Source organism: Aeromonas sp. s5, assembly GCF_040907865.1.
Lineage (GTDB): Bacteria > Pseudomonadota > Gammaproteobacteria > Enterobacterales > Aeromonadaceae > Aeromonas > Aeromonas dhakensis.
This window is the reverse complement of sequence record NZ_JBFOCO010000013.1, coordinates 1-54,897: the sequence shown is the minus strand read 5'-3', so window position 1 is coordinate 54,897 and position 54,897 is coordinate 1. Positions and strand designations below refer to the sequence as shown.

The following is a 54,897-nucleotide window of genomic DNA, read 5'->3' as shown; positions in this document are numbered from 1 at the left end:
TGCCTTCATGGCAGGGCTGGCCCACGCCTGGTTGCAGGAGCAGGACATCGTCGAGACCACCCGTTTCGCCCTCGGCTGCGCCGCCCTCACCGTCAATTGTCCCGATACCGTATTTTCCGGCCTATCCAAGGCCGCCGTTGAACGCATGCTGGAGGAGTACCCATGTTGAACGCTTACCTCGATATCCAACCGGTCGTCGCCGAAGCCCTGGCCGCCGGCAAGCCTGTGGTGGCCCTGGAGTCCACCATTATCTCCCACGGCATGCCCTATCCGCAGAACGTGGAGACGGCGCGCCAGGTGGAGCTGGTGGTGCGGGACAACGGCGCCGTGCCGGCCACCATCGCCATCATCGATGGCCGCCTCAAGGTGGGTCTGGATGAGGGGGCGCTGGAGGCGCTGGGCCGGGCCGGCCACGCCGCCACCAAGTGCAGCCGCCGCGACATCCCCTTCGTGCTGGCCAACAAGGGTCTGGGGGCCACCACGGTTGCCTCCACCATGATCATTGCCGCCATGGCCGGGATCCGGGTGTTCGCCACCGGCGGTATTGGCGGCGTGCACCGCGGCGCCCAGGAGACCTTCGACATCTCCGCCGACCTGCAGGAGTTCGCCCAGACCCCGGTGGCCGTGGTCTGCGCCGGCGCCAAGTCGATCCTCGACATCGGCCTGACCCTGGAGTACCTGGAGACTCAGGGCGTGCCGGTGATCGGCTACCAGACCGAGGAGCTGCCCGCCTTCTACACCCGCGAGAGCGGCTTCAAGGTGGATTACCGCCTCGAGAGCCCGGCGGCCATCGCCGAGGCGCTGCGCCTCAAGTGGGAGCTGGGGCTGGCCGGCGGCGCCGTGGTGGCCAACCCCATTCCGGCCCAGTTTGCCATGCCCAAGGCCGACATCGATGCCGCCATCGCCCAGGCACTGCGGGAGGCGGACGAGCAGGGGGTGAAGGGCAAGGAGTCCACCCCCTTCCTGCTGGCCCGGGTGTGCGAGCTGACCGGCGGCAACTCGCTGGCCGCCAACATCCAGCTGGTGCTGAACAACGCCGCGCTGGGGGCGCGCATCGCCGCCAGTCTGTAATCAGTTGCTGCAAACGAAAAAGAGGGCCTCTTGGCCCTCTTTTTTCATTTTGGCTCTGTGAGTTGCCGGGTGCGTTACTGCAGCACCAGCCGACCGTGCAGCGGCTGCACGGGGCGGTTGTTGGGGTGGTGCATCACCGCCTTGAAGGCATCGATCTGGGCTTGACTCACCTGCACCGGCTCCTTCATCACCAGCCAGCGCACCCCTTCCGAGCAGGGCGGGGTGGTCAGCGAGCCGCTGAAGCGGTAGTAGTCCCGTTTGGCGGGCAGCAGTGGCTCTGCCGAGACCGCCTCCTTGAGCTGGTGATGCTCCCCCGCCTTGGCTGGCAAGGATTGCCAGACCTGGCTCAGGGCCCCATTGGCCTGGCCCGGCTCGAACATCACCGCCACCACCGCCAGCTCCCCCTGGTCATTGGCATGGACCAGGTGCCCCTCCAGCGGATAGGACTTGCCCTCGATGAGGTTTTCGCTGGGAGCGTGGAAGTGGAACTGCTTGAGGGTGAAGTGCATGCCGTCGAGCTCCAGCGTGCTGCCCGGGGCATAGTCGACCTGCACCGTGTGGCCGTTGTTGGTGACGCTGCGGCCCCCCGCCAGGTAGTGAAACTGCAGCGGAGCCAGCTCGGCCTTGACCAGACCAGAGAGGTTGACCGGCGACTGGTTGCTGCCCGCGCACTGGCCATATTCCGGGGTCAGGCTGGCCCATTTTGCCGGGCCGGCCTCGCCGCTGTATTCCCAGTGCACTGTAGCGGCAAAAGCGGCGGGGCAGAGCAACAGGGTGGCGGCCAACAGGGACTCTTTCATCATGCATCCTTATCTTGATTGAAAAGCACGGCGATCCGTTTCCTGCACTGACGAGGAAATAACGGAAGGCATCATCTGAATTGCGGGATACAGAAGGTCAGACGCTATTGTTATTATTGGCTGGGTGAGCGCCGATGATATTTATGATGCATTTAATATGAATCTAAATAATGGGCGGTCACGCCTGCATATTGAATAATCGATTTATTCAATGACAGCAATCTAATTAATTGGCTGTCATCGCGGATGAATTTGCTCATAATTCACTCATCAGAATTCAGCTCTTTTTTGCCGCGCAAGTCCCCGCCATTATTCCGTCCGTAATAAACTAATTCATTGTTTTAAATGTGGTTTTTGTTGGTCTCATTTGATCTTGAGCAAATAATACACAGGCTTTCCCGGGCAGGCTGAGGCTGCTGTTATGCACAGCCACAAGGGAGAGAGAAACAATGAATAAATATTGTCTGTTGCTGGCGCTGGGCCTGCCAGGGATGGGGTGGGCGAACGAGCCTATCCAGGCAGTGGAAGCAGCCAAGGTGAGTGCACCGGAAAAAGTCGAGTTGGGCAAGATGCTGTTTTTCGAGCCGCGGCTCTCGAAATCCAACGCCATCTCCTGCAACTCCTGCCACAACCTGGCGACCGGCGGAGTGGACAACCAGGTCAGTTCCCTCGGCCACAAGTGGAAGGAGGGGCCGATCAACTCGCCCACCGTGCTCAACTCCAGCCTCAACTTCGTGCAGTTCTGGGATGGGCGCGCCAAGGATCTGCAGGCGCAGGCGGCGGGCCCCATCGAGAACCCGCTGGAGATGGCCTTCAGCCACAAGCTGGCGGTGGAGACCCTGCACACCCTGCCCGAGTACCGGGCCCGCTTCAGCGCCGTGTACGGCAAGGCGGACTTCGGCATCGACGAGGTGACCGATGCCATCGCCGCCTTCGAGGAGACCCTGGTCACTCCCAACGCGCCGTTCGATCGCTGGCTGAAGGGGGATGCCAAGGCGCTGACTGCGCAGCAGCTGAAGGGCTATCAGCTGTTCAAGGAGAAGGGCTGCACCGCCTGCCACAACGGGGTGGCCATCGGCGGCAACTCCTACCAGAAGATGGGGCTGGTCAAGCCGTTCAAGACCGACAACCCGGCCCAGGGACGCGGTGGAGTGACCGGCGAGAAGCAGTTCATCGGCTGGTTCAAGGTGCCGACCCTGCGCAACATCGAGCTGACCTACCCCTACTTCCACGACGGCTCCGTGTGGGAGCTGAAGGAGGCGGTGCAGATCATGGCGGACATCCAGCTCGGCCAGACCCTGAGCGAGCAGGAGGCGGACGACATGACCGCCTACCTCAAGAGCCTGACCGGCGAGCAGCCGCAGATAGTATTGCCGATCCTGCCCCCCTCCCAGCCCGATACCCCCAGGCCTCAGGTCAAGAGCTGAGAGGGCGTGATGATTGCAGCGGAGCCGCCGGCTCCGCTTTTTTGTTCCTATCTATCTGATAAGCCTCTCGAAGTTACTGCACTACACAATGACAAAGGGATGACAATCCCCCAGCTGGCGACGGCGATTTTATCGATTTGCAGCCCTCTTCACATTTCCGACACGCTCACAATTTGTTCGATTGCCTTACTCATCCGACCTGGTGTCAAATCACTCCGCCTAACACAAGGAGTGGCATAATAATGAATAATATCAATAAATTAGTTCTGGCTATCGGATTCACTCTCACCACCTTCCCGAGCCTGGCGGCGGGCTTCCAATGCAAGGATCACGTCAAGCTCGGGGTACCCAGCCAATCCAGTCAACTGCTGTGCCGGGACGGCTATGCCGCCGGTTACAACTACGACACCAAGGTCTCTGACTGGGTCTCTTATCGGATGACGGCCGCCAGCGCCCAGGGTCAGGTGCCGCGCAAGGATGCCTTTGCCGAGGACAAGGAGGTGCCGGTGCAGTTCCGCGCCACCCTGGCCGACTACAAGGGCTCCGGTTATGACCGCGGCCACCAGGCGCCCGCGGCGGACATGCGCTCCACCGCCACCACCATGAAGCAGAGCTTCCTGCTGACCAACATGACCCCGCAGCTGCCGGCGCTCAACCAGGGGGCCTGGCGCATCCTGGAGGAGAAGACCCGGCAGTGGGCCATCGCCTATCAGGATGTCTATGTGATCACCGGCCCCATCTTCACCAACTCCGATGCTTCCATCGGCAACGGTGTGACCGTGCCCCACGCCTACTACCGGGTGGTGATGGATGTGGCCAACCAGGAGGCGATCGCCTTCATCCTGCCGCAGGAGAACGTGTCGGCCAGCCGGCTGGCGGATTACATAGTGACGGTGGATGAGGTGGAGCAGCAGACCGGGCTCGATTTCTTCGCCGAGCTGCCGGATGAGCAGGAAGAGGCCATGGAGTCCCAGCTGATGGCCATGTGGAGCAACTGAGTTCACCCATGACGCTGATGAAAACAGGGGCCTGTCGGCCCCTGTTTCTATTTGCTCAGCTCATCACCGACCTTCTTGACGGTGTCCCGGGTGCCGTGACCTATCTCGCGGGTCACGTCCCGGGTGGTGTGGCCAATCTCGCGGGTCACATTGCGGGTGGTGTGCCCCACGGTTCTGCCCGCCTCCTTGATGTCGGCGCAGCCGCCGAGCAGGCTGCCCAGAACCAGGCCGAGGGCCATCAGGGCCATGCAGTCACGCCTCATGCCGTGCTCCTTCTCGTTTCATCATCGTTATGCCGATGGCGGCATTATGGCCTCGTGTGCAACGGGCGGGCAACCAGCAGGGTGTGGCCCGGGCCCGGGATCTCGTGCTCGGCTTCCACGTGGAAGTGGGCCTCGCGCAGGCACTGGTACAGCTCCTTGGAGTGGTAGAAGCGGCTGTTGCCGTTGGCCAGACAGGTGAAGTAGAGGGAGGTGGCGTTGAGACTGAAACTGGCGGCTTCGAAGGATTGGCGGTCCCAGAACAGCTCCAGGATGCAGACCCGGGCGTCCGGCTTCATGGCCAGCCGGATCCGGTTCAGGATGGCGACGATTTGCTCGTGACTGAAGCAGTCGAGGAACTGGCTCATCCACCAGATGTCCGCCTCGCCGGGCAGGGTGCCTGGCTGCAGCAGATCCACCGGGTGACCCTGTACCCGCTCCGTCAGCCCCGCCTCCTCGATGTTGCGGCGAGCCAGTTCCAGCTGCTCGGGCAAGTCCAGGATGGTGACTCGCAGCGCCGGATCCCGCTTGGCGCAGGCGATGGCCCACTTGCCGGTGTTGCCACCCAGGTCGTAGAGGTGGCGCGGCTCGTAACCGAACACCTTGTCCTGGGCCTGCTGGAAGGCCCAGTCGGAGTAGAAGTGATCGAACGCGAACCAGCTGCGGCGGGCAGGCTCGGGCAGCTCGCTCAGGTGCGGATAGAGGGTCTGCCAGGGGCCGAACTCCTGCAGGCCGGCCGGCGTGCCGTTGCGGATGGCGTCGAGCAGGTGGGCGAGGGGCTGGTAGCAGACGTGCTGGGTGAAGTCGAGATTGACCCGGCTCATGGTGTCGTTCAGCAGGTATTTGCCGACCCGCCCCAGCACATAGTGCTCCTCGGCCAGGTAGCAGAGCCCGCCGCCGAGCCCCATGTCCAGCAGCACGCTGGCGCCGTATTCACTCAGCTCGCATGCCTGGGCGATGTCGGCCAGTGCTGCCCCCCGCTGGCCACGGGTCTCGAGATAGGCCAGCACCCCGGTTTCGCGCAGGCACCAGCTGGCCTGAAACAGCATGGGCCCGAAGGCAATTTTCTGGGCCTCGCTGATGGCTTCCAGCGCGTTGTAGGGGTCTGTCTGATAGTGATTCACGGGGGGCTCCTGCCGGATCAGCGGCTCTGCGCGCGGGCGAGTTCCAGCTGAATGGCCTGGTTCAGACCCAGTACCCAGCGGTTATAACTGCGGTGGATGCTGCCCTTGCCCTTGTCGTCCAGATTGACGCTGCTCACATAATTGATGGAATAATCGCGAGCGCTGTAGGGAATATTGATCACCGCCTGATGCTGACGCACATTGACCTGGCCCCGAATCAGTCCCGGCTGCTCCTGACGCATTACCCAGCTCTTGCTGATACCGGCCGTAATAATGGCGTTGGCAACCTGCTCCTCGGTGAGGTTGGATGGCACCGGATTGGCCGCCATATTGCGGATGGGTTGGCTGGTGGAGCAGGCGGCCAGCAGGGCACAGGCCAGCAGCAGGGATATTTTATTAATAATCTTCATAATATTTTCCTTGAGAAGGATATTCATCAATTGAGCGTGGCAATGAGACAACACAAATTGTTTATTTTCAATCACCAAGGCGGTGGATAATCCGGGCTGGCTATTATTTTTGATGAATAATGGTATTATCCGCCCGGTATTCACCTGATGACGTCATTCAATACCATGGCGCAGGCACTGCCCGTCGGGTGAGTGCCTTTTATGCTCTTCGCTCCCACCACGGTTTTAAGGACAGGTCGCCTGCAACATGCTCTCTTTCTCGCTGCTGGATAGTCAGGCGCTGTCACCCGGTCTGGCCGATGAGGTCGCCTGGCAGGCGTGGGCGCAGCAGGGCCGCTGGCCCGTCGACCCGCCGTTTCCCGCCACTCCCTTGCTGCCCATGATGATGGCGCGCCGCCTGAGCCAGGGCTCACGGCTGGCGGTGCAGGTGGGGCTGAGCCTGCTGGCCCGCCACCAGGTAAACAGTGCCATCTTTGTCAGCCGCCACGGCGAACTGGCCCGCTCCATGACGCTGCTGCAGGCGCTGGCGGACGGGCAGGCGCTCTCTCCCACCGATTTCTCCATGTCGGTGCACAACACCGCCGCCGGGCTCTGCTCCATCCAGGGCAAGGCCGCCATTCCCATGAGCTCGCTGGCCGCGGGGGAGAACAGCCTGATGGCAGGCCTCACCGAAGCGGTCGGCGCTCTGCAGGCCGGCGCCCGCCGGGTGCTGCTGGTGGCCTTCGAGGGGCCTGTGCCCGAATTTCATCGCCCCTGGCTGGCGGAGGAGGCGCCGCCCCACGCGCTGGGACTGGTGCTGGAGGCCGGTGAGCAGTGGCGCTGCGAGGGGGTTAGCCCCGTGGTTGAATCCGCCCGTTCGCTGCCCCAGAGCCTCGCCTTGTGGCGCGCCCTGCTGCGAGGCGAGCCGACCCTGATCCTCGGCGATGAGCGTCAGGCGTGGAGATGGCAGCGTTGCTGAACCGGGCCTGGCGGTTGATCGGCACGGCGCTTGGCTTCACCCTGTTCGGGGTGGGCGGCCTGCTGCTCACCCTGTTCTGGTTCCCCTTGCTGGCGCTTTGTCTGCGCGGGGAGCGGCGGCGCACCCTGGCCCAGCTCACCATCCGCCACAGTTTCCGGCTGTTTCTTGCCATGCTGCGCGGCTGGGGGGTGCTCGACTATCGCGTCAGCGGCATGCCCGCCGATTTGCGTGGCGCCCTGGTGGTGGCCAATCACCCCAGCCTGCTCGATTACGTCATGCTGGCGGCCGAGATGCCGGTGTGCGACTGCATCGTCAAGCAGTCACTCTGGCGCAACCCCTTCATCGGCGGCGTGGTGCGGGCTGCCGACTACCTGCCCAACGTGGCGGGGGAGGATCTGCTGGCCCTGTGCATGGCGCGGATCCGGGCCGGCGGCCTGCTGCTGATCTTCCCGGAAGGGACCCGAACCACGCCGGGCGAACCCATCAAGCTGCAGCGCGGCGCGGCCCAGTTGGCGGTGCGCAGCCAGGTGCCGCTGCAACTGGTGCGGATCCACTGCAGCACCCGATTTCTCACCAAGCAGGACAAATGGTTCAAGATCCCGGAAAATAAGCCGACTTTCACCATAGAATTCCTGCAGCAAGTGGCGGCGGACGAGGTGGTCGCCGCCGGCCAGAGCAGTGCGCTGGCCGCTCGCCAGTTGACCCGGTTTCTCACCCGGGCCCTGCAACCCGGGCCCCAATGACAGCATATGGAACAGTTATGCAAGACCTGCATCTAGAGATAAAACAACTCATCATCGACAGCCTCAACCTCGAGGGGCTCACCCCTGACGACATCGACAGCCAGGCACCGCTGTTTGGGGACGGCCTGGGGCTGGACTCCATCGATGCGCTGGAGCTGGGCCTTGCCATCAAGGGCCGCTACGGCATCGTCCTCTCCGCCGAGGATGAGAATACCCGTCGCCACTTCGCCAGTGTCGCGGCCCTGGTGGCCCTGGTGCAGGCCCAGTCGAAAGGGGAGGCCTGAGCCATGACCCGCGACGACATCTTTGCCCAGATCAAGGCCGCCCTCGTCGAGCTGTTCGAAGTCGACGAAGAGGCCATCACCCCGGAGGCCCGCCTCTATCAGGATCTCGAGCTCGACAGCATAGACGCCATCGATCTGGTGGTGCACCTGCAGAAGCTGACCGGCAAGAAGATCAAGCCGGAGGAGTTCAAGTCGGTGCGCAGCGTCAACGACGTGGTGGATGCGGTCGAGCGTCTGCTGGCCGACGCCTGATGCCGGTGTCTGCCCTGCCATGATGCGCTGGCTCTCCTGGCTGGCCGGTGGTGCCCTGCTGCTCTACCCGCTGGCGGTTTACTGGGGGCTGACCCACGCCGGTCAGACCCCGCTGTTGCTCGGCCTGCTGCTCATCTTCTCGCTGCGACTCTTGCCCGGCCTGCTCAAGGGGCGGGTCCGGCTCGGCCCGCTGCCGGAGTGGCTCTGGCTGGGGCGCCTGCTGGCCTGCATCGGGCTGGGGCTGACCCTGCTCTGCGCTCTGTTCAGTGCCCGGCACTGGCTGCTCTACTACCCGCTGGCGGTGAGCCTGGCGCTGCTCTGCCTGTTTGGCTGGAGCCTGACCCGCCCCATGAGCCTGGTGGAGCGGCTGGCCCGCTTGCAGGAGCCCGCCTTGCCATCGGCGGCCATCGGCTATACCCGGCGGGTGACCCAGGTCTGGTGCGGCTTCTTCGTCATCAACGGCGCCCTGGCGGCCTTCACCATCTGGCACGGGGATCTGGCGCTCTGGAGCCTCTACAACGGCTTCATCAGCTACCTCCTGATGGGCGGCCTGATGGGGGCTGAGTATCTGGTGCGTCGCCGCCTGCTCAAGAGGTTGGCCCCATGAGTCTGTTGCAAACCCTCTGGCAGCGCGATGGTGCCCAGCCGGTGGCCTTCGGCCCGCAGGGGGAGGTGATCCTGGCCGAGCTGCGCCGCGCCAGCCTGCAACTGGCCAGTGCCATGGCCCGTCACGACGGCGCCGGCCGGCCAGGCGCGCGCTGGGCGCTCTGCTTCGACGACAGCCTGCTGTTCACGCAAGCGTTGCTCGCCTGCGCCCTCAGCGGCTATCAGGCTATTCTGCCGGGTCATCAGCGGCTGGCCGGCCTGCAGGAACTGCAGAGCCAGTTCGACGGCCTGCTCACCGACTCCGAACTGCCTGGCGCAGCGCTTGTCGTGCCTCAGCTCAGGCTGCCGCTGGCCGATGCCCACGAGGGGCTGGATATCGCACACGGTGATCTTGCGCCCGCGCGTCTGGATATCACCCTGTTCAGCTCCGGCTCCACCGGCGAGCCCAAGGCGATCCCCAAGGCCTGGCCCCAGCTGGAGGCCGAGTTGCGGGTGCAGATGGTGCTGTGGGGCGAGCGATTGGCCGATAGCCGGGTGCTGGCCAGCGTCAGCCACCAGCACATCTACGGCCTGCTGTTTCGCATCCTGCTGCCGCTGGCCCTCGGTCGCCCGTTCGATCGCCGCACCATCGACTACCCGGAGCAGCTGGCGGCGCAAGGCGCCCCCTGGTGCCTGATCGCCTCCCCTGCGTTTCTGAGTCGGCTCGATCCGGCCATGCCGGCCACTGGCTGCCGGTTGATCGTCTCCTCCGGCGGTCCCCTGCAGCTGGAAGATGCCCGGCAAGCCCGGGCACTGCTCGGCCAGCTGCCGGTGGAGATCTTCGGCAGCAGCGAGACCGGCGGCATCGGCTGGCGTCAGCGCCACCAGGAGCAGACCCCCTGGACGGCGCTGCCCGGGGTCGAGGTGCGGGTCGGCCCGGAGCAGGGGCTGCTGCTGCGCTCCCCCTTTCTGGAAGCGGGTGACTGGCTGGCCTGCGCCGATCGCATCGCCCTGCACGAGGAGGGTTTCGAGCTGCTGGGACGTCAGGACAGGATCGTCAAGCTGGAGGAGAAGCGCATCTCCCTCGACGAGGTGGAGGCGCGCCTGCAGGCCCTGGCGGAGGTGGAGTCGGCCGCCGTGCTGCCGCTGCAACAGGGCCAGCGCCAGATCCTCGGCGCCGTGCTGGTGCTAAGCGAATTGGGGGCCGCCCGCTGGGACGAGCTCGGTCAGGGGCGTTTCCTGCTGGCCCTGCGCCAGCAGCTGCGCCCCTGGCTTGAGCCGGTTGCCCTGCCGCGCAGCGTGCGCCGGGTCGTGCAGATGCCCGTCAACGCCCAGGGCAAGCGCCCCTGGCCACAACTCAAGAAGCTGTTCGATGAGCCTGTCCGCTGATACGCTGCCAACCGAGCTGGGTTGCGAAGTGCTGGCCGATGGCGTGCGCCTGCGGCTGCGACTCGATCCCGCACTGCCCTGGTTTGCAGGGCACTTTCCCGGCGCGCCCCTGCTGCCCGGGGTGACCCAGATCCACTGGGTGATGCACTACGCCGCCAGCCGGCTCAAGCTGACACTGCCGTTTCACGGGGTGGATCAGCTCAAGTTCCAGCGCCCGCTGCGCCCCGGGGCCGAGTGCAGCCTGCACCTGCAGTGGCAGGCGGACAAGGGCCAGCTCCTCTTCAGCTACCAGCTCGGGGATGAGCCGGCGAGCAGCGGACGGGTGCGGCTGATCCCATGAACCCCTGCCTTCTGATTCCCTGTTACAACCACGCCGGCCCACTGGCCGCCGTACTGGCGCGGCTGGCCGAATTCAAGCTGCCCTGCCTGCTGGTCGACGATGGCAGCGAGCCCGTCGCCGCCGCCGCGCTCGATGCGCTGGCCGCCCAGCACCCCTGGGTCAGCCTGCTGCGCCATCCCCACAACCAGGGCAAGGGGGGGGCCGTGATGACGGGGCTGCGCCGCGCCCATGAGCTCGGCTTCAGCCACGCCCTGCAGGTGGATGCCGATGGCCAGCACGATCTCGCCGACCTGCCAGCCCTGCTGGATGAGGCGCGCCAGCACCCGGCGGCGCTCGTCTCCGGTCGCCCGCTCTACGATGACTCCGTGCCCAAGGGGCGCCTCTACGGCCGCTACATCACCCATGTCTGGGTCTGGATAGAGACGCTGTCGTTCGCCATCAAGGACAGCATGTGCGGCTTTCGGGTCTATCCGCTGGCGTCCACCTGCGCCCTGCTGGAACGGGTGGTCCTCGGCCGGCGGATGGATTTTGATACCGAGGTGATGGTGCGCCTGCATTGGGCCGGAGTGCCGATGCGCTTCGTGCCGACCCGGGTCATCTATCCCGTCGACGGCCGCTCCCACTTCCGGCTTTTTCGCGACAACCTCGACATCTCCTGGATGCACACCCGGCTGGTGTGCCGCCTGTTGTGGGATCTGCTGCTGCGCCTCTGCCGCTGGCCGGCCCGTCTCGGCGCCCAGCTGACTCGGCTGTGGCGCGAGCGGCGCACCCACTGGTCGCGCACCCCGGAGCGGGGCTCATTGCTCGGCATGCAGATCATGCTGGCCAGCTACCGCCTGCTGGGGCGCCGGGGCTTCTCCCTGCTGCTCTATCCTGTCATCGGCTACTTCTGGCTGACCGGTCGCACCCAGCGGGAGGCCTCCCGGGCCTATCTGGCCCGCCTCGAGGCCTTCGCCGGCACGCAAGGCGTTGCGCTGCCCGCCGAACCGAGATCGAGCTTTCGCCACTTCCTGCGCTTTGGCGAGGCGGCGCTCGACAAGCTGGCGGGCTGGCGCGGGGACATCACGGAGCAGGAGATCGAGGTGGTGGGGACCGAGCACTACCAGGCGGCCATTGGCAGCGGCAAGGGGGTGTTGCTGCTGGGCTCCCACCTCGGGGACCTCGAGCTGTGCCGGGCCCTCGGCAGTCGCAAGGAGGGGATGCGCATCAATGCGCTGGTCTTCACCCGCCACGCGGCCCGCTTCAACGCCCTGCTCAAGCAGATCAACCCGGATTCGCGCCTCAACCTCATCCAGGTGCAGGAGCTGGGGGCGGACACCGCCATCCTGCTCAAGGAGAAGCTGGATCGGGGGGAGTGGGTGGTGATCGTCGGCGATCGCACCTCGGTGACCCGGGAGAAGCGGGTGATCTGGGCCGACTTTCTCGGCGCCCCGGCGCCGTTTCCCCTCGGTCCCTTCGTGCTCAGCAGCGTGCTGGGCTGCCCCGTCTACCTGCTGTTCGGCTTCAAGGAGCAGGGGCGTTTTCGGGTGCATTTCGAGCCCTTCTCCGACGGCCAGCCCCTGCCGCGGCAGGGGCGCCAAGAGATACTCGCGTCCCGGGTACAGGCCTATGCCGATCGCCTGCAGCACCACTGCCTGCACGCCCCCCTGGACTGGTTCAACTTTTTTGATTTCTGGCAGCTGACCGATGAACAAGAGTGAGATGAGACGGGTTGTCTTCGGCGCTAAGCCGCTGACCATCGAAGACGTGGTGGCCCTGGCGGAACGCCGTGCCACCCCCGCATTGAACCCGGATCCCGCCTTCATGGCCCGCATCCAGCGGGGCGCCGACTTCCTCGACCGCCTGCTGGCGGAAGAGGGGGTCATCTACGGGGTGACCACGGGCTACGGCGACTCGGTGACCCGGGCCGTGCCCCCCGCCCTGGTGGCCGAGCTGCCGCTGCACCTGACCCGCTTCCACGGCTGCGGGCTGGGGGAGGATCTCGCTCTCGATGCCGGCCGCGCCGTGCTCGCCACCCGGCTCTGCTCCCTGGCGCAGGGGGTCTCCGGGGTCAGCCCAGCCCTGCTCGAGCGCCTCTGCTGGCTGCTGGAGCAGGATCTGGTGCCGCGCATTCCCGAAGAGGGATCGGTGGGCGCCAGCGGCGATCTCACCCCGCTCTCCTACGTCGCCGCCGTGCTGGTGGGGGAGCGCGAGCTTCATCATGATGGTGTGCTGCGCCCCGCCGCCGAGGTCTATCGGGAGTTAGGGATCACTCCCCTGACCCTGCGGCCGAAAGAGGGGCTGGCGCTGATGAACGGCACCTCGGTGATGACGGCGCTGGCCTGCCTAGCCTACGCCCGCACCGACTACCTGATGCAACTGGCGACCCGGATCACCGCCCTGGTGAGCGTCGCCATGGGGGGCAACGCCTTCCACTTCGACGAGCGGCTGTTTGCCGCCAAGCCGCACCCCGGCATGCAGGGGGTCGCGGCCTGGTTGAGAGAGGATCTGGTGGCCGGCGAGCTGCCGCGCCACAGCGATAGGCTGCAGGACAGATACTCGTTGCGCTGCGCCCCCCACGTCATCGGGGTGGTGGCCGACAGCCTGCCCTGGTGGCGCCAGCTCATCGAAAACGAGCTCAACAGCGCCAACGACAACCCGCTGATCGATGGCGAAGAGGAGCACGTGATGCACGGCGGCCACTTCTACGGCGGTCACATCGCCATGGCCATGGACAGCATGAAGGCGGCCGTCGCCAACCTGGCCGACCTGCTGGATCGCCAGCTGGCCCAGCTGGTGGACAGCAAGTTCAACGGCGGCCTGCCGAGCAACCTCTCCGGCGCGCCACAGGGGCGGCAGATGATCAACCACGGCTTCAAGGCGGTGCAGATCGGCGTCTCGGCCTGGACTGCGGAGGCGCTCAAGCAGACCATGCCCGCCAGCGTCTTCTCCCGCTCCACCGAGTGCCACAACCAGGACAAGGTGAGCATGGGCACCATAGCGGCGCGGGATGCGCTGCGGGTGCTGACCCTGACCGAGCAGGTGGCGGCCGCCTGCCTGCTGGCGGCGGTGCAGGGGGTGGAGCTGCGCCTCGCCCGGCCCACCCCCTTCATCCGCCCGCTCGGCACGGCGCTGGCCGGCATGGTCGCGCAGGTACGGGCCGAGTTTGCCCCGCTGCTGGAAGACCGGGGGCTCGAGCCCGAGCTGAGGGCGCTGATCGCCCGCATTCGCCAGCGCCACTATCCCCTCTATGGGTCGCACCGGGACTGAGACAAGGTCACTATTGATGAGACAACCCATGCAGAATGAACCCTGGCAGATCAGTACTGAGATCGAGGTGACCATCCCGTTCCACGACGTGGACATGATGGCGGTTGCCTGGCACGGCCACTACTTTCGCTACATCGAGTTGGCCCGCTGTGCCCTGCTCGATCTCATCGATTACAACTACCCGCAGATGGAGGCCTCCGGCTACCTCTGGCCCATCATCGACACCCGGATGAAGTACCTGGCACCGCTGCGCTTCGGCCAGCGGGTGCGGGTGCGCGCCACCCTGACCGAGTACCAGAACCGCCTGAAGATCGACTACCTGCTGAGCGACGCCGTGAGCGGCACCCGCACCAGCAAGGGTTACAGCATCCAGGTGGCGGTGAGCAAGGCGAGCGGCGAGATGTGCCTGGCCTCGCCCCAGGTGCTGCTGGACAAGCTGGGGGTGAGCCAATGAACCGGCTGACAAGGCTGCTGCTGGCCGGTTTGATCCTGCTGCTGACATGGCCGCTGCAGGCGGCGCCCCTGAGCCGGGCCGAGGTGCAGCAGCTGCTCGCCCTGAGCCAAGCCAAGGAGGCCCGCTTCGAGCAGGAGAAGCAAGTGGCGGGGCTGAGCCAGCCGCTCAAGGCCTCCGGCGAGCTGCTGCTGGTGCGCGATCTGGGGCTCTGGTGGCAGCAGCAGAAGCCCTTCCCGCTGACCCTTGTCCTGACGCCGACGCGCATGGTGCAGCAGATGGCGGGCCAGCCTGCCACCGTCATCGACAACCCCCAGCTGCTGGAGTTCAGCCAGATGCTGCTGGCGCTGTTCGGCTCGGACGAGGCGACCCTGGGCCGTTACTTCAGCATCGACTTTCACAGCACGGAGGCGGGCTGGCAGCTGGTGCTGGTGCCGACCCTGGCGCCGCTCGACAAGGTGTTTGCCAGCCTGACCCTGAGCGGGCGGGGGCAGCTGGATCAGCTGCTTATCGCCGACAAGCAGGGTGACAGCACCCGCATCCGCTTCAGCGACTGGCGCGAGCGCCCCCTGCCATTGACCCCTGAGGAGCAGGCCCGCTTTGCTGTTCACTAGTATCCCGCTGCGCCAGCGAACCGCTCCCGCCGGGACGAGGAGAGCCCACCTTGCTGCACGCTGAAACCACCTGGCGCCGGCTCGGGACCCTCTGGATCTGGCTCTGTCTGCTGCTGGCAGCTCTGCTTGCCTGGCAGCTGCCCCACAGCCGCATCAACACCAGCCTGATGGATCTGCTGCCCCACGAGTCCCGCAGCGATCTGGACCCTGCCCTGCAGCAGGGTCTGTTGCAGCAGCTCGACCGCCAGCTGGTCTGGCTGCTGAGCCTGCCCGCCGGCCAGGACGGGCGCGCCGCCGCCACCTTCTGGGCGCAGCAGCTCGGCGAGCTGCCAGCCCTGTCCCGCATCAAGGGGTATCAGCCCGAGCTGGCCCCCGCCTGGCAGCGCTATCTGCACGAGCTGGCCTGGCAGCGGCTGGATCCGGCGAGCCGGGCCCGGCTTGCCGGGGGGGCCGAGGGGTGGAGTCAATGGGTGCTCGGCCAGATCTACTCCCCCTTTGGCGGCGTCTCCCGCGCCGAGTGGCAGAGCGACCCTCTGTTGCTGACCCGGGCCGGGGTGCTGGCCGAGGCCCGCGGCCCCATGCAGCTCAAGGAGGGCTGGCTGGTGAGCCGGGACAAGGCGGGGCGCGACTGGTACATGGTGCGCGCCGAGCTGGATCTCTCCGCCTTCGACATCCAGCGCAACCAGGCGCTGCTGAGCGAACTGGCCGGGGCCGAGCAGCGCCTCGCCGAGGCCTATCCTGGCGCCGAGCTGCTGCGCCGCGGCACCCTCTTCTACAGCCAGCACGCCAGCCAGCTGGCCCAGCAGGACATCTCCACCATAGGGCTGGGCTCCATGGTCGGGGTCATCCTGCTCATCTGGGGCGTGTTTCGCTCGCCCCGGGCGCTGCTGCTCTCCCTGCTGCCCATCGGCGTAGGGTTGATGTGGGGGCTCGGCACAGTGCTCATCCTGTTCGGCGAGATCCACCTCTTCACCCTGGTGATCAGCAGCAGCCTCATCGGTATCGCCATCGACTACGCCATCCACTTTCTGTGCGAGCGGCGGCTGCACGGCGACGACGAGACGCCGCACCAGACCCGGCTCAAGTTGCTGCCAAGCCTGTCGCTGGCGGTGCTGACCACCCTGATCGGCTATGGCCTGCTCTGGTTCGCTCCCTTCCCCGGCTTGCAGCAGCTGGCGGTGTGCGCGCTGGCTGGGTTGTTCAGCGCCTTCATCACGGTGCTCTGCCTGTTTCCGCGCTGGGCCGGCCCGCTGCCGACAAGGCCGCTTTGGGGCCAGCGCTGGTTGCAGGGCTGGCTGCTGGCCTGGCAGCAGCGCCCGCTGCTGCGCATCGGTCTGCCGCTCTGCTGCCTGCTGCTGGCGGCCCTCGGCATCAGCCGGTTGCAGGTGGATGACGACATCCGCCGGCTGCAGCCTCTGCCGGTGGCGTTGCAGGGGCAGGAGCAGCGGATCCAGGCCCTCACCGGTCAGCAGGGGGGCATGCAGGGCTTGCTGGTGACGGGGGCGGACGGCGAGCAGGCACTGCAACGGCTGGAGCGGCTCGATGGCCGGCTGGCCGAGCTGCAACAGCGCGGTGCGCTGCAGGCGTTCGTCTCGCTGGCCCACTGGCTGCCTTCGCTGGCACGCCAGCAGGAGGATGCCGCCGCCATCCGGGCCCTGTTGCCAGAGGTAGTGAGCCGGCTCAAGGCGGCCGGCCTGCCGCTGCAGCCGCCCGTGCGCGAGCCACACTGGCTGACCCCGGCCGCCTGGCTGGCCAGCCCGGTCAGCGAGGGGAGCCGCCTGTTGTGGCACGCCCTGGCGGATGGCCGTGTTGCCATCTGGGTGCCGCTGGTGGGGGTGACGGACGAGAGTGCCCTGACAGCGCTGGCGGCGGCCGAGTCAGGGGTCTACTGGCAGGATCAGCGCAGCCAGTGGAGCCAGCTGTTCGCCCACTACCGCATCAAGCTGGCGGAGCTGCTGTCGGTGGCCATCGCGCTGGTGGCCCTGCTGCTGTGGCGGCGGATGGGGGCGGCGCGAGCGGCCCGGGTGCTGCTGGTCAACCTGATTGCGCTGGCCATGGGGCTGGCGCTGCTCGCCGCCTGCGGCCAGCCGCTCACCCTGTTCGGAGTGCTGGCGCTCAGCCTCATCTTCGGCATCGGCATCGACTACGGCCTCTTCTTCGCCCACAGCGGGAACGGGGTGGCGCGCCAGAGTTCCACCCTGCTTGCCATCCTGCTGGCCAACCTCACCACCCAGCTGGCCTTCGGTCTGCTGGCGCTGAGTCACACCCCCGCCATCGCGGGCTTTGGTCTGGTGCTGAGCGGCGGTATCTTTACCGCCTTCCTGCTCTCGCCCCTGGTACTGGACCGGGGTCGACCGCAGTTGCCGGGGCCACATGGCCGGGAGCCAACCTCATCATGAAAGCCTTGTTCGTGTTCGTCGTCCTGCTGCTGACTGGTTGCAGCAGCCAGCCGACCCCCACCGCCTATCTCGACAAGGGGACCGTCATGACGCTGCCGGCCCCCGTGCTGGCCGCCCCCTTCTATCGCCAGCAACTGCTGACCGCCAGCGTGGGGGGGAGCAACCACCAGCTGATGACGGTGCTGGAGGCGGACGGCCACCAGCTGACCCTGGTGGGGCTGACCCCGAGCGGGGTACGGCTGTTTCTGGTGCGCTATGACCAGCAGGGCATCGAGACCCGCCAGCTCAGCCCGCTGCTCACCAGCGGCATGCCACCGGTGAGCCAGGTGCTGGCGGATGTGATGCTCTGCTACTGGCCGCTGGCCAGCTGGCAACCGCAACTTCCGCCGGGCTGGACACTGCGTGACGAGGGGCTGCTGCGCCGGCTGCGCGCCCCCGATGGCACCCTGGTCACCGAGATCCGCTATCGCGACGCCGACGGCGTGCGCGAGCCGGTCGGCCTGCAGCAACACGTGTTCAACTACCGCCTGCAACTGGAGACCCTGAGCCAATGAGCTGTTATATCGCCGCCTATGGCCTCGTTTCGGCACTGGGGACGGGGCGTGATGCCAGCGCCGAGGCGCTGCTGGTCTGGCAGAGAGAGGGCATCAGCCCGCGGGATCGCCACCGGGCGCCGCTGCTGGATGGTCGGCTGACCCCGGTCGGGCGGGTGGAGGGGGAGTTGCCGGCCATACCAGCGGCGCTGGCCCCCTACGCCTCGCGCAACAACCAGTTGCTGCTGGCGGCGCTGGCCCAGATCCGGCCTGCCCTCGATGAGGCGCTAGCCACCTTTGGCTGCGACCGTGTCGGCTTGGTGCTAGGCACCAGCACCGCCGGGATCGGAGAGGCCGAGCTGGCGGTGGCCGCTGCCCGGCGCGGAGAGGCCGTGCCCCCCGAGTTTGACTATCGTCAGCAGGAGCTGGGCTCACCGTCGGAATTTCTGGCCCGCCACCTCGGCCTGACCGGGCCGGCCTGGACGATTTCCACCGCCTGCTCCTCCAGCGCGCGCGCCTTCATCAGCGGCCAGCGGCTGCTGGCGGCCGGACTGGCAGACGCCGTGCTGGTGGGCGGTGCCGACAGCCTGTGCGGGCTCACCCTCAACGGCTTTGACAGCCTGGAGTCCCTCAGCTGTGCGCGCTGCCAGCCGTTCGATGAGGCGCGCCAGGGGATCAACATCGGCGAGGGGGCGGCGCTGTTTCTGTTGAGCCGCACGCCTGCGCCGCTGGCCCTGCTGGGGGTGGGGGAGTCCTCCGATGCCTGGCACATCTCGGCGCCCCATCCAGACGGTATCGGCGCCGAGGCGGCCATGCGCATGGCACTGGCCCAGGCGGGCCTGACGCCGGCGCAGGTGGGGTACGTCAACCTGCACGGCACCGCCACCCGCCTCAACGACGCCATGGAGAGCCAGGCGGTGCACCGGCTGTTTGGTGCCGAGGTGCCCTGCAGCTCCACCAAGCCGCTCACCGGTCACACCCTGGGGGCGGCGGGAGCCATCGAGGCCGCGTTCGCCTGCCTGCTGCTGGAGCGCGCGCTGCCGCTGCCGCCCCAGCGGGTGACCACGGCGGATCCGGCGCTGGCCCCCATCCGGCTGGTGAGCGGCGAGGTGCCACTGGCGGCGCCCCGGGTGCTCTCCAACTCCTTTGCCTTCGGTGGCAACAATGTCAGCCTGCTGTTTGGGAGCGTTCACCATGAATGAGTCAGGTTCACTGCCCGCCATCGAGACCCTGCTGCCCCACCAGGCCCCCATGCTGCTGCTGGACCGGCTCTGCGCGGCGGATGCCCAGCAGGCGCGCTGCGAGACCCGCATCGGTGCCCGCCATGCGCTGTTGCTGGATGGTGAGGGCAATCTGCCCGGCTGGGTCGGCATCGAGCTGATGGCCCAGACCATCGCTGCCTGGGCCGGCATGCAGGGTCGCCTGCGCGGCGAGCCAGTGCGCATCGGCATGCTGCTCGGCAGTCGCAAGTATCGCTGCCTGCGTCCCGTCTTCGCGGCCGGCAGCCTGCTCACCATAGAGGCGTGCTGCCTGTTGCAAGACGGCGGCATGGCCAGTTTTGATTGCCGGATCCTGCTGGAGGGGGAGGAGTGTGCCCAGGCGCGGCTCTCCACCTATCAGCCGAGCCCCGGCGAATTGTCCGATTTGTTAGCCTGAGGAAGCTTCATGATCTCTAGCGTATTGGTCACGGGCGCCAGCAAGGGGATAGGCCGCGCCATCGCCCTCAAGCTGGCGGCCGACGGTTTTTCCATCGTGGTGCACTACCACAGCGATCGGGCCGGCGCCGAAGCCACCCTGGCCAGCCTGCAGGCGGCCGGCGGGCAGGGGCGTCTGCTCCAGTTCGACATCGCCGATCGCGAGGGGTGCCGCGCGCGGTTGGAGGCCGACATGGCCGAGCATGGCGCCTATTACGGCGTGGTCTGCAACGCCGGCATCATCCGTGACGGCGCCTTTCCCGCCCTCACCGACGAGGAGTGGGACGGGGTGCTGCACACCAACCTGGACGGCTTCTACAACCTGCTCAAGCCCTGCATCATGCCGATGATCGGCCTGCGCCGGGGCGGGCGCATCGTGACCATCTCCTCGGTGTCCGGGCTGATGGGCAACCGGGGCCAGGTCAACTACAGCGCCGCCAAGGCGGGCATCATGGGGGCCACCAAGGCACTGGCCCTCGAGCTTGCCAAGCGCAAGATCACCGTCAACTGCGTGGCCCCCGGCCTCATCGACACCGGCATGGTGGACGAGGAGGTGAAGGCGGAGGCGATGAAGATCATTCCGCTCAAGCGGATGGGGCAGGCTGACGAGGTGGCCGGTCTGGTCTCCTATCTGATGTCCGACATCGCCGGCTATGTCACGCGCCAGGTCATCTCCATCAACGGAGGCATGGTATGAAGCGAGTCGTAGTCACCGGCATGGCCGGGGTGACCGCCTTCGGGCAGGATTGGCCGAGCGTGCGGGCCCGCCTGCAGGCGGGGCGCAATGCGGTGGTGAACATGCCGGAGTGGGCCATCTACGACGGTCTCAACACCCGGCTGGCGGCCCCCATTCCGGACTTCACGCTGCCGGCCCACTATCCGCGCAAGAAGACCCGCGCCATGGGGCGGGTCTCGGCACTGGCCACCGTCGCCACCGAGCTGGCGCTGGCGCAGGCGGGATTGCTGGACAACCCGGTGCTCACCGACGGGCGCACCGGCATCGCCTACGGCTCCTCCACCGGCAGCACGGACCCCATCCGCGCCTTCGGGGTCATGCTCAACGACAAGAGCACCGCCAGCATCACGGCCACCACCTATGTGCAGATGATGCCGCACACGGCGGCGGTCAACACAGGGCTGTTCTTCGGCCTGCGCGGGCGGGTCATTCCCACCTCCAGCGCCTGTACCTCCGGCAGCCAGGGCATCGGCTACGCCTTTGAGGCGATCAAGCACGGCTACCAGACCCTGATGGTGGCTGGCGGGGCGGAGGAGCTCTGCCCGTCGGAGGCCGTGGTATTCGATACCCTGTTTGCCACCAGCCAGATGAACGACAACCCGGAGCTGGCGCCGCGTCCGTTTGACCGACAGCGGGACGGACTGGTGATAGGCGAGGGGGCCGGCACCCTGGTGCTGGAGGAGCTGGAACATGCGCAGGCGCGCGGTGCCACCATCCTCGCCGAGCTGGTGGGCTTTGCCACCAACTGCGATGCCGCCCACGTGACCCAGCCCCAGCAGGAGACCATGCAGCTCTGCATGGAGATGGCGCTGGCCCAGGCCGGGCTCCAGCCTGAGGATATCGGCTATATCAGCGCCCACGGCACCGCCACCGAGCGCGGCGACATCGCCGAGAGTCACGCCACCGCCGCCATCTTCGGCGACCGCACCCCCATCTCGTCCCTCAAGAGCTACTTCGGTCATACCCTGGGGGCCTGCGGCGCCATCGAGGCCTGGCTGGCGCTGGAGATGATGCAGGAGGGGTGGTTTGCCCCCACCATCAACCTGACCGAGCCGGATCCTGCCTGCGCTCCGCTCGATCACGTGGTGGGCAGCGGTCGCACGCTGGCGGTGGAGTACCTGATGTCCAACAACTTCGCCTTCGGCGGCATCAACACCTCCCTCATCTTCAAGCGCTGGTCCTGAGTGTCGGTGCCCTGCCAGGCAGGGCGCCGGTACAGGCTGGGTTTAGCCTTGATGAATTAATATGCCCCCCGTTTTTTTTCGGGAGGCATCATGTCTGTGTTATCTGCTTTTTCTTTTTCCGCCAAGCGTCTGCGCGTCATTCAGAGCGTACTGTTATCCACCTTGTTGTGGGCGTTGGCCGCCCCGGCCATGGCCGATGATGAATTTCGGCTGGGCAAGACCATTTTGCTCGGGGTCGGCGATCATCCCGCCATCATTCCCATGCTCGCCTGCCGGCCGACCAAATCCATCATGGTCAAGGCTGGGCGGGAATTAACCCTGGAGCGGGTCAAGGTGTTTTATGGCAATGATCGCAGCAAGACCCTCTATTTCGGCAAGGAGCTGAGAGAGGATCAGGAGTCGGAGTGGAAATCCCTCGGCAGCCGGCTCTGCATCAAGCGGATCGAGGTATACGGCAATTCGGAAGGGAGTCGGGCCGGGGTCAAGGTGTACGGCCGCAAATAAACGCTGGACGGGGGTTCAAATCCCCCGTCCAGTCAGCCCTTATTTCTTCGGACGGAACGGCTTGATGACAGCCTCGTCGCACTCGAGATAGGGGCCTTCCATCAGATCGATGCAGTAGGGGATGGCGGGGAAGACCGCATCCAGACATTCGCGGATGGACTTGGGCTTGCCCGGCAGGTTGACGATGAGCGAGCTGCCGCGCAGACCGGCGGTCTGGCGCGACAGGATGGCGGTCGGCACGAACTTGAGGGATTCGGCCCGCATCAGCTCGCCAAAGCCCGGCATCATGCGATCGCACACCGCCTCGGTCGCCTCCGGGGTGACGTCCCGTTTGGCCGGCCCGGTGCCACCTGTGGTGACGATGAGGCTGCACCGCTCCTGGTCCGCCAGCCGGATCAGGGTTGCCTCGATCTGCTCCTGCTCGTCGGGGATCACCTCATAAAGGGGTTCCCATTCCGAGGTCAGATAGGCGTTCAGGGTGTCGATGATGGCCTTGCCGGAGAGATCTTCGTAGATGCCCGCACTGGCGCGATCGCTGACGGTGACGATACCGATTCTTGCCTTGCTCATGGTCTGCTCTTGGTTGCCGCGATAAAGTGGCAAATAAAATAACATAATCAGCAAGATATGTTAAACCAGCCAGATCGCGGCGCGAAGGCGAGCGTCAAATGGCAAACTATATTGGCCGCTTCCTTTCAATAAGACATAACATCGGCATATTGCCGTGCCAAAAATGTATAAACGAACCCGCCATCGATATTCAGGAATAATCGCTTGATCCATAACGAATAACCGGGTCGGGTTTTCGCTGCGTCGTCATCTTTTGGCGCAGCTGGAGGGGAAAGCCGGTCTCATGGATTGAACCGCAGCGGGGTTCGGCTTATATAACACCTGAAGCGATTGGTGAAAATATGAACCGATTGTTGTTGTTTGAGTATCACCATGCAGCGGCTGGCCGCGGGAGGGCATATGGAGTTGCCTGATTTTGATACCTTGAAACGGCTGGCGGTGGCGGAGCCCGAGCGGCTCGATGAGTTGCTTCAGCAAGAGATAGAAGGGCTGATAGACAGGGTCAGTCCGCAGCAGCAAATGCGCCTGCGCGGCCTGCAATTTCGCATCGACTGTCAGCGCCAGCTGGCCAAGAACAACATGGACAGCTGCATCCGGATTGCCGCCATGATGCACGACTCCTTTTATTCCATGCGCTGTGAAATGGTTCAGCTCAATAATCCTGATTATGTCGAGCCGCTACCGGAATATAAAGAGAACAATATCCTCTATTTCAGCGATTATTATCGCAAGAAAAAATAATATTATTTCGGGTGAGTTACTTTAATATATTCCCATTATTGTTGGTGGTTTCCGGGTGAAGCTATCTGACTGGCGTTGAACAGTTTGGCGTGATTTGTAATCTATTTGATGTATTTTTGTGTCGCTTTTTATTTTATTTGAGTTTGTTTATTGGCGTGATATGTGTAGATGAACGGCGCCGATAGTTAGGCTAACATGGCGACACTTTTTTAATTTGCTACGACTCGAAGGGATTATGAGAAGTATCACACCAAGGCGGGTGCTGTCGCGGGAGCAGCAGACGGAGATCACCCGGATCATCGTCAAGGTGGGCCAGATGCTGGCCCAGTTCGGCGCCGAGAGTCGCATCATAGAGCAGACCACGGTCCGGCTCGGCATGGCGCTCGGGCTGGAGAGCGTCGAGATGGCCATTTCCTCCAGTGCCATCGTGCTCACCAGCCTCTATCAGGGCAGTTGCGTCACCACCACCCGGCGGGTGCGCGAGCACGGCATCAACATGCAGGTGGTGTGCGAGATCCAGCGTATCTGCATCATGGCGGAGAAGGATCTGATCGGCGCGCGGGAAGTGCGTCAGCGCCTGGAGGCCATAGTACCGTTCCACTATCACCCCTGGCTGGTGGTGCCCATGGTGGGGCTCTCCTGCGGTGCCTTCAGTCTGCTGTTTGGCGGTGACTGGCCCATCTTCCTGGTGACCTGCTTCTCGGCTTCGGTCGCCATGCGGGCGCGCCAGCTGATGGCGCGTCATCACCACAGCCCCCTCATCAATTTTGCCACCACCGGCTTTATCGCCACCCTGCTCGCCTCCAGCGCGACCTTCTTCAACTGGGGGGCCCAGCCCTATCTCGCCATGGCGGCCAGCGTACTGCTGCTGGTGCCGGGCTTTCCGCTCATCAATGCGGTCTCCGACATGGTGAAGGGTTACTTCAACATGGGGCTGGCCCGCTGGGGCACGGCGACCCTGCTCACCATCAGCGCAGCGATAGGGATTATTCTCGCCATGTCGGTGACCGGTATCTGGGGGTGGAAGGTATGAAGATCTTTGACGCTGTATCGACCCTGTTGAGCGGGGTAAACCGGCTATCCATCAGCGCGCGGAACCATATCGGCATCATCCTCGCCATGTTGGTGACCGGCATCTGGGGGTGGAAGGTATGAAGAGCTTTGACGTTGTATCGACTCTGTTGCTCGGGGCAAACCGGCTATCCATCAGCGCGCGGAACCATATCGGGATCATTCTCGCCATGTCGGTGACCGGTATCTGGGGGTGGAAGGTATGAAGATCTTTGACGCTGTATCGACCCTGTTGATCGGGGCAAACCGGTTATCCATCAGCGCACGGAACCATATCGGGATTATTCTCGCCATCTCGGTGACAGGAAGCTGGGGGAGGGAGCCATGATGGATCTGCTCTGGCTGCTGGCCAAGGACGCCTTCTGGTCGGCCATTCCGGCGGTGGGCTTTGCCATGTTGTTCAACGTGCCACCACGGATGTTGAAGTACTGCGCCATGGGCGGCGCCCTGGCTCACAGCCTGCGCACCCTGCTCATTCACCATGGCATGCCCATCGAGTGGGCCACCCTGGCGGCGGCGACCACGGTCGGTTTTGTCTGCGTCTACTGGTCGCGCCGGCTGCTGGCGCCGCGCCCTGTGTTCAGCGTCGCCTCCATCATCCCCATGATCCCGGGCAGCTACGCCTTCAAGGCGATGATCGCCGTGGTGGAGCTCAATATCTCCGGGGTGACCATGGAGCTTATCCAGAGCGCGGTGGAAAACGGGCTCAAGGCGTTGTTTATCGTGGGGGCCCTGAGTTTCGGTTTGGCGATCCCCTCTCTGGTCGTGTACCGTAATCGCCCCATTATCTGACAGACGGTGCGAGAGGTTGACCCCATGATGATTTCCATGATTGCCGCCATGGCCCACGATCGGGTGATCGGCCTGGACAACCAGATGCCCTGGCACCTGCCGGCGGATCTGGCCCACTTCAAGCGGGTGACCCTGGGCAAGCCGGTGCTGATGGGGCGCAAGACCTTTGAATCCATCGGGCGGCCGCTGCCTGGCCGCCGCAATATGGTGATCAGCCGCAACCCCGACTACCGGGCTGACGGCGTGGAGGTCATCGACTCGGTGGACGCGGCGCTGGCGCTGCTGGCCGGCAGCGATGTTACCGAGCTGATGGTGATCGGGGGCGGTCATCTCTACGGCCAGCTGCTGCCACGGGCCGACAGACTCTATCTGACCCGCATCGATCTGGCGGTGGAGGGGGATACCCGTTTCCCGGCCTTCGACGAGGGCGACTGGTCGTGCATCGAGCGCGAGTCACATCAGCCCGACGAGAAGAACCCCCACCCCTACCGTTTCGAGACCTGGCAGCGGCGCTGACGGCTGGCGGATTTCCCCGGTTGATGAAAGGCCCCTTGTGTTGCACAAGGGGCCTTTTTGCTGTCCGGGACAGGGATTGAATGCTCAGGTATTGCGATGTGCCATAGCGTGGACACGGCACACCTCAGGCCTCTATTTCACAGTGGAAGTGCGGCAGCGAATGACAATATTATAGTTAGTGTTGTAACTAAATATATTGGCCCGCTAATGAGAGACATATTCCCTCCCATTATTGCTCTGTTTTTCTCGCGTTACATACCTATCTGTCGTTGATTTTGATGGGGTTATATTGATCTGTTCGGTTGGGATGACAGGGTTTTATTACATCTGAGAGCATCTTTATGCCTAAAAATAGTCTTTAAAAATCAATAAATTAAAAATTAATCCTTTTATTGAGACTCTTATGGTTCTTTTGTTTTTGTTGTTAATTGCTTAGGGTTAAAAGTAATTGGCTCACGTTCGACGGTTTGCCAGGCAGCCCGTCGGCCAAGAAAAAAGGACAATATGACAGTCAAACTCGAGGTCAAATCACTCTACAAAATCTTCGGCGATCAGCCGGAAAAAGCGTTCAAATTGCTGGCCAAAGGCCATGACCGCGCCAGCATACTGCAAAAAACCGGGCAGACCCTGGGGGTCCAGGATGTCAATCTGGCCATCGACGAAGGGGAGATCTTCGTGGTGATGGGCCTCTCCGGCTCGGGCAAATCCACCCTGGTGCGTCTCTTCAACCGGCTGATCGAGCCGACCCGCGGCCAGGTGCTGATCGATGGTGAGGACATAGCCGCCATCTCCGACAGCGAGCTGCGTCAGGTGCGGCGCAAGAAGATCAGCATGGTGTTCCAGTCTTTCGCCCTGATGCCGCACCTGAGCGTGCTGGAAAACACCGCCTTCGGGCTGGAGCTGGCCGGGGTGCCGCTGGCCGAGCGCCAGCAGAGTGCCCGCCAGGCGCTGCAGCAGGTGGGGTTGGGGCAGTGGATCGATGCCTTCCCCGATGCGCTCTCCGGCGGCATGAAGCAGCGGGTCGGGCTGGCCCGTGCCCTTGCCAACGACCCTGACATCCTGCTGATGGACGAGGCCTTTTCGGCGCTGGATCCACTGATCCGCACCGAGATGCAGGATGAGCTGCTCAAGCTGCAGGCCAGCCAGCAGCGCACCATCGTCTTCATCTCTCACGATCTGGACGAGGCGATGCGCATCGGCGATCGCATCGCCATCATGCAGGACGGCCAGCTGGTGCAGGTCGGCACCCCGGACGAGATCCTCAACCAGCCCGCCAACGACTATGTGCGCGCCTTCTTTCGCGGGGTGGATCTGGCCCATGTATTCAGCGCTCGCGACGTGGCCAGCCGCAAGCAGATGCCGCTCATCAAGAAGCACACCACCGACGGACCCGGCAACGCTCTGCGCCAGCTCAAGGAGCAGGAGCGGGAGTTCGGTTACGTGGTGGATCGCCGGCGCCGCTTCCTCGGGGTCGTCTCGGTGGAGTCGCTCGGTCAGGCGGTCAGGGCCAAAGGCAGCCTGGAGCAGGCGCTGCTGGCGGATATCCAGCCCATCCTGGCGGACACCGCACTCAACGAACTGATCAGCCAGGTGGCGGCCGCCCCCTGTCAGGTGCCCGTGGTCGAGGAGGATGGCACTTACCTGGGCCTCATCTCCAAGGCCAACCTGCTGAACACCCTGGACAGGAGTACCCCGGCATGAAGCGGATGAATCCCCATTTTTTACTGAGCGGGCTGCTGGCCCTGGTGCTGCTGGCGAGTCCCTCCCTGCGGGCCGATGAGGTGGCGGCCGACCCCTGGGGCGCCACGGCTTCCAGTGCCACCGAGGTGGCCGATCCCTGGAGCGATACCGCCACCGCCGCCACCGACTGGCAGAACCAGATCGAGACGGTGGATACCACAGCCGCCGTCGACTGGCTGGATCCCTTCCAGCAGGCGCTGGTGCCGCTGGACAGCTGGGTCGAGGGTGGCATCGGCTGGCTGGTGGAGAACCTGCGACCGCTGTTCCAGCTGATCCGCGCGCCGGTGGAGCTGACCCTGAACGGCATGACCCATCTGCTGCAGACGGTGCCCTCCACCCTGATGATCGGCCTGCTGACCCTGATCGCCTGGCAGCTGGTGAACGGCCGCATGGCGCTGGGGACCCTGGTCTCGCTGGTGATGGTGGGGCTTATCGGCGCCTGGTCCGATGCCATGGTGACTCTGTCGCTGGTACTGACCTCGCTCTTTTTCTGCGTCTTGCTCGGGTTGCCGGCCGGCATCCTGCTGGCGCGGAGCGAGCGACTGTCACGCTGGACCCGGCCGTTGCTGGATGCCATGCAGACCACCCCGGCGTTCGTCTACCTCATCCCCATCGTGATGCTGTTCGGCATCGGCAACGTGCCCGGGGTGGTGGTGACCGTCATCTTTGCGCTGCCGCCGATGATCCGGCTCACCATGCTGGGCATTCGTCAGGTGCCAGCCGATCTGGTGGAGGCGGCCCACTCGTTCGGTGCCAGCCCTTCCCAGCTGCTGTTCAAGGTACAGCTGCCGCTCGCCATGCCCACCATCATGGCCGGGGTCAACCAGACCCTGATGCTGGCGCTCTCCATGGTGGTGATCGCCTCCATGATCGCGGTGGGGGGCCTCGGCCAGATGGTGCTGCGTGGCATCGGCCGGCTCGACATGGGGCTCGCCTCCATCGGCGGCCTCGGCATAGTGCTGCTGGCCATCGTGCTCGACCGCCTGACCCAGGCGATGGGGCAGCCGGATCGCAGCCGTACCGGCCGCTGGTATCAACGCGGCCCCGCCGCCCTGCTGCTGCGCCTGCTCGGTCGCGACAAGCCAATCGATTACAAAGGAGTAAACGCATGAGACTGATCACCAAGACGCTGACCCTGGGCTCCCTGCTGCTGAGTGCCCAGCTGTTCGGTCCGCTCGCCATGGCCAGTACCGAGCTGCCGGGGGAGGGCGTGCGCGTTCAGCCCCTGCAGAGCTCCTTGCCGGAGGAGAGCTTTCAGACCCTGCTGGTCAGCAAGCTGATGGCGCGCCTCGGCTATGACGTCCAGCCGGCTCAGGAGGTGGACTACAACGTGGCCTACGCCTCGGTAGCGCAGGGGGATGGCACTTTTCTGGCCTTCAACTGGATACCGCTGCAAAACAACAAGTACGAACAGGCTGGCGGCGACAAGGTGTTCTTCCGTGAGGGCACCTATGTGGCCGGGGCCGCCCAGGGTTATCTCATCGACAAGCAGACCGCGACCCGCTATGGCATCACCAACCTGGGACAGCTCAAGGATCCCAAGCTGGCGGCGCTGTTTGACGGCGATGGCGACGGCAAGGCCGATCTCATCGGTTGCAACCCGGGCTGGGGCTGCGAAGAGGCGATCAACCGCCATCTGGCCGAGTTCGGGCTGACCCCCACCGTCACCCACAAGCAGGGCAACTATGCGGCGCTGATCGCCGATACCCAGGCCCGCTTCAAGAGCGGCAAGCCGGTGCTCTACTACACCTGGACCCCCTACTGGCTCAGCAGCGAGCTGGTGCCCGGCCGGGATGTGGTGTGGCTGCAGGTGCCCGCCGATGGCCCTGATGCGGCCAAGACCCGGCTGCCGAACGGCAAGAACTACGGCTTCCCGGTCAACACCATGCACATCGTCGCCAACAAGCGGTTCGCCGAGGCCAACCCGGCGGCCGCCAAGCTCTTCTCCATCGTCAAGCTGCCGCTCAATGACATCAACGTGCAGAACGGCCTGATGAACAAGGGGCAGAACAAGCCGGCGGATGTGGAGCGTCACGCCGATGCCTGGCTCAAGGGCCATGAGGCACTGGTGAACGACTGGCTGACCCAGGCGCGCGCCGCCGCCATGTAATAAGGGGCGGTAGCTCGCTCTTTGCGCAAAGAAAAACGCCCGGCAGTTGCCGGGCGTTTTTTATGGGAGCCATGCGGGTGAAGCGTCCGGCTCAGATGCCGGAACCGTCGCTCTCGCCACTCTCCTCGTGCAGGCCGCATTCGCGCTTGAGGCCGAAGAAGCGGGTCTGCTCCTCGCTCATGCCGGGCTCCCACTTGGTGGTAGTGTGCACATCGCCCACCGACAGATAGCCCTGCTCCCACAAGGGGTGGTAGGGGAGGTCGAACTCCTTGAAGTAGTAGAAGACGTCCTTGTTGCTCCAGTCGATCACCGGCAGGAACTTGAAGCGGCCGCGCTGGATGGCCAGCACCGGCAGCTTGCCCCGGCTGCCGGACTGCTCCCGGCGCAGGCCGGAGAACCAGGTCTGGGCCCCCAGTTCGCGCAGGGCGCGGTCCATCGGCTCCACCTTGTTGAGCTGGTTGTAGCGGGTGATCCCCTCCACCCCCTGCTCCCACAAAAGGCCAAATCGCGCCTCCTGCCAGGCCGGACTGAGCTCGGCCCGGTAGATTTTGAGGTTGAGGGCGAGCCGCTCGGTCAGCTCGTCGATGAAGCGGTAGGTCTCGGGGAAGAGATAACCGGTATCGGTCAGCACCACGGGCACGTCGGCCCGCTCGCGGCTTACCAGGTGCAGCATCAGCGCCGCCTGGATACCGAAGCTCGATGACAGCACGTGCTCTCCCGGCAGGTTGGCCAGGGCCCAGCGCACCCGCTCGGGGGCGCTCATGGCATCCAGCGCCCGGTTGAGGGGGGCCAGCGCCTCGACCTGCTCCTCCCGGCTCAAGGCCAGCAGGGCGTCGAGGTCGAGCCGGCCGTCGGCGGTGCGCGCCAGCCGGGCTGTATCGGTCTGATCAGGCTGCATAGAAGTCCCTCGCGGAGTCGATGACCGGGGCTATGATCCCGGCGCGAATGACGAAATCACCGAAGCACTCGCCTGGGTTGCGATCCTTGGCCCAACGGCCGATCAGGGCGTCCAGCTCGGCCAGGATCTGCGGCTCGGTGATGTTCTCCTGATAGAGGCGCGGAATGCGGGTCCCCTCCAGATTGCCACCCAGGTGCAGGTTGTAGCGACCCGGTGCCTTGCCCACCAGACCCACCTCCGCCAGCATGGCGCGGCCGCAGCCGTTGGGGCAGCCGGTGACCCGGAAGATGATGGCGTCATCTGCCAGCCCATGTTTGGCCAGCAAGCCTTCGATATCGGTGACAAACGCCGGCAGCATACGCTCGGCCTCGGCCATCGCCAGCGGGCAGGTAGGCAGGGCCACGCAGGCCATGGACTGCTTGCGCTGCTCGCTCACGCCGTCATCCAGCAGACCGTACTGGCGCGCCAGGGCTTCGATGCGGGCCTTCTCGCCGGCAGGTACGCCTGCGATGATGAGGTTCTGGTTGGCGGTGAGGCGAAAATCTCCTTGGTGCACCTTGGCGATCTCCAGCATGCCGCTCTTGAGAGGCTTGCCCGGGAAGTCCAGCAGGCGGCCGTTCTCGATAAACAGGGTCAGGTGGTGCTTGCCGTCGATTCCCTCGACCCAACCGAAGCGATCGCCACGGCTGGTGAATTCGTAGGGGCGAACCGGCCCGAACTGGATGCCGGCACGGCTCTCCACCTCGGCCTTGAAGGCCTCGACCCCCACCCGCTCCAGGGTGTACTTGGTCTTGGCGTTCTTGCGGTTGACCCGGTTGCCCCAGTCGCGCTGGGTGCTGACCACGGCGGCCGCCACCTCCAGCACGTGGGAGAGCGGCACGAAACCGAAGTCGCTCGCCTTGCGCGGATAAGTGGTGGTGTCACCGTGGGTCATGGCCAGACCACCGCCCACCAGCACGTTGAAGCCCACCAGCTTGCCACCTTCGGCGATGGCCACGAAGTTGAGATCGTTGGCGTGGATGTCCACGTCGTTGTGGGGCGGGATCACCACGGTCGTCTTGAATTTGCGCGGCAGGTAGTTGGAGCCCAGGATCGGCTCCTCGTCACCCCCCAGCTTCTCGCCGTCCAGCCAGATCTCCACGTAGGCGCGGGTCTTGGGCAGCAGGTGCTCGGAGATCTTCTTGGCCCACTCGTAGGCCTCCTGGTGCAGTTCTGACTCCACCGGGTTGCTGGTGCACAGCACGTTGCGGTTCACGTCGCCGGCGGTGGCGATGGAATCGATGCCGGTGCTGTTGAGGGTCTGGTGCATCAGCTTGATGTCGCGCTTGAGCACCCCGTGGAACTGGAAGGTCTGGCGGGTGGTCAGGCGGATGCTGCCGTACAGGCTGTGTTCCTCGGCAAACTTGTCGATCACCAGCCACTGGGCCGGGGTGATGATGCCGCCGGGCAGGCGGGCGCGCAGCATGACGTTGTGCAGGGGCTCCAGCTTCTGGGCGGCGCGCTCCGGGCGAATGTCGCGGTCATCCTGCTGATACATGCCGTGAAAGCGGATCAGCTGGAAGTTGTCGCCGTTGAAGCCGCCGGTGAGCGGGTCCTTGAGATCCTGCTCTATGGTGCCGCGCAGAAAGTTGCTCTCGCGTTTCAGACGTTCGTTGTCGGCCAGCGGTCCTTCCACTGGTCCTGCTTTTTGGTGAGAGAGAGGTTGTTTGCTCATCAATAGACATCCCTTTGATAACGTTTGGCACGACGCAATTCGCTCAGATACTCTTCTGCTTCCTCACGGCTCTTCTGGCCATGTTCGGCAATCACATCCAGCAGGGCTTCCTGCACATCTTTGGCCATATGATTGGCATCGCCGCACACATAGAAGTGAGCGCCTGCTTCCAGCCACTGGTAGAGCTCGAGCCCCGCCTCGCGCAGGCGGTCCTGCACATAAATCTTGTTGGCCTGATCCCGGCTGAAGGCCAGGGAGATCTTCGACAGCAGGCCCGACTTCACATAACGCTGCCACTCCACCTGATAGAGGAAATCCTGGGTAAAGTGCGGATTGCCGAAGAAGAGCCAGTTCTTGCCGTCGGCCCCTTGCGCTTCCCGCTCCTGCAAGAAGGCGCGGAAGGGGGCGATGCCGGTGCCCGGGCCCACCATGATGACGGGGGTATCGGGGTTAGCAGGCAGGCGGAAGTTGTCGTTGTGCTCCACGAATACCCGCACCTCGGCATCCTCAGGCAGACGGTCCGCCAGGTAGGAGGAGGCGGCGCCGCTGCGCACTGTGCCATCTTCCTGCGGGTAGCGCACCACGCCGACGGTCAGGTGCACCTCCTCTTCCACCTCGCTCTGGCTGGAGGCGATGGAGTAGAGGCGTGGAGTGAGCGGGCGCAGCAGGCCGATCAGTTGTTCGGCTGTGAGCGCGGTCGGGAAGCGTTTGAGCACATCCACTACCTGGGCGCTGGCCACCAGGGTGTTGACCTGGGCCTTGTCGCCGGCCAGATCCTTGAGGGCCGCGTTGTCCGAGATCTCTGCCAAGCCGGTGATAAAGCCGCCGTGCAAGCGAGTCAGCTCCAGCTCGCGGCTGAGCACCTCGCGCAGGCTGCCGCGGGCGGTGGCCTCGTCGCCGGAAAGATGAGCCAGCGCCAAGACCTCACCGACCAGATCGGCATCGTTGTCAAACCAGATGCCCAGCGCATCCCCCGGCTGGTAGCGGATGCCGGACTCTTCGAGGCTGATCTCGATGTGGCGTATATCCTTGGTCGAGTCGCGGCCGGTGATCTTCTGGTTGACCGAGAGCCTGGCCGGGAAGGGGTTCTCCTTGCTGTACTGGCTGTGGCCGACAGCCTGCTGTACCGCGCTGGCTACGCTGCTGCCGGTGGGGCCGGCGGAGAGGGTGGCGGCGATGGCGTTGAGCGCCTGTTCGCCCCATGCCTTGGCGGCATCCTGATAATCCACGTCCAGGCTGGCGAGTTCATGCACCCGATCGGCGCCGGCCTTGGTCAGCAGGCTGTCAAAGTCCTTGCCGGTCTGGCAGAAAAATTCATAGGAGCTGTCACCCAGCCCCAGCACGGCGAACTTGAGCCCTTCCAGCTTGCCGACCTTGCCCTTCTTGAGCTGCTCGTACAGATCGACCGCGCTCTCCGGTGGTTCACCCTCCCCGTAAGTGCTTACTACCACCAGCAGGTGGGTCTCTTTCTTGAGCTGCTTGGGTTTGTAGTCCGCCATGGAGGTGAGGGTCACCGGCAGGCCACGGGCTTCGGCCTGCGCCTTGATGGCGCTGGCCACGCCCTTGGCGTTGCCGGTCTGGGAGCCGTAAAGAATGGTCAGGCTGCCGCTGGGGGTGGAGGCTGCTGCCCCGGTCACGGCAGGCTGGTTGCCCGCCTGGGAGAGACCGTAGAGATAACCGCTCACCCAGGCCAGTTGCTGGGTATTGAGGGTCGATAGCGCCTGGCTCAGTTGTCGCTGCTGCTCGTCGGAGAGGGGAGTCAGGTTGGTCAGGGAGTCCTTCAATTGCATCACACACGTCTTCCATGGTCTGATTTTTGGTCAGGTTAAGGGGTGTGATGGATAACAACAAAGAATAAAAATGTCTTTTTTATTCTATTACTGCATTAAAACGGTGATGGAGAAGGGCGTAAAGCGACTCAGGTCGACAGGGCTCTCATGGTATAAAGGGTGATAAATGAGCCCGTATTACCCACACAGGAAGCGTGAATGTCGACCATCAGCTTGTTTCATGTCAATGCCTTCAGCCAGCACCCCTTTGGCGGCAACCCGGCGGTGGTGGCGTTGGGGCCGAGTCAGCCGGATGCCACCCTGCTGGCCATGGCGGCCGAGTTCAACCTGTCGGAGACCGCCTTTCTGGTGCCCCTTGGCCATGCCCGCTACCAGCTGCGCTGGTTTACCCCCGAGCTGGAAGTGGATCTCTGTGGTCACGGTACCCTGGCGGCGGCCCACGTGCTATGGCAGACGGGGGCGGTGGCTGGGGATGAGGTCATACACTTCGAGACCCGCAGCGGCGAGCTGCTGGCCCGGCGCGAAGGGGAGTGGATCTGGCTCGATTTCCCGCACATTGCTCCGGTGCCGCTCGTTCTGGATCCGGCCTATGCGGCTGCGGTCGGTTGCCAGCCGCTGCAAACCCTGGCGGCTGGCGCCAAGTTCTTGCTGGAGCTCGCCAGCGAGGAGGAGGTCCGCGCGCTCAGCCCAGATTTTCAGGCCCTGCGCGCGCTGCCCGGTCGCGGCCTGATGGTGACGGCGCCCTCGCGCGATCCGGACCATGACTTCGTCTCCCGCTACTTCGCCCCCTGGGTCGGGGTAGATGAGGATCCGGTGACCGGCTCCAACCACTGCGCCCTGGTGCCCTTCTGGGCCGAGCGGCTAGGCAAACAGCAATTGCGGGCCCGCCAGATCTCGTCTCGGGGTGGGGTGCTGCGGCTTGAATTGCAGGGAGATAGGGTGCTGATAGCGGGTCAGGCCGTCACCCTGTGGCAGGGGGAGTGGCTGTTGCCGCCAGCCTCATAAGCGCGAGCCTGACGGCGGCTTGAGCGTTCGCCACCGGTTTGTGTCCGCCATAAAAAAACGCCCCGCAGTGGCGGGGCGTTTTGATTGCCATGGACGGCAGCGTTCTACTACGGCCTTACTTCTGCGGACGCAGAGCCGGGAACAGGATGACGTCGCGGATGGTGTGGCTGTTGGTGAACAGCATCACCAGACGGTCGATACCGATACCCTGACCGGCAGTCGGCGGCAGACCGTGTTCCAGCGCGGTGACGAAGTCGGCGTCGTAGAACATGGCTTCGTCGTCACCTGCGGCTTTCTGGTCAACCTGAGCCTGGAAGCGCTCGGCCTGATCTTCCGCATCGTTCAGCTCGGAGAAGCCGTTGGCCAGCTCGCGGCCACCGATGAAGAATTCGAAGCGGTCGGTGACGTCCGGGTTCTGGTCGTTGCGACGGGCCAGCGGAGAGACGGCGGCCGGGTACTCGGTGATGAAGGTCGGCTGCAGCAGCATGTGCTCCACGGTCTCTTCGAAGATCGCGGTGATCACGTGGCCCAGCTCCCAGCTCTTCATCAGCTCGATGTGCAGGCGCTTGGCGACGGCGGTGGCCTTCTCCAGGGTCGCCAGATCGTCACGGGTCACATCCGGGTTGTACTTCAGGATGGAGTCAACCATGGAGAGGCGCTGGAACGGCTGACCGAAATCGATGGTCAGGCCCTCTTCGCCCTCTTTGGCGTAACGGATCTTGGTGTCGCCCAGGATGTCCTGCGCCAGGGTGCGCAGCATCTCTTCGGTGAGATCCATCAGATCGATGTAGTCGGCGTAGGCCATATAGAACTCGAGCATGGTGAACTCGGGGTTATGGCGAACGGAGATACCTTCGTTACGGAAGTTGCGGTTGATCTCGTAGACACGCTCGAAACCACCGACCACCAGACGCTTCAGATAGAGTTCCGGAGCGATACGCAGGTACATGTCGATGTCCAGCGCATTGTGGTGGGTGATGAACGGACGGGCAGAGGCGCCACCCGGGATGACCTGCATCATGGGGGTTTCCACTTCCATGAAGCGCTTGTCGTTCAGGAACTTGCGGATACCGGCCACGACCTTGGTACGTGTCACGAAGGTCTTGCGGGACTCTTCGTTGGCGATCAGATCCAGGTAACGCTGACGGCAGCGGGCTTCCTGGTCGGTCAGACCTTTGTGCTTCTCGGGCAGCGGGCGCAGGGCCTTGGTCAGCAGGCGAATGTCGGAGACGTGAACGGAGAGTTCGCCTGTGTTGGTGCGGAACAGGGTACCTTCGACACCCACGATGTCGCCCAGATCCCACTTCTTGAACTGCTCGTTGTAGAAGCCTTCCGGCAGGTCGTCACGGGTGACGTAGACCTGGATCTTGCCTGCCATGTCCTGCAGGGTGGCGAAAGACGCCTTGCCCATGATCCGGCGGGTCATGATGCGACCGGCAATCTTCACCCGTTTACCCAGTGCGGCCAGCTCGTCGGCGCTCTTGTCGCCAAACTCGGCGTGCAGATCGCCGGAGAGGTGGTCACGACGGAAGTCGTTGGGGAAGGGGTTGCCCTGGGCGCGCAAGGCGGCCAGCTTGGAACGACGCTCCTGCATCTCGTTGTTCAGTTCGAGAGTTTGGTCGACTTCCGGAGTGGTGGTTTGTTCAGACATGGTGATTCCTGCTGTTCTGTTTTTTTACAGGCCTGACTTCAGGCTAGCTTCGATAAACTTGTCCAGATCGCCGTCGAGTACCGCCTGGGTATTGCGGGTTTCGACGCCGGTACGTAGATCCTTGATGCGCGCATCATCCAGCACATAGGAACGGATCTGGCTGCCCCAGCCGATGTCGGACTTGGTCTCTTCGAGGGCTTGCTTCTCGGCATTCTGCTTCTGAATTTCCAGCTCGTAGAGCTTGGCCTTCAGCTGCTTCATACACTGATCTTTGTTTTTGTGCTGGGAACGATCGTTCTGGCACTGTACCACGACCCCAGTGGGAATGTGGGTAATACGTACCGCGGATTCGGTCCGGTTGACGTGCTGACCACCGGCGCCGGAGGCACGGTAGACGTCGATGCGCAGGTCGGCCGGGTTGATCTCGATGTCGATGTCATCGTCGATCTCGGGGTAGACGAACACGGAGCAGAACGAGGTGTGGCGACGACCGCCGGAATCGAACGGCGATTTGCGCACCAGGCGGTGCACGCCGGTCTCGGTGCGCAGCCAGCCGAAGGCGTACTCACCGGTGAACTTGATGGTGGCGGACTTGATGCCGGCCACGTCGCCTTCGGAGCATTCGATGAGCTCGGGCTTGTAGCCGTGGGCATCGCCCCAGCGCAGGTACATGCGCAGCACCATGTTGGCCCAGTCCTGGGCCTCGGTACCGCCGGAGCCGGACTGGATGTCGATGTAGCAGTCGGAGGGATCGTGCTGACCGGAGAACATGCGGCGGAACTCGAGGTCCACCAGCTTGGACTCCAGCACGTCGGCTTCGGCCACGGCTTCGTTGAAGGTATCTTCGTCTTCACCTTCCACGGCCAGCTCGACCAGCATGGCGACGTCGTCAGCACCCTGGGTCAGGGTGTCGATGGTGCCAACCACGTTTTCCAGCGCGACGCGCTCTTTGCCCAGCGCCTGTGCGCGCTCGGGTTCATTCCAGACGTCCGGCTGTTCCAGCTCGGCGTTGACCTCTTCTAGACGCTCTTTCTTGGCGTCATAGTCAAAGGTACCCCCTAAGCAGCTCGGTCCTCTCAGACAGCTCCTTAAGCTTGTTTAATACAGGATTGACTTCAAACATCGTGAAAACTCTCGGGGTCGATGTGATTTAAAAACGGGATATTCTAGCCAATTGTGGAAGGAATAAACAGGGTCGGCTGTCCTTGTGCGTGTCCGGTAGTCAATTTCTGGTGCAGTTTTCCCCAACTCGGTGGAAAATATCGCCCACCGCCCCATTTTCCGGTTCAGTTTTGTGCCGACGGGTCGTTAATAACTACGCAGTGCTGTGCACTTTTTGGGAAATCCTGTTCCTGACCTCCATAAGAAGAACGCATGATGAAAAATCTATCACTCAAGCAGAAGATACTGTTGTCAGTGGTCATCGCCCTCTCGCTGGTGATCCTGCTGCTCTCCTGGCAGAGCTATACCAGCCAGAAGTCCCTGTTGCTGCAAGGCAGTCAGGAACAGGTGCAGCGCCTCGGCAACCAGCAGGCCGCCAGCGTCAGTGACTGGCTCGCGGCCCGTCGCGACGTCATTCAGGCGCTCGGCAACAAGGCCGGTGCAGAACCCCTCAACGCCCTGCAACAGGCGCAAGTCTCCGGCCGCTTCCAGCTCACCTACTTTGGCGAGAGCAGCGGCAAGATGAATGACTCCGATCCCTCTATCAACCGTGACGGCTACGATCCCCGCTCCCGCGGCTGGTATCAGGAGGCGATGGGCAAGGGTGGCATGATCGTCACCAAGCCTTACCTTGACGTGGCCTACAACATCATGGTGGTGACCCTGGCCCAGCCGGCGCAGGGCGGCGTGGTCGGCGGCGACCTCTCCATCGCCTCCCTGGTGGAAGACGTCACCAAGATGAAGCTGCCGGCCGACGGTTTCGCCATCATGATGCACAAGGACGGTACCGTCATCGCCTACAAGGACGCCGCTAAGGCGATGAAACCGGCCACCGAGATCGACAACGATCTGACCAATGCCCTGATTGAGCAGAGCAAGACCAGCAACAGCCTGGTGCCGGCCTATTTCGACGGCGAAGGGCGCGACAAGCTGCTGTGGGCAGTGGATATCCCAGACACCGACTGGGAGCTGGTGCTGGTGCTGGACAAAGAAACCCTGGAGGCGCCGCTCTCCTCCCTGCTGATGACCCAGCTCGGCCTGGCCCTGCTGGTGCTGGTGGGCAGCATCCTCGCCATCTCCTGGCTGGTCAGCCTGCTGCTGGGGCCCCTTGGCAAGGTCTCCCAGGCCCTGGCCCGCATCGCCGACGGTAACGGCGATCTGACCCAGCGCATCAAGATCGACACCAACGACGAGGTGGGTCAGCTGGCCAACAGCTTCAACCGTTTCGTCGGCAGCCAGCACCAGCTGATCGGCAACATCCGCCAGCTGGCCAACGAGCTGAACGCCGATGCCGAGCGCAGTCTGGTGACCAACCAGGCCGCCGTGGACGAGTTGCAGCGCCAGCAACAGGAGGTGACCATGGTCGCCACCGCCGTCACCGAGATGGCGAGTGCCACCATGGAGATCGCCGGCAACGCCGAGAACACCGCCGCCGCGGCCCAGCAGTCTGCCCAGAGCAGTGAGCAGGGCAAGATGCTGGTGAACCAGACCCGTCAGTCCATCAACGGTCTGGCCGAGGAAGTGGGGCAGGCGACCGAGGTGATCGGCGAGCTGAGCCGCCACGCCCAGGCCATCTCCGGCATCCTCTCCACCATTCAGGGCATCGCCGAGCAGACCAACCTGCTGGCGCTGAACGCGGCCATCGAAGCGGCCCGCGCCGGTGAACAGGGTCGCGGTTTCGCGGTAGTGGCGGACGAGGTACGGGTGCTGTCGCGCCGTACCCAGGACTCCACCCAGGAGATCCAGTCCACCATCGAGACCCTGCAGCAGACCACGGCCCGTGCGGTGAGCCTGATGCAGACCAGCCAGGGGCTGGCGGACAACAGCGTGAAAGATGCCGATGCCGCTGCCGCTGCGCTCGAAGAGATCACCCAGGCAGTCAGCCTCATCTCCGACATGGCGGGCCAGATCGCCACGGCCGCCGAGGAGCAGACCCAGGTGACCGGCGAGATCACCCAGAACACCACCGCCATCAAGGATGTGAGTGACGAGATCACCGCCGCTGCCATGCGAGATCTGGATCAGGCCGAGAGCCTCAAGGGGCGGGCCACCGACCTGAACAAGCAGGTCTCGACCTTTATCCTGTAAGTGCTTGAACGCGGCGAGTACGGCCGCCATGACCAAGCCCCGCACTCTGCCGAGTGCGGGGTTTTTTGTTTATGGGTCTCGCCACGGCTATCCATGAAGTAAGTGGTGCAGAGAAGCTGGCTAGCAGAAATGGCAGAGCCCACCAGGGGGTGGGCTCTGTTCATATACGTCTGACGGGAAAGGAATTACAGGAAGGGCAGTGCCAGGAACAGCTTGATCACCATGGCGTTGATGATGTCGATGAAGAAGGCGCCCACCATGGGCACCACCAGAAACGCCAGGTGGGAGGGGCCGAAGCGCTGGGTGATGGCCTGCATGTTGGCGATGGCGGTGGGGGTGGCCCCCAGACCAAAGCCGCAGTGGCCCGCTGCCAGCACGGCCGCATCATAGTTGCGGCCCATCACCCGGAAGGTGACGAAGATGGCGTAGAGCGCCATGGCCACGGTCTGGGCCGCCAGCAGGATGAAGATGGGCAGCGCCAGGTTGGCCAGATCCCACAGTCGCAGGCTCATCAGCGCCATCGCCAGGAACAGCGACAGACTGACGTTGCCGAGCAGGGAGACTTCGCGGTCGCTCACTTCGTGCCAGTTGAGCAGGGTCAGCACGTTGCGCAGCAGCACGCCGACGAACAGCACGCAGACGAACACCGGCAGCTCGAAGGCGCCGCCCTTGAGATAGGCGGAGAGCATCTCGCCCCCCTTCAGGCTGATGGCGATCAGCGCCAGGGTCTCGATCAGGCTGAAGGTGGTGAGCGGGCGCTCCATGTCCGGCATCTCGAAGCCTTGCGGCGCGTCGTCCCGGTTGTGCTCCTCGCCGGGCACCTGCACCTTCTTCACCAGATAGCGGGCAACCGGGCCGCCGATGAGGCCCCCCAGCACCAGGCCGAAGGTAGCACAGGCGATGGCGAGCTCGGCGGCGGATTGCACCCCGTACTTCTCGGTAAAGGTGGCGCCCCAGGCCGCCCCGGTGCCGTGGCCGCCAGAGAGGGTGATGGAGCCGGCCAGCAGCCCCATGTGGGGATCCAGACCGAGCAGGGTGGCCAGACCCACCCCCAGGCTGTTCTGCACCAGCAGCAGGCCGGTGACCACCAGCAGGAAGGTGAGCACCGCCTTGCCGCCGCGCTTGAGGCTGGCGAGATCGGCGGAGAGACCGATGGAGGCGAAGAACGCCAGCATCAGCGGGGTTTGCAGGCTGGTATCGAACTGCAGCTCCATCTGCAGGGTGGAGCGCAGCAGCAGCAGCACCAGGGCGACCACCAGGCCGCCGGCAACCGGTTTGGGGATGTTGAAGGTGCGCAGCAGCCCGACTCGGGTCACCAGCAGACGACCGAGCAGCAACACCAGGGTGGCTGCGACCAGGGTGGCGTAGGAATCAAGTTGTAGCATTCAGTACTCCCATGTTGATTGGCTGTGTCTTTCGTTGATGCAGACTCACAGATTCAGCCGGGATAAAAACAGTGTGGCTCAGGTGCCAACAAAGAAGGGGGCGACATGCCCCCGCCCCACGTAAGAATGGGACCGGTGCGGGCCTGAATTGATCAGGCATCCAGATGAGATTTATGAAAAATCGAGCGGATAGTAGCAAAAAACACCACTTATATCCACATTTGTCAGATAAATGGTCACTCATTGTGTTTGTTGTGAAATTTAACACTATCGGGTTAGTCGCGGTGCAAGCCGGGGTGAGGGCTATTTCCTAGCTGTCATTTGGGGCGCCAGTCCCTATAATTCGGCGGTTTTTGGCCCGCGGACGGCACTGGTGGGATGTGAGCCGGCGGCCTGGCGCGCTATCATGTGCGGGCTTTCGGCCCATGGCGAATGCGGCAGGCAGTCGATGCCACCGTTTCGTCCCGTTTGAGCCACGATTCGCGGCTGTTGTGCCCATCAAAGAGGAGAGGGTGTGAAGAAGTCCATCTATATCGCCTACACAGGCGGCACCATAGGGATGCAGCGTTCCGACCACGGCTATGTGCCGATGGCGGGCTTCATGGAAGACTGTCTGGCGCGGATGCCCGAGTTCCATCGTCCCGAGATGCCGGATTACCATATTCACGAATATGCGCCCCTCATTGACTCTTCCGACATGACGCCGGCGGACTGGCAGCGCATCGCCGAGGACATTAAAGGCAACTACGAGAAATACGACGGCTTCGTGATCCTGCACGGCACCGACACCATGTCGTTCACTGCCTCGGCGCTCTCCTTCATGCTCGAAGATCTGCACAAGCCGGTGATCATTACCGGCTCCCAGATCCCGCTCGCCGAGCTGCGCTCCGACGGTCAGCAGAACCTGCTCAATGCCCTCTACATCGCGGCCAACTACCCGATCCACGAGGTGACGCTGTTCTTCAACAACCAGCTCTATCGCGGCAACCGCAGCAAGAAGGTACACGCCGACGGCTTCCACGCCTTCGATTCGCCGAACTACCCGCCGCTGCTCAACGCCGGCATCGCCATCTCGCTGGAGGCAGGCGAGCTGGGCGTGCCGTCCGAGCGGCCGCTGGTGCTGCACGACATCACCCCCCAGCCCATCGGGGTGGTGACCCTCTATCCCGGCATCTCGGCCGAGGTGATTGCGAACATCCTGCAGCAGCCGGTGCGGGCGCTGATCCTGCTCTCGTTCGGGGTGGGCAATGCGCCGCAGAATCCGGCCATGCTGGCGCTGCTCTCCGAGGCATCGGCGCGTGGCGTCATCATCGTCAACCTGAGCCAGTGTCTGCACGGCAAGGTCAACATGGGGGGCTATGCCACCGGCAACGCCCTGTCGCGCGCCGGGGTCATCTCGGGCTTTGACATGACCGCCGAGGCGGCGCTGACCAAGCTGCACTTCCTGCTGAGCCAGGATCTGCCGGCGCCGCGCATCCGCGAGCTTATGCAGCAGTCCCTGCGGGGTGAGCTGACCCCCTGAGAAACTGTCCACGACCTTACTGCGAAGCCGTGATCAAGGCTCATGTGCTGCTCGGAATCCTCATGTATGCGTATACACTCCGGTTCCTGCGCTGCTCTTCACCTTGCTGACGCCTTCTCGCGACAGGTCGTGAACAGCTTCTGACCTCCCTACCATGGGGGGAGAGGGGATAGATCGAGGTGGCGAGGTTTGCCATGAAGATCGCCGGCAGGTGGCCCGCTTACGGTTCGCAGCTGCGAGCCTGCTCCCTTCTCCCTTGGCGGGAGAAGGGCTGGGGATGAGGGGTATCACTCGGCAGAGATAAAAAAGAGGGGAGCCATCATGGCTCCCCTCTTTCGTTTCGTTACCGCGATAGGTGACGTGCGGCCTGCCTCAGTGGCTGAGGTCGACCCGCACTATCTCTTCCTCGTCGCGATACTGACGCTTGAGCTCGCTCTTGCTCTTCATCACGATCTCGCCGTCACGGCCGATGTTCATGTGCTCGGGGTTGTCGAGGTGCATCGCCTGCCAAGCCATCACAGCCTGCAGCGATGTGGCCTTCTGCTCGTCGGTGAGCGGCTTGCCATCAGGCCACTTGCCGAGCTCGACCGCCGTCTTGAGGCGTTCGTACACCTCTTTGGGCATCTGCCTGATTGCTTGCAAAAACTCACCTTGTTGAAACGACATCCGGCCTTCTCCTTGCACATTGAGCCATGACGAATCGGGATCAGACCGGCAGATCTTGGCGGACTGCGCCAGCCATCTGCTCCATCACCCGCACTACCTGACAACTGTACCCGAACTCGTTGTCATACCATACGTAGAGCACGCAGTGATCCCCCTCGGCGATGGTGGCCTGGGAGTCGACGATGCCCGCAAAGCGGGAGCCCACCATGTCGGAGGAGACCAGCTCGGTGCTGGCGCTGAAGTCGATCTGGCGATGCAGGGCAGAGCTCAGCGCCATCTGCTGCAGATAGGCGTTGAGGCTCTCCCGATCGGTGGTCTGTTCCAGCGAAAGGTTGATGATGGCTAGCGACACGTTGGGTGTAGGCACCCGGATGGCGTTGCCGGTCAGCTTGCCCTTGAGCTCGGGCAGCGCCTTGGCCACCGCCTTGGCGGCGCCGGTGCTGGTCATCACCATGTTGAGGGCCGCGCTGCGACCGCGTCGCTCGCCCTTGTGATAGTTGTCGATGAGGTTCTGGTCGTTGGTGTAGGAGTGGACCGTCTCCACGTGACCGTGGCGGATACCGTACTTGTCCTGCATCACCTTGAGCACCGGGGTGATGGCGTTGGTGGTGCAGGAGGCGGCGGAGATGATCTTGTCATCCGGGCCTATTACCTCGTGGTTGACCCCGAACACCACGTTCTTCATCTCCCCCTTGCCGGGAGCGGTCAGCAGCACCCGGGCGGCGCCGCGCGCCTTGAGGTGCTCGGACAGACCCGCCTCGTCACGCCAGACGCCGGTGTTGTCGACGATCAGCGCATCGTGAATGCCGTAGGCGGTGTAGTCGATGTCGGCCGGGCTGTTGGCGTAAATCACCTGGATGAAGGTGCCATTGGCGATGATGGCGCTGCGTTCCACATCCACTTCGATGGAGCCGTTGAAGGGGCCGTGTACCGAGTCACGGCGCAGCAGGCTGGCACGCTTCTCCAGATCTCCATCGCGACCGCCGCGCACCACGATGGCGCGCAGGCGCAGGGAGTTGGCGGCGCCGGTGCGCTCGATCAGCAACCGGGCCAGCAGACGGCCGATGCGGCCGAAGCCGTACAGCACCACGTCGGTCGGAGCCGGTACGCCGCGACCCAGGGCCGGTGCCAGCTTGGCACGCAGGTAGTCGTCGATGCCGGCTTCATCCTGGTGATCCTGCCAGTAACCCACGGCCAGTTTGCCCAGATCGATCTCGGCGGCGGTCGGGTTCAGGGCCAGGATGGCTTGCAGCAGGGGAAAGCTCTGTTGGATCGGGAGGGGGGCTCCCTGGTGGCGGCGAACGACCCGGTGGGCCTTGAGGATATCGATGGTGGAGGCGTTTTGCAGCGGGCGTCCGAAGATGGTGATCTCGATCCCTTGCTGACGGTAGAGGCGACCGATCAGGGGTTGCATGGCTTCGGCGAGCTCCTGGCTCTCCTGCCACGCCTGCAGATAGTGCTCGTGGGTCATTAACCAGATCCTTTATTTCACGTTGTTGGGGCAAATAGAAATTCGTCGAATGCAGATCAGTGTAGGGGTGTATATTTCGTTATATTATTCTGCAGTCGCGGCCTTATACGGCGCGCGCATTGTAATGGATATGTAACCGGTTTGCTAGCCGTAGGTGGCCGCTCGAGGCTCCCGTTGTTATCAACCTGCGTTTTCAACAAGATGTGAGCCATGGCCAATTTGCCCCTGCGACAGACCTTCATCATGCTTTCCGTCGGCCTTGCCGTTGCGGGCTGCAATGACGACCGGATCCACAATATTTGCAGCAACCATCCCGAGCTCTGTCAGGATCTGGTAGACGATGGCTGGTGCCGCTACGAGCGTACCGACATCATTCGCAGCCGCTTCTATCTCAAGGAGGAGGGGACGGATCGGCGCAAGTATGAGCTGATGCGCAACCTGGAGCGCTACCTCAAATGTGCCGAACGCTCCACCAACATCGAGTACAAGAATGCCCGCGAGCAGAAGAGCCCGCGGGTGGAGGGGATGCTGGCGGCTGGCGACCAGCTGGCCCAGCTCGATGCCGCCACCCGCAATGCCAAGGATCCCTATCTGCTGCTCTGGCACTGGACCAACAACACCAACGAGCTGGCCCGCCAGCAGTTTCTGGCGCTGGAGGGGCAGCCCGCGCTTGAAGAGCCTGAACTGCAGCTGGCGCTCGGGGGCATCTATGCCAAGCGTGAGCCGCAAAAGGCCATCGCGCTGATGCAGCACGCCCTCTCTCTCTACCGGGAAGGGGATCAGGTGAACGGCCGCATCCTCACCTCCCTCAGCACCCTCTACATGGGCCAGAAGGAGTACGGGCAGGCCTATCTGTGGGGCAAGGTGAGCGAGTCGTTCCAGAACGCCGCCGAGGTGTCGGCCAGCCGTTTCAGCCTCTACCACTCCCTGAGCAAACAACAGCAGGAGGGGCTGGACAGCCAGGCCGCCATCCTGGTCGAACAGCTGAAAAGCGGAACCTATCGTCCCTGAGTCCTGATGAACCACATTGAACCTCTGGCCAGCGACTGGCCGCACCCCTTCGACATCCGGCTCACCCACGGCCGGGTCAATACGGATGGCCGCCAGCTGGAGCGGGTCACAGTCCGGGCCATCGTGCTGCGTGGCGACCAGCTGCTGCTGGTGCACTCCAGTGTCAACGGCGATCTCATGTTTCCTGGTGGTGGCATCGAGCACGGCGAGTGCCACAACACGGCCCTGGCCCGCGAGCTGCGCGAAGAGTGTGGCGCCGAGCTGGTGGCGGTCGGCGCCCTGCTCGGGCAGACGCGGGAGTACCGTCCGGCCCGCGAGGCCGACTACGACGCCTACTGCATCCGCTCCTTCTACTACCTCTGTCAGGTGGGGGAGAACTGGAGCGAGCCGCGGCCCCAGCCCTACGAGATAAGGCTCGGCTTCACGCCGGGCTGGTTCGAGCTGGCCGAGGCGCTGCAGACCAACAAGACCCAGCTGGCGGGCTCCTGCCCCCAGTGGACGGCGCGGGAGACCCGGGTGCTGGCAGAACTGCAGCACTGGCACGGTGCCGGCCTGCTGGGCTGAGCACTTTCACTGCACCATAAAAAAACCGCCGATTGGCGGTTTTTTTGCGTCGGTTGCCGATCAGGGCGTGCAGACCGGGCAGAGGGCGTAGGTGCCCTGCGGATCGTTGAAGCGGGTCAGCGGGTCCAGGCTGCGGTTCACCTCCACCAGCGCCTTGCCAAGGCCGGCCGGCAGCCAGCTCTGCAGGTGCGAAGCCAGCACCTGGGCGCTGCTGTCGAACAGCTGGCGCAGGAACTTGTCTTTGGCCGACTCTTCCTGCTCGATGGGGGCGACCTGCCACTCCTTGAGGTTGGCCAGCTCGGCTGCCGCCTTGATGGCCGCCTCCTGATCGCCAAACTCGTCCACCAGGCCCAGCGCCTTGGCATCCTGGCCGGTCCAGACCCGGCCCTCGGCCGCTTTCTCGGTCTCTTCCGGGCTCAGGCCGCGGCCCTTGCTGACCAGACCGACGAAGCGCTGGTAGGTATCTTCCACGCTCAGCTGGATCGCCTGGCCGACGTGTTCCGGCAGGGCACGGGTCAGGCCGACGCCGACATAGTCGGTGGTGCCGATGCCGTCGGTGTGCACTCCGTACTGGGAGAGCGCCTTGTCGATGGTGGCGAACATGCCGAACACCCCGATGGAGCCGGTGAGGGTGGTGGGGGAGGCGAAGATCTTGTCCGCATCGGCGGAGATCCAGTAACCGCCGGAGGCGGCGTAGCTGCCCATGGAGATCACCACCGGCTTGCCGGCCTGCTTGAGGGCCAGCAGCTCGGCGCGGATCTGCTCGGCGGCGAAGGCGCTGCCGCCGGGGCTGTCGACCCGCAGCACCACGGCCTTCACCTTGTCGTCACGGCGGGCATCGGCCAGCAGATCGGAGAGGCTGTCACCGCCTATGGTGCCGGCAGGCTGGATACCATCCATGATGGCGCCGCTGGCGACGATGAGGCCCACCTCATCCTTGCCGCTCTGGGGATACTGGCTCGGAATGGCGGCCAGGTACTCCTTGAGGCCAACCCCCTTCCAGCCGTGGTCATCGCTCTCGCCCACTTCCTTGATCACCGCCTGGGTCATCTCGTCGCGGGTCGCCAACTGGTCCACCAGACCGTTGTCGAGGGCGTAGTTGCCCGCGTTGCCGCCGGCCTTGCGCAACAGCTCGAGGAAGCGATCCTTGCCCGGCGCCACGGCGTCCGGTTCGATTTCACGCTGCTCGGCCACGTCGGCCACATAGGATTGCCACAGCTGATCCAGCCAGCGCTGGTTCGCCTCCTTGCTCTCGGGGGACATCTCGTCGCGGGTATAGGGCTCGACGAAAGACTTGTAGGTGCCAACCTTGAACACGTGCGGGGTGATGTTGAGCTTCTCCAGCGCCGACTTGTAGTAGGTCTGGTAGACGCCGAGTCCCTCGATCACCACGGCGCCGCTCTGGTTGAGCAGCACGTGATCGGCGTGGGCGGCCAGCAGGTACTGGCCCTGGGTGTAGAAGTCTGCCATGGCGATGACCGGCTTGCCGCTCTCCTTGAATGCATCGATGGCGCTCGCCACCTCCTGCAGTTTGGAGAAGCTGGTGCCCTGCAGCCCCTGGGGCTTGATCACCAGCGCCTTGATGCGATCGTCATCCTTGGCGTTCTTGATGGCCCACAGCAGATCGGAGAGGACGATCTCGCTGGGCAGTTCGTCGCTGTTGTCCACCTGGCGCAGCAGCTGCACCGTGGGATCGGTTTGCGAGCGCTGTTCCACCAGTACGCCGGAGAGATTGAGGGTGAGGGCCCCTTCGATGGGGGCGCTGGGGGCCTCTTTCTGGCTGACGCTGAAAACGATGATCAAGACCACGACGAGAAACAGCAGATTGACCAGCATCAGCCGGGTGAAATTGAGCAGGCGCCACAGGCTGCGAAACAGCCAACCCAGACCTTTGAAAATAGACATAGTCGCGTTATCGCCCTGTTAATGGGGAGGGAAGCGCCATTATTAACCAGTTGGCCGGTGAAATGCCATTTCCGCTTGGAGAGGATCGGAGCCGGTGAGTTCGGAACACGTCTGTTCGCCGAAAAATTGTCCAAACATTTGTTTGAAAAAGCATTTTTGATTCTTTACTCTAGCCTCGGTTTGATAACAAAAAATTAACTGGAGGCCCTGTGAGCCGCCCACCCATGCTGCCGCCTTGTTCCAGGCCTGAGTCCGGACGGCGGGGGATGGGCGTGGTGCCATCCAGCCCGGCCCCGACAAGGAGTTCATGATGAGCCGTTACCCGACCCTGCTGACCCCCCTCGATCTGGGCTTTACCCAGCTGCGCAACCGCGTGTTGATGGGATCCATGCACACCGGCCTCGAAGAGGAGAAGGGGGGCTTTGACAAGCTGGCCGCCTTCTATGGCGAGCGGGCCCGGGGCGGGGTCGGCCTCATCGTGACCGGCGGCATCGCCCCCAACCTGCGTGGCCGACTGGTGCCCCACGGCTCCCAGCTGAGCTTTCCCTGGCAGGTGGCCAAGCACAAGAAGGTGACCAGTGCGGTGCATCAGGAGGGGGGCAAGATAGCGCTGCAGATCCTCCATGCCGGCCGCTACGCCTATCATCCGTTCAGCCTGGCGCCGAGCGCCCTCAAGGCCCCCATCTCTCCGTTCAAGCCGCGCGCCATGAGCGAGCGGCAGATCCGCGGCACCATCCGCGACTTCGCCGCCACCGCGCAGCTGGCCAGGAGCGCGGGCTACGACGGGGTCGAGGTGATGGGCTCGGAAGGCTATCTCATCAACCAGTTCATCTGTGAGCGCACCAACAAGCGCACCGATGGCTGGGGTGGCAGCAGCGAAAACCGCATGCGCTTCCCGGTAGAGATCGTCCGCGCCATCCGCGAGCGGGTCGGGCCGGATTTCATCATCATCTTCCGCCTCTCCATGCTGGATCTGGTGGAGCAGGGCTCGACGCTGGAAGAGGTGATTGCGCTCGGCAAGGCGCTGGAGCAGGTAGGTGTCACCCTCATCAACACCGGCATCGGCTGGCACGAGGCGCGCATTCCCACCATCGCCACCAGCGTCCCGCGCGGTGCCTTCAGCTGGGTGACGGCGGAGCTGAAAAAACACCTCAAGGTGCCGCTTATCACCACCAACCGCATCAACACCCCCGAGGTGGCCGAGCGCATTCTGGCGGGCGGCGAGGCGGATATGGTCTCCATGGCGCGCCCCTTCCTGGCCGACCCCGAATTTGTCATCAAGGCGGCCGAAGACAGGGCGGACGAGATCAACACCTGCATCGCCTGCAACCAGGCCTGCCTCGACCACATCTTCAAGCAGAAGCGTGCCTCCTGCCTGGTCAATCCGCGCGCCTGTTTCGAGACCGAGCTCAACTTCGGCCGGGTGCCTCAGCCCAAGAAACTGGCGGTGGTGGGGGCCGGTCCGGCCGGGCTGGCGTTTGCCTGCTACGCCGCCGAGCGTGGCCATCAGGTGAGCCTGTTCGATCAGGCCAGCGAGATCGGCGGCCAGTTCAACTTCGCCAAGCAGATCCCGGGCAAGGAAGAGTTTCACGAAACCCTGCGCTACTTTGCCAAGCGGCTGGAGAAGTGCGGCGTCGAGCTCTATCTGGGCCAGCGCCAGAGCGCCGAGAGCTTGCTCGGCGGCGGTTTTGACGAGGTGATCCTCGCCACCGGCATCCGCCCGCGCACCCCCAACATTCCGGGCATCGAGCATCCCAAGGTGCTGAGTTACCTGGACGTGCTGCGGGATCACAAGCCGGTGGGCGAGAAGGTGGCGGTGATCGGTGCCGGCGGCATCGGCTTCGACGTGGCCGAATATCTGGTGGAAAAACGGGCGGATGGGGGCCAGAGCCGGGATCACTGGCTCAAGGAGTGGGGCATCGACAAGCAGCTCGGCGAGCGCGGCGGTCTGACGACCCCGGTGATCGACGCCCCCGAGCGCCAGATCTGGCTGCTCCAGCGCAAGGAGAGCAAGGTGGGCGACGGCCTGGGCAAGACCACTGGCTGGATCCACCGCACCGTGCTCAAGAACCGCAAGGTGGAGATGCTCTCCGGCGTGCAGTACCTGCGCATCGACGACGAGGGGCTCCACATCCGGGTGGGCGACCAGCAGCAGTGTCTGCCGGTGGATCAGGTGATCATCTGCGCCGGCCAGGAGCCCCTCAAGGAGCTGCAGGCCGGTCTGCAGGCTGCCGGCAAGCCGGTACACATCATCGGCGGGGCCGACGTGGCCGCCGAGCTGGATGCCAAGCGCGCCATCCGCCAGGGGGCCGAGCTGGCGGCGGTCATCTAGTCGACGGGCCGCCATGTATTGCGACAACCCCCTGAAGCCCAGGGGTTTTCTTCATCTGGTGCTGTGCTAAGGTAGCGCCATCATAGCCCCTGACAAGGAACTGCTCATGGATGCCCTCCATCTGTTACTCAACCGTCACTCCTGTGGCCGTCTGGCCGAGCCGGCTCCCGTCGGCGAGGTACTCGACAATATCCTCAAGGCCGGGCTGCGGGCGCCGGATCACGGCACCCTGACCCCCTGGCAGTTCATCCTGTTCGAAGGGGAGGGCCGCGAGCGGTTGGGCACCCTTTTGGCGGAAGCCGCCCGTAGCCGCGGTGAGGATGAAGAGAGCATCAAGAAGTGCCGGGAAGCTCCGCTGCGCGCACCCCTGGTGATCGCGGTGGCGACCCGCCATCAGGAGCACCCCAAGGTTCCGCGACTGGAACAGGAGCTCTCCGCCGGCTGCGCCCTGATGGCGATGCAGATGGCGGCCCAGGCCCAGGGCTTCAACGGCATCTGGCGCTCCGGCTGGTTTATCTTTGACGAGCAGATCCAGGCCGGCCTTGGCCTTGGCACAGACGATCAGCTGGTGGGCTTCCTCTACCTCGGCACCCCCATGCTGGAGGCCCGCAAGCTGCGCGAGCTGCCGGTGAGCGAGTTCGTGCGTCGCTTCTAGTCTGATGAACTGTCGATAAAGCCCTGACTTGTCAGGGCTTTTTTGTTTCTGGCGACAGGCTGTACTGATAAATGAAAAATTGCCAAGAGGCAGGCCGTGGCTGGCAGGGAATTTTTTAAATAGTGAGATGCCGTTCTCAATCCTGGTTTATTACGCTATGTAAAACGTTTGCGCCTCGTTAATATCCCTGTGCCAGTTTAGAAGGTGACCCCTTCTAATTTTCTGCGATGAGAGTCGCAATTCCGTAGCACCTTTTTACAGCCCAACGTCTTGATGACATTGGGCTTCATTTTTATGGGCGTTTTTCGGGTGTAGGTTCCCTTCACTTCCTGGTGCCGGCTCTACAGGTAGTTCTAGGAGCGTGCTGCTAGCTTACCGGCGTCTTGCCTTTGGCGGGCAGCACGCGGGCCGGGTTGTCGGCCACCCGGGCACCGGCCGGCACATCTTTGGTGACCACGGCTCCGGCGCCCACGATGGCCTCCCGCCCTATGGTGACGCCGGGCAGCAGGATGGCGCCGCCACCAATCCAGACCCTGTCCTCGATGGTGACCGGCAGCGCGGTCTCCACCCCCTGGATCCGTTCATCGGCATCCAGCGCATGGGCGGCGGTGTAGATCTGTACGTTCGGCCCTATCATCACCTCGGCGCCGATGCGAATGGGGGCATTGTCCAGCAGGGTGGCCCCCATGTTGATGTAGCTGCGCTCGCCAAGGTAGATGTGGCGGCCATAGGTGCAGTAGAGGGGCGGGCAGATAAAGGCACCCTGGGCCAGCTCGCCGACGATCTGCTGCAGCAGCGCCAGCTGTTCATCCTCCTCGTCGCTGCGATTGAAGCGGCGGTACAGACGGGCCGTCTCCTGGCGCAGCAGATCCAGTTCCGGTGCCATGCAGTTGTAAGGCTGGCTGGCGATCATCTTGTCGTACTCGGTCATGGGGGCTCCTGTGGCTTGTCTTTGTGGCGCCTGGGTTATACATGCTAGCGGCCCGGTCGCCGGATAACCGTGATCAGCGGCCCGCTACGGGCAGCACCAGATTGGTCGGCTTGCCCTCGGCAAAGGCAATCAGGTTGTCAAAGGCGGCCTGAAAGTAGCGTTGGTAGCTGTTGCGCTCCACATAGCCGAGATGAGGCGTCGCCAGCACATTGGGCAGGCGCAACAAAGGCTCGCTCTGCGCCGTGGCGGGCTCTGCGTCGAACACGTCGAGGGCTGCGCGCCGGGTCGGGTTGGCGGCGAGTTCGGCATAGAGGGCTCCGGGCTCGACAAGCTCAGCCCGACTGACGTTGACCAGCAGGGAGTCGGCCTTCATCCGCGCGAGATCGGCGCGGGTCACGCAGCCACGGGTGGCCTCGTTCAGGCGCAGATGCAAAGAGAGGACGTCGGCCTCGCGAAAGAAGCTCTCCTTGTCACTGGCGCTGGCATGGCCATCCTGCTCGGCCTGCCGGCGGGAGCCCTCGCTGCCCCAGATCAGCACCGACATGCCGAAGGCCCGACCGTAACCGGCCACCAGTCTGCCAATCTTGCCGTAGCCCCAGATGCCGAGCGTCAGCCCCTGCAAGGTACGCCCCAGCCCCAGCGTGCCGGATTGCTGCCACTGCCCCTGGGCGAGGGCATGGCAATAGGCCGGGAGGTGGCGGGAGGCCGCCATGATGAGGGCCCAGCAGAGCTCGGCGGGCGCCACCGGGCTGCCGATGCCTTCGGCGACGGCCACCCCGTGGCGCTGACACAGGAGGGGGTCGATATGCTGGCTGATCTTGCCGGTCTGGCTGATGAGGCGAAGGGAGGGGAGTCTGCGCAGCAAGGCTTCGTCGATGCGGGTGCGCTCGCGGATGAGCACCAGCGCCTCCACCCCTGCCAGCCTGGCGGCAAGGCGCTCGGGGTCAGGTTCGCTTCGGGTGAGAATGGTGACGTCGTGGCCCGCCAGGCGGGTAAAGCAGGGTAGATGACGCACCTGATCCTGATAGTCATCCAGTATGGCAATCCGCATAAGCACTCCGTGTCGCAGGGGGGACTGGCGGCCTATCCTACCGGAAACGGGGTGAGCTGTGTGGTCAAATGAGCATGTATGGCGCTGGGTGGTGGAATCAGCGAAGAAGCGGCTGCCGCCGGCGGGCCGAAAACAGACGGGGCTCCCGTGTGGGAGCCCCGTTGATAGTTTGGCAAGTGCCGCTTAGCCGAGTTTGTAGCTGATGGGCTGGCAGCCGCCGTGGCTTATTGCTTATCAGCCGAGTTTACGGCCGATGGGTTGGCAGCCACCGTGGCTTGTTGCTTATCAGCCGAGTTTACGGCCTATGGGTTGGCTGCCGCCGTGGCTTGTTGTTTATCAGCCGAGTTTGCGGCCGATGGGTTGGCAGCCGCCGTGGCTTGTTGCTTATCAGCCGAGTTTGCGGCCGGAGAGGCGGCACCACTCTTCCTTGACGGCGGTCGGGTCCATCTCGAACCACTGGCCGTAGATGGTCTCCAGCTCCGGCGCCTGGCTTTCCAGCACGCCGGAGAGGGCCATCAGGCTGCCCGCCTTGCCGTGGCCGGCGATAAGCGGCGCCAGCTCGCGCAGCGGGCCGGCCAGGATGTTGGCGACCACCACGTCTGCTTCGACATCTTGCGGCTGATCCGCCGGCAGGTAGAGCTCGATCTGATCGGCGACGCCATTGCGCATCGCGTTGTCACGGCTGGCCTGGATGGCCTGCGGATCGATGTCGATGCCGATGACCCGGGCCGCGCCCAGTTTCAGGGCGGCGATGCCGAGGATGCCGGAGCCGCAACCAAAGTCGACCACTGTCTTGCCAGCCAGATCCAGCCCGTCCAGCCACTGCAGGCAGAGCGCCGTGGTGGGGTGGGTACCGGTACCGAAGGCCAGACCCGGGTCCAGCATGACGTTGACCGCATCCGGGTTTGGCACGTCGCGCCAGCTCGGGCAGATCCACAGGCGCTCGCCGAACTGCATGGGGTGGAAGTGATCCATCCACTCGCGCACCCAGTCCTTGTCTTCCAGCTGCTCCACCTTGTAGCCCACATCTTCACCGAAGATCTGCTGGAAGAAGGCGATGGTGGGTGCCGGATCGGTTTCGGCGTCGAACAGCCCCATTACTTCGGTCTCGCCCCACAGCGGGGTTTCACCCGGCATGGGTTCATAGACGGGCACATCCTTGGCATCCATAAAGGTCACCGCCTGGGCACCACGCCCCAGCAGCATGTTGCTCACCTTGTCTGCGGTCTTGGCAGTGGCGTTGATTCGAATTTGTATCCAGGGCATGGCGTCGACTCTTCATAAATGTGAAACCGCGGGATTCTATCATCATGGGCGTGTGCTGTCGTGGTTTGCCCATGCAGTGTGGTGGAGGAGGCGGACTTTGCCGAGTTGGCACGGTTCATGTATTCCTCATTGGGTGACGGGAAGCAACCTGTTCCCGCTGAATGCTTTGCTCTAGGAAAGTTCCGTCATCTTTTTCAGCCACCTTCGGGTGGCTTTTTTTTTTTGCCTGCAGAGTGGCCGGGGGCTGCATACCCAGGTGGCAGGGTGCAATGTGGCAAGAAAGCGG

54 protein-coding genes (1 of these 54 only partly in view) are annotated in these 54,897 nt (G+C 63.9%); 37 read left to right on the top strand and 17 right to left on the bottom strand.

Features of this window, described 5'->3' with window-relative positions:
* On the top strand, positions 1 to 169 hold the 3' end of the coding sequence (locus AB5Y94_RS09135; protein WP_201988259.1) for a PfkB family carbohydrate kinase. The gene continues 923 nt to the left of window position 1, outside the view; only the last 169 of its 1,092 coding nucleotides appear in the window; its start codon lies beyond the left edge, outside the window; its stop codon occupies positions 167 to 169.
* Entirely contained in the window at positions 163 to 1,071 is a 909-nt protein-coding gene (locus tag AB5Y94_RS09130; RefSeq protein WP_368205381.1) for a pseudouridine-5'-phosphate glycosidase, read from the top strand. The genes AB5Y94_RS09135 and AB5Y94_RS09130 overlap by 7 nt, the downstream gene beginning before the upstream one ends.
* A 74-nt stretch (positions 1,072 to 1,145) precedes the next feature.
* Here the strand turns inward: AB5Y94_RS09130 and AB5Y94_RS09125 are convergent, their stop codons facing one another.
* Complete coding sequence (locus AB5Y94_RS09125) at positions 1,146 to 1,871, bottom strand: carbonic anhydrase (protein ID WP_368205380.1); 726 nt, start codon at positions 1,869 to 1,871, stop codon at positions 1,146 to 1,148.
* A gap of 449 nt (positions 1,872 to 2,320) precedes the next feature.
* On the opposite strand from AB5Y94_RS09125, the gene AB5Y94_RS09120 reads away from it, so the two are divergent.
* Both AB5Y94_RS09120 and AB5Y94_RS09115 read left to right on the top strand, forming a co-directional pair.
* Positions 2,321 to 3,298 (top strand): cytochrome-c peroxidase, encoded by a 978-nt coding sequence (locus AB5Y94_RS09120; protein ID WP_368205379.1) that lies wholly within the window; start codon positions 2,321 to 2,323, stop codon positions 3,296 to 3,298.
* A gap of 242 nt (positions 3,299 to 3,540) precedes the next feature.
* Positions 3,541 to 4,296, top strand: a complete 756-nt coding sequence (locus AB5Y94_RS09115) for a DNA/RNA non-specific endonuclease (protein ID WP_005297919.1) — start codon at positions 3,541 to 3,543, stop codon at positions 4,294 to 4,296.
* 47 nt (positions 4,297 to 4,343) lie between these two features.
* On the opposite strand, the gene AB5Y94_RS09110 is transcribed toward AB5Y94_RS09115, so the two are convergent.
* The 3 genes from AB5Y94_RS09110 to AB5Y94_RS09100 are packed head-to-tail and all read right to left on the bottom strand — an operon-like array spanning position 4,344 to position 6,090.
* Positions 4,344 to 4,559 carry a hypothetical protein gene (locus AB5Y94_RS09110; RefSeq protein ID WP_005297921.1) on the bottom strand — a complete coding sequence of 72 codons (216 nt, stop codon included), beginning with the start codon at positions 4,557 to 4,559 and terminating at the stop codon, positions 4,344 to 4,346.
* Between the two features lie 44 nt (positions 4,560 to 4,603).
* On the bottom strand, positions 4,604 to 5,680 hold the full coding sequence (locus tag AB5Y94_RS09105) for a methyltransferase (RefSeq protein ID WP_368205378.1): 1,077 nt from the start codon (positions 5,678 to 5,680) through the stop codon (positions 4,604 to 4,606).
* A 17-nt stretch (positions 5,681 to 5,697) separates the two neighbouring features.
* Positions 5,698 to 6,090, bottom strand: coding sequence for a hypothetical protein (locus tag AB5Y94_RS09100; protein ID WP_005297924.1), 393 nt, complete (start codon positions 6,088 to 6,090; stop codon positions 5,698 to 5,700).
* A 247-nt stretch (positions 6,091 to 6,337) separates the two neighbouring features.
* On the opposite strand from AB5Y94_RS09100, the gene AB5Y94_RS09095 reads away from it, so the two are divergent.
* From AB5Y94_RS09095 to AB5Y94_RS09010, 18 genes are all read left to right on the top strand, one after another.
* Positions 6,338 to 7,048: a beta-ketoacyl synthase chain length factor gene (locus tag AB5Y94_RS09095; protein ID WP_368205377.1), complete on the top strand. Its 711-nt coding sequence runs from the start codon at positions 6,338 to 6,340 to the stop codon at positions 7,046 to 7,048.
* On the top strand, positions 7,033 to 7,791 hold the full coding sequence (locus AB5Y94_RS09090) for a lysophospholipid acyltransferase family protein (RefSeq protein WP_024941451.1): 759 nt from the start codon (positions 7,033 to 7,035) through the stop codon (positions 7,789 to 7,791). Before AB5Y94_RS09095 ends, AB5Y94_RS09090 begins: the two co-directional genes overlap by 16 nt.
* A 17-nt stretch (positions 7,792 to 7,808) precedes the next feature.
* The gene (locus tag AB5Y94_RS09085; RefSeq protein ID WP_005297932.1) at positions 7,809 to 8,075 is read left to right on the top strand and encodes a phosphopantetheine-binding protein; all 267 of its coding nucleotides are present in this window, start codon (positions 7,809 to 7,811) and stop codon (positions 8,073 to 8,075) included.
* A 3-nt stretch (positions 8,076 to 8,078) separates the two neighbouring features.
* Positions 8,079 to 8,327: an acyl carrier protein gene (locus AB5Y94_RS09080; RefSeq protein WP_011707160.1), complete on the top strand. Its 249-nt coding sequence runs from the start codon at positions 8,079 to 8,081 to the stop codon at positions 8,325 to 8,327.
* Between the two features lie 19 nt (positions 8,328 to 8,346).
* A complete protein-coding gene (locus AB5Y94_RS09075) occupies positions 8,347 to 8,934 on the top strand; it encodes a hypothetical protein (RefSeq protein WP_368205376.1) in 588 nt (195 codons plus the stop codon).
* Positions 8,931 to 10,301: an AMP-binding protein gene (locus tag AB5Y94_RS09070; protein WP_368205375.1), complete on the top strand. Its 1,371-nt coding sequence runs from the start codon at positions 8,931 to 8,933 to the stop codon at positions 10,299 to 10,301. Before AB5Y94_RS09075 ends, AB5Y94_RS09070 begins: the two co-directional genes overlap by 4 nt.
* A complete protein-coding gene (locus AB5Y94_RS09065) occupies positions 10,285 to 10,641 on the top strand; it encodes a hydroxymyristoyl-ACP dehydratase (protein ID WP_139752226.1) in 357 nt (118 codons plus the stop codon). Before AB5Y94_RS09070 ends, AB5Y94_RS09065 begins: the two co-directional genes overlap by 17 nt.
* Positions 10,638 to 12,341, top strand: a complete 1,704-nt coding sequence (locus AB5Y94_RS09060; RefSeq protein ID WP_368205374.1) for a glycosyltransferase — start codon at positions 10,638 to 10,640, stop codon at positions 12,339 to 12,341. Before AB5Y94_RS09065 ends, AB5Y94_RS09060 begins: the two co-directional genes overlap by 4 nt.
* Positions 12,328 to 13,890 carry a histidine ammonia-lyase gene (gene hutH / locus AB5Y94_RS09055; RefSeq protein ID WP_368205373.1) on the top strand — a complete coding sequence of 521 codons (1,563 nt, stop codon included), beginning with the start codon at positions 12,328 to 12,330 and terminating at the stop codon, positions 13,888 to 13,890. Before AB5Y94_RS09060 ends, hutH begins: the two co-directional genes overlap by 14 nt.
* Before the next feature lie 28 nt (positions 13,891 to 13,918).
* Positions 13,919 to 14,344 carry a thioesterase family protein gene (locus AB5Y94_RS09050; RefSeq protein WP_117402386.1) on the top strand — a complete coding sequence of 142 codons (426 nt, stop codon included), beginning with the start codon at positions 13,919 to 13,921 and terminating at the stop codon, positions 14,342 to 14,344.
* On the top strand, positions 14,341 to 14,955 hold the full coding sequence (locus AB5Y94_RS09045) for an outer membrane lipoprotein carrier protein LolA (protein ID WP_368205372.1): 615 nt from the start codon (positions 14,341 to 14,343) through the stop codon (positions 14,953 to 14,955). The genes AB5Y94_RS09050 and AB5Y94_RS09045 overlap by 4 nt, the downstream gene beginning before the upstream one ends.
* Before the next feature lie 50 nt (positions 14,956 to 15,005).
* Positions 15,006 to 17,354 carry an MMPL family transporter gene (locus AB5Y94_RS09040; RefSeq protein WP_368205371.1) on the top strand — a complete coding sequence of 783 codons (2,349 nt, stop codon included), beginning with the start codon at positions 15,006 to 15,008 and terminating at the stop codon, positions 17,352 to 17,354.
* Positions 17,351 to 17,908, top strand: coding sequence for a DUF3261 domain-containing protein (locus tag AB5Y94_RS09035; RefSeq protein ID WP_019839477.1), 558 nt, complete (start codon positions 17,351 to 17,353; stop codon positions 17,906 to 17,908). The genes AB5Y94_RS09040 and AB5Y94_RS09035 overlap by 4 nt, the downstream gene beginning before the upstream one ends.
* Positions 17,905 to 19,089 (top strand): beta-ketoacyl-[acyl-carrier-protein] synthase family protein, encoded by a 1,185-nt coding sequence (locus AB5Y94_RS09030; protein WP_368205370.1) that lies wholly within the window; start codon positions 17,905 to 17,907, stop codon positions 19,087 to 19,089. The genes AB5Y94_RS09035 and AB5Y94_RS09030 overlap by 4 nt, the downstream gene beginning before the upstream one ends.
* On the top strand, positions 19,082 to 19,543 hold the full coding sequence (locus tag AB5Y94_RS09025) for a hotdog family protein (protein ID WP_208201333.1): 462 nt from the start codon (positions 19,082 to 19,084) through the stop codon (positions 19,541 to 19,543). Before AB5Y94_RS09030 ends, AB5Y94_RS09025 begins: the two co-directional genes overlap by 8 nt.
* Before the next feature lie 9 nt (positions 19,544 to 19,552).
* Positions 19,553 to 20,278 carry a 3-ketoacyl-ACP reductase FabG2 gene (locus AB5Y94_RS09020; protein WP_010633053.1) on the top strand — a complete coding sequence of 242 codons (726 nt, stop codon included), beginning with the start codon at positions 19,553 to 19,555 and terminating at the stop codon, positions 20,276 to 20,278.
* The gene (locus AB5Y94_RS09015) at positions 20,275 to 21,501 is read left to right on the top strand and encodes a beta-ketoacyl-ACP synthase (protein WP_005297952.1); all 1,227 of its coding nucleotides are present in this window, start codon (positions 20,275 to 20,277) and stop codon (positions 21,499 to 21,501) included. The genes AB5Y94_RS09020 and AB5Y94_RS09015 overlap by 4 nt, the downstream gene beginning before the upstream one ends.
* 165 nt (positions 21,502 to 21,666) lie before the next feature.
* Complete coding sequence (locus tag AB5Y94_RS09010) at positions 21,667 to 22,005, top strand: DUF2541 family protein (RefSeq protein ID WP_017781065.1); 339 nt, start codon at positions 21,667 to 21,669, stop codon at positions 22,003 to 22,005.
* Between the two features lie 39 nt (positions 22,006 to 22,044).
* Here the strand turns inward: AB5Y94_RS09010 and mog are convergent, their stop codons facing one another.
* Entirely contained in the window at positions 22,045 to 22,575 is a 531-nt protein-coding gene (mog, locus tag AB5Y94_RS09005) for a molybdopterin adenylyltransferase (RefSeq protein WP_017766389.1), read from the bottom strand.
* Positions 22,576 to 22,974: 399 nt separating this feature from the next.
* Between mog and AB5Y94_RS09000 the strand changes: the two genes are divergently transcribed.
* From AB5Y94_RS09000 to proX, 8 genes are all read left to right on the top strand, one after another.
* On the top strand, positions 22,975 to 23,316 hold the full coding sequence (locus tag AB5Y94_RS09000; protein WP_005297955.1) for a DUF3135 domain-containing protein: 342 nt from the start codon (positions 22,975 to 22,977) through the stop codon (positions 23,314 to 23,316).
* A gap of 235 nt (positions 23,317 to 23,551) precedes the next feature.
* On the top strand, positions 23,552 to 24,349 hold the full coding sequence (locus tag AB5Y94_RS08995) for a threonine/serine exporter family protein (RefSeq protein ID WP_005297956.1): 798 nt from the start codon (positions 23,552 to 23,554) through the stop codon (positions 24,347 to 24,349).
* Positions 24,346 to 24,471, top strand: coding sequence for a hypothetical protein (locus AB5Y94_RS08990; protein ID WP_368205369.1), 126 nt, complete (start codon positions 24,346 to 24,348; stop codon positions 24,469 to 24,471). The genes AB5Y94_RS08995 and AB5Y94_RS08990 overlap by 4 nt, the downstream gene beginning before the upstream one ends.
* 240 nt (positions 24,472 to 24,711) lie before the next feature.
* The gene (locus tag AB5Y94_RS08985; RefSeq protein WP_005297957.1) at positions 24,712 to 25,179 is read left to right on the top strand and encodes a threonine/serine exporter family protein; all 468 of its coding nucleotides are present in this window, start codon (positions 24,712 to 24,714) and stop codon (positions 25,177 to 25,179) included.
* A 24-nt stretch (positions 25,180 to 25,203) separates the two neighbouring features.
* Positions 25,204 to 25,695 (top strand): type 3 dihydrofolate reductase, encoded by a 492-nt coding sequence (gene folA, locus AB5Y94_RS08980; RefSeq protein ID WP_368205368.1) that lies wholly within the window; start codon positions 25,204 to 25,206, stop codon positions 25,693 to 25,695.
* Positions 25,696 to 26,199: 504 nt separating this feature from the next.
* A complete protein-coding gene (gene proV / locus AB5Y94_RS08975; protein WP_024941467.1) occupies positions 26,200 to 27,396 on the top strand; it encodes a glycine betaine/L-proline ABC transporter ATP-binding protein ProV in 1,197 nt (398 codons plus the stop codon).
* Positions 27,393 to 28,547: a glycine betaine/L-proline ABC transporter permease ProW gene (gene proW / locus AB5Y94_RS08970; RefSeq protein ID WP_017784134.1), complete on the top strand. Its 1,155-nt coding sequence runs from the start codon at positions 27,393 to 27,395 to the stop codon at positions 28,545 to 28,547. The genes proV and proW overlap by 4 nt, the downstream gene beginning before the upstream one ends.
* Positions 28,544 to 29,545 carry a glycine betaine/L-proline ABC transporter substrate-binding protein ProX gene (proX, locus tag AB5Y94_RS08965; protein ID WP_368205367.1) on the top strand — a complete coding sequence of 334 codons (1,002 nt, stop codon included), beginning with the start codon at positions 28,544 to 28,546 and terminating at the stop codon, positions 29,543 to 29,545. Before proW ends, proX begins: the two co-directional genes overlap by 4 nt.
* 91 nt (positions 29,546 to 29,636) lie before the next feature.
* On the opposite strand, the gene AB5Y94_RS08960 is transcribed toward proX, so the two are convergent.
* Genes AB5Y94_RS08960 through AB5Y94_RS08950 form a run of 3 tightly spaced genes read right to left on the bottom strand, consistent with a single transcriptional unit; the run spans position 29,637 to position 33,947 of the window.
* Positions 29,637 to 30,443 carry a phosphoadenylyl-sulfate reductase gene (locus AB5Y94_RS08960; protein ID WP_368205366.1) on the bottom strand — a complete coding sequence of 269 codons (807 nt, stop codon included), beginning with the start codon at positions 30,441 to 30,443 and terminating at the stop codon, positions 29,637 to 29,639.
* Positions 30,433 to 32,157 carry an assimilatory sulfite reductase (NADPH) hemoprotein subunit gene (cysI, locus tag AB5Y94_RS08955; protein ID WP_368205365.1) on the bottom strand — a complete coding sequence of 575 codons (1,725 nt, stop codon included), beginning with the start codon at positions 32,155 to 32,157 and terminating at the stop codon, positions 30,433 to 30,435. Before cysI ends, AB5Y94_RS08960 begins: the two co-directional genes overlap by 11 nt.
* The gene (locus tag AB5Y94_RS08950; RefSeq protein ID WP_368205388.1) at positions 32,157 to 33,947 is read right to left on the bottom strand and encodes an assimilatory sulfite reductase (NADPH) flavoprotein subunit; all 1,791 of its coding nucleotides are present in this window, start codon (positions 33,945 to 33,947) and stop codon (positions 32,157 to 32,159) included. The genes cysI and AB5Y94_RS08950 overlap by 1 nt, the downstream gene beginning before the upstream one ends.
* 198 nt (positions 33,948 to 34,145) lie before the next feature.
* Here AB5Y94_RS08950 and AB5Y94_RS08945 point away from each other — a divergent pair, with 198 nt between their 5' ends.
* Entirely contained in the window at positions 34,146 to 34,952 is an 807-nt protein-coding gene (locus AB5Y94_RS08945; protein WP_368205364.1) for a PhzF family phenazine biosynthesis protein, read from the top strand.
* Between the two features lie 115 nt (positions 34,953 to 35,067).
* Here the strand turns inward: AB5Y94_RS08945 and lysS are convergent, their stop codons facing one another.
* Positions 35,068 to 36,603 carry a lysine--tRNA ligase gene (gene lysS, locus AB5Y94_RS08940; RefSeq protein ID WP_005297982.1) on the bottom strand — a complete coding sequence of 512 codons (1,536 nt, stop codon included), beginning with the start codon at positions 36,601 to 36,603 and terminating at the stop codon, positions 35,068 to 35,070.
* A gap of 24 nt (positions 36,604 to 36,627) precedes the next feature.
* Positions 36,628 to 37,726 (bottom strand): peptide chain release factor 2 gene (gene prfB / locus AB5Y94_RS08935; RefSeq protein WP_099358782.1). Its coding sequence is split into 2 segments (ribosomal slippage): positions 36,628 to 37,650 and positions 37,652 to 37,726, totalling 1,098 coding nucleotides; the frame shifts between segments, so codons are not numbered across the junction.
* Positions 37,727 to 37,980: 254 nt separating this feature from the next.
* On the opposite strand from prfB, the gene AB5Y94_RS08930 reads away from it, so the two are divergent.
* The gene (locus AB5Y94_RS08930; RefSeq protein WP_017780299.1) at positions 37,981 to 39,852 is read left to right on the top strand and encodes a methyl-accepting chemotaxis protein; all 1,872 of its coding nucleotides are present in this window, start codon (positions 37,981 to 37,983) and stop codon (positions 39,850 to 39,852) included.
* Between the two features lie 185 nt (positions 39,853 to 40,037).
* On the opposite strand, the gene gltS is transcribed toward AB5Y94_RS08930, so the two are convergent.
* A complete protein-coding gene (gene gltS / locus AB5Y94_RS08925) occupies positions 40,038 to 41,237 on the bottom strand; it encodes a sodium/glutamate symporter (RefSeq protein WP_005297985.1) in 1,200 nt (399 codons plus the stop codon).
* Positions 41,238 to 41,751: 514 nt separating this feature from the next.
* Here gltS and ansA point away from each other — a divergent pair.
* Complete coding sequence (ansA, locus tag AB5Y94_RS08920; RefSeq protein WP_017780301.1) at positions 41,752 to 42,759, top strand: asparaginase; 1,008 nt, start codon at positions 41,752 to 41,754, stop codon at positions 42,757 to 42,759.
* A 372-nt stretch (positions 42,760 to 43,131) separates the two neighbouring features.
* Here the strand turns inward: ansA and AB5Y94_RS08915 are convergent, their stop codons facing one another.
* Together AB5Y94_RS08915 and AB5Y94_RS08910 are read right to left on the bottom strand one after the other, a co-directional pair.
* Positions 43,132 to 43,425: a YeaC family protein gene (locus tag AB5Y94_RS08915; RefSeq protein ID WP_017766723.1), complete on the bottom strand. Its 294-nt coding sequence runs from the start codon at positions 43,423 to 43,425 to the stop codon at positions 43,132 to 43,134.
* Between the two features lie 40 nt (positions 43,426 to 43,465).
* On the bottom strand, positions 43,466 to 44,896 hold the full coding sequence (locus AB5Y94_RS08910; RefSeq protein WP_102988105.1) for a glyceraldehyde-3-phosphate dehydrogenase: 1,431 nt from the start codon (positions 44,894 to 44,896) through the stop codon (positions 43,466 to 43,468).
* A 243-nt stretch (positions 44,897 to 45,139) separates the two neighbouring features.
* Between AB5Y94_RS08910 and AB5Y94_RS08905 the strand changes: the two genes are divergently transcribed.
* Both AB5Y94_RS08905 and AB5Y94_RS08900 read left to right on the top strand, forming a co-directional pair.
* A complete protein-coding gene (locus AB5Y94_RS08905; RefSeq protein ID WP_085946928.1) occupies positions 45,140 to 45,907 on the top strand; it encodes a DUF2989 domain-containing protein in 768 nt (255 codons plus the stop codon).
* 6 nt (positions 45,908 to 45,913) lie between these two features.
* Positions 45,914 to 46,471, top strand: a complete 558-nt coding sequence (locus AB5Y94_RS08900; protein WP_017781495.1) for an NUDIX domain-containing protein — start codon at positions 45,914 to 45,916, stop codon at positions 46,469 to 46,471.
* Positions 46,472 to 46,531: 60 nt separating this feature from the next.
* Here AB5Y94_RS08900 and sppA read toward each other — a convergent pair whose 3' ends face one another.
* A complete protein-coding gene (gene sppA / locus AB5Y94_RS08895) occupies positions 46,532 to 48,376 on the bottom strand; it encodes a signal peptide peptidase SppA (protein WP_368205363.1) in 1,845 nt (614 codons plus the stop codon).
* A 310-nt stretch (positions 48,377 to 48,686) separates the two neighbouring features.
* Between sppA and AB5Y94_RS08890 the strand changes: the two genes are divergently transcribed.
* Positions 48,687 to 50,708, top strand: a complete 2,022-nt coding sequence (locus AB5Y94_RS08890) for an NADPH-dependent 2,4-dienoyl-CoA reductase (protein ID WP_017788394.1) — start codon at positions 48,687 to 48,689, stop codon at positions 50,706 to 50,708.
* Positions 50,709 to 50,814: 106 nt separating this feature from the next.
* Positions 50,815 to 51,363 carry an NAD(P)H nitroreductase gene (locus AB5Y94_RS08885; RefSeq protein ID WP_368205362.1) on the top strand — a complete coding sequence of 183 codons (549 nt, stop codon included), beginning with the start codon at positions 50,815 to 50,817 and terminating at the stop codon, positions 51,361 to 51,363.
* A 367-nt stretch (positions 51,364 to 51,730) separates the two neighbouring features.
* On the opposite strand, the gene AB5Y94_RS08880 is transcribed toward AB5Y94_RS08885, so the two are convergent.
* From AB5Y94_RS08880 to prmA, 3 genes are all read right to left on the bottom strand, one after another.
* Positions 51,731 to 52,294, bottom strand: a complete 564-nt coding sequence (locus tag AB5Y94_RS08880; RefSeq protein WP_368205361.1) for a sugar O-acetyltransferase — start codon at positions 52,292 to 52,294, stop codon at positions 51,731 to 51,733.
* Between the two features lie 73 nt (positions 52,295 to 52,367).
* Complete coding sequence (locus AB5Y94_RS08875) at positions 52,368 to 53,345, bottom strand: D-2-hydroxyacid dehydrogenase family protein (RefSeq protein ID WP_368205360.1); 978 nt, start codon at positions 53,343 to 53,345, stop codon at positions 52,368 to 52,370.
* A gap of 387 nt (positions 53,346 to 53,732) precedes the next feature.
* Entirely contained in the window at positions 53,733 to 54,611 is an 879-nt protein-coding gene (prmA, locus tag AB5Y94_RS08870) for a 50S ribosomal protein L11 methyltransferase (protein WP_005298012.1), read from the bottom strand.
* Between the last annotated feature and the right edge of the window lie 286 nt (positions 54,612 to 54,897).

Excerpts from the sequence above, each read along its gene's own strand:
- AB5Y94_RS09130 (WP_368205381.1), top strand. The coding sequence starts at position 163 with ATGTTGAACGCTTACCTCGATATCCAACCGGTCGTCGCCGAAGCCCTG.
- AB5Y94_RS09125 (WP_368205380.1), bottom strand. The coding sequence starts at position 1,871 with ATGAAAGAGTCCCTGTTGGCCGCCACCCTGTTGCTCTGCCCCGCCGCT.
- AB5Y94_RS09120 (WP_368205379.1), top strand. The coding sequence starts at position 2,321 with ATGAATAAATATTGTCTGTTGCTGGCGCTGGGCCTGCCAGGGATGGGG.
- AB5Y94_RS09115 (WP_005297919.1), top strand. The coding sequence starts at position 3,541 with ATGAATAATATCAATAAATTAGTTCTGGCTATCGGATTCACTCTCACC.
- AB5Y94_RS09110 (WP_005297921.1), bottom strand. The coding sequence starts at position 4,559 with ATGAGGCGTGACTGCATGGCCCTGATGGCCCTCGGCCTGGTTCTGGGC.
- AB5Y94_RS09100 (WP_005297924.1), bottom strand. The coding sequence starts at position 6,090 with ATGAAGATTATTAATAAAATATCCCTGCTGCTGGCCTGTGCCCTGCTG.
- AB5Y94_RS09095 (WP_368205377.1), top strand. The coding sequence starts at position 6,338 with ATGCTCTCTTTCTCGCTGCTGGATAGTCAGGCGCTGTCACCCGGTCTG.
- AB5Y94_RS09090 (WP_024941451.1), top strand. The coding sequence starts at position 7,033 with ATGGCAGCGTTGCTGAACCGGGCCTGGCGGTTGATCGGCACGGCGCTT.
- AB5Y94_RS09085 (WP_005297932.1), top strand. The coding sequence starts at position 7,809 with ATGCAAGACCTGCATCTAGAGATAAAACAACTCATCATCGACAGCCTC.
- AB5Y94_RS09080 (WP_011707160.1), top strand. The coding sequence starts at position 8,079 with ATGACCCGCGACGACATCTTTGCCCAGATCAAGGCCGCCCTCGTCGAG.
- AB5Y94_RS09075 (WP_368205376.1), top strand. The coding sequence starts at position 8,347 with ATGATGCGCTGGCTCTCCTGGCTGGCCGGTGGTGCCCTGCTGCTCTAC.
- AB5Y94_RS09070 (WP_368205375.1), top strand. The coding sequence starts at position 8,931 with ATGAGTCTGTTGCAAACCCTCTGGCAGCGCGATGGTGCCCAGCCGGTG.
- AB5Y94_RS09065 (WP_139752226.1), top strand. The coding sequence starts at position 10,285 with ATGAGCCTGTCCGCTGATACGCTGCCAACCGAGCTGGGTTGCGAAGTG.
- AB5Y94_RS09060 (WP_368205374.1), top strand. The coding sequence starts at position 10,638 with ATGAACCCCTGCCTTCTGATTCCCTGTTACAACCACGCCGGCCCACTG.
- hutH (WP_368205373.1), top strand. The coding sequence starts at position 12,328 with ATGAACAAGAGTGAGATGAGACGGGTTGTCTTCGGCGCTAAGCCGCTG.
- AB5Y94_RS09050 (WP_117402386.1), top strand. The coding sequence starts at position 13,919 with ATGCAGAATGAACCCTGGCAGATCAGTACTGAGATCGAGGTGACCATC.
- AB5Y94_RS09045 (WP_368205372.1), top strand. The coding sequence starts at position 14,341 with ATGAACCGGCTGACAAGGCTGCTGCTGGCCGGTTTGATCCTGCTGCTG.
- AB5Y94_RS09035 (WP_019839477.1), top strand. The coding sequence starts at position 17,351 with ATGAAAGCCTTGTTCGTGTTCGTCGTCCTGCTGCTGACTGGTTGCAGC.
- AB5Y94_RS09030 (WP_368205370.1), top strand. The coding sequence starts at position 17,905 with ATGAGCTGTTATATCGCCGCCTATGGCCTCGTTTCGGCACTGGGGACG.
- AB5Y94_RS09025 (WP_208201333.1), top strand. The coding sequence starts at position 19,082 with ATGAATGAGTCAGGTTCACTGCCCGCCATCGAGACCCTGCTGCCCCAC.
- AB5Y94_RS09020 (WP_010633053.1), top strand. The coding sequence starts at position 19,553 with ATGATCTCTAGCGTATTGGTCACGGGCGCCAGCAAGGGGATAGGCCGC.
- AB5Y94_RS09015 (WP_005297952.1), top strand. The coding sequence starts at position 20,275 with ATGAAGCGAGTCGTAGTCACCGGCATGGCCGGGGTGACCGCCTTCGGG.
- mog (WP_017766389.1), bottom strand. The coding sequence starts at position 22,575 with ATGAGCAAGGCAAGAATCGGTATCGTCACCGTCAGCGATCGCGCCAGT.
- AB5Y94_RS09000 (WP_005297955.1), top strand. The coding sequence starts at position 22,975 with ATGGAGTTGCCTGATTTTGATACCTTGAAACGGCTGGCGGTGGCGGAG.
- AB5Y94_RS08995 (WP_005297956.1), top strand. The coding sequence starts at position 23,552 with ATGAGAAGTATCACACCAAGGCGGGTGCTGTCGCGGGAGCAGCAGACG.
- AB5Y94_RS08990 (WP_368205369.1), top strand. The coding sequence starts at position 24,346 with ATGAAGATCTTTGACGCTGTATCGACCCTGTTGAGCGGGGTAAACCGG.
- AB5Y94_RS08985 (WP_005297957.1), top strand. The coding sequence starts at position 24,712 with ATGATGGATCTGCTCTGGCTGCTGGCCAAGGACGCCTTCTGGTCGGCC.
- folA (WP_368205368.1), top strand. The coding sequence starts at position 25,204 with ATGATGATTTCCATGATTGCCGCCATGGCCCACGATCGGGTGATCGGC.
- proV (WP_024941467.1), top strand. The coding sequence starts at position 26,200 with ATGACAGTCAAACTCGAGGTCAAATCACTCTACAAAATCTTCGGCGAT.
- proW (WP_017784134.1), top strand. The coding sequence starts at position 27,393 with ATGAAGCGGATGAATCCCCATTTTTTACTGAGCGGGCTGCTGGCCCTG.
- proX (WP_368205367.1), top strand. The coding sequence starts at position 28,544 with ATGAGACTGATCACCAAGACGCTGACCCTGGGCTCCCTGCTGCTGAGT.
- AB5Y94_RS08960 (WP_368205366.1), bottom strand. The coding sequence starts at position 30,443 with ATGCAGCCTGATCAGACCGATACAGCCCGGCTGGCGCGCACCGCCGAC.
- cysI (WP_368205365.1), bottom strand. The coding sequence starts at position 32,157 with ATGAGCAAACAACCTCTCTCTCACCAAAAAGCAGGACCAGTGGAAGGA.
- AB5Y94_RS08950 (WP_368205388.1), bottom strand. The coding sequence starts at position 33,947 with ATGCAATTGAAGGACTCCCTGACCAACCTGACTCCCCTCTCCGACGAG.
- AB5Y94_RS08945 (WP_368205364.1), top strand. The coding sequence starts at position 34,146 with ATGTCGACCATCAGCTTGTTTCATGTCAATGCCTTCAGCCAGCACCCC.
- lysS (WP_005297982.1), bottom strand. The coding sequence starts at position 36,603 with ATGTCTGAACAAACCACCACTCCGGAAGTCGACCAAACTCTCGAACTG.
- AB5Y94_RS08930 (WP_017780299.1), top strand. The coding sequence starts at position 37,981 with ATGAAAAATCTATCACTCAAGCAGAAGATACTGTTGTCAGTGGTCATC.
- gltS (WP_005297985.1), bottom strand. The coding sequence starts at position 41,237 with ATGCTACAACTTGATTCCTACGCCACCCTGGTCGCAGCCACCCTGGTG.
- AB5Y94_RS08915 (WP_017766723.1), bottom strand. The coding sequence starts at position 43,425 with ATGTCGTTTCAACAAGGTGAGTTTTTGCAAGCAATCAGGCAGATGCCC.
- AB5Y94_RS08910 (WP_102988105.1), bottom strand. The coding sequence starts at position 44,896 with ATGACCCACGAGCACTATCTGCAGGCGTGGCAGGAGAGCCAGGAGCTC.
- AB5Y94_RS08905 (WP_085946928.1), top strand. The coding sequence starts at position 45,140 with ATGCTTTCCGTCGGCCTTGCCGTTGCGGGCTGCAATGACGACCGGATC.
- AB5Y94_RS08900 (WP_017781495.1), top strand. The coding sequence starts at position 45,914 with ATGAACCACATTGAACCTCTGGCCAGCGACTGGCCGCACCCCTTCGAC.
- sppA (WP_368205363.1), bottom strand. The coding sequence starts at position 48,376 with ATGTCTATTTTCAAAGGTCTGGGTTGGCTGTTTCGCAGCCTGTGGCGC.
- AB5Y94_RS08890 (WP_017788394.1), top strand. The coding sequence starts at position 48,687 with ATGAGCCGTTACCCGACCCTGCTGACCCCCCTCGATCTGGGCTTTACC.
- AB5Y94_RS08885 (WP_368205362.1), top strand. The coding sequence starts at position 50,815 with ATGGATGCCCTCCATCTGTTACTCAACCGTCACTCCTGTGGCCGTCTG.
- AB5Y94_RS08880 (WP_368205361.1), bottom strand. The coding sequence starts at position 52,294 with ATGACCGAGTACGACAAGATGATCGCCAGCCAGCCTTACAACTGCATG.
- AB5Y94_RS08875 (WP_368205360.1), bottom strand. The coding sequence starts at position 53,345 with ATGCGGATTGCCATACTGGATGACTATCAGGATCAGGTGCGTCATCTA.
- prmA (WP_005298012.1), bottom strand. The coding sequence starts at position 54,611 with ATGCCCTGGATACAAATTCGAATCAACGCCACTGCCAAGACCGCAGAC.